46 protein-coding genes (1 of these 46 cut by a window edge) are annotated in these 43155 nt (G+C 41.8%); 24 read left to right on the forward strand and 22 right to left on the reverse strand.

The genetic code is table 11. From position 1 onward, the window contains the following. A protein-coding gene (locus VXP95_RS06965; protein ID WP_064102061.1) for an adenylate/guanylate cyclase domain-containing protein crosses the window boundary here: on the forward strand, window positions 1-623 show its final stretch. 823 nt of this gene lie to the left of the window's left edge; 623 of the gene's 1446 nt are visible here — the last part of the coding sequence; its start codon lies off the left edge, out of view; the stop codon is at window positions 621-623. Window positions 624-711: 88 nt separating this feature from the next. Here VXP95_RS06965 and fdx read toward each other — a convergent pair whose 3' ends face one another. The 8 genes from fdx to VXP95_RS07005 form a co-directional block, all read right to left on the reverse strand. Then, window positions 712-1050: an ISC system 2Fe-2S type ferredoxin gene (fdx, locus tag VXP95_RS06970; RefSeq protein WP_191731178.1), complete on the reverse strand. Its 339-nt coding sequence runs from the start codon at window positions 1048-1050 to the stop codon at window positions 712-714. Window positions 1051-1065: 15 nt separating this feature from the next. After that, complete coding sequence (gene hscA, locus VXP95_RS06975; protein WP_416681095.1) at window positions 1066-2925, reverse strand: Fe-S protein assembly chaperone HscA; 1860 nt, start codon at window positions 2923-2925, stop codon at window positions 1066-1068. Window positions 2926-2961: 36 nt separating this feature from the next. Continuing rightward, a complete protein-coding gene (gene hscB, locus VXP95_RS06980) occupies window positions 2962-3477 on the reverse strand; it encodes a Fe-S protein assembly co-chaperone HscB (RefSeq protein ID WP_064096077.1) in 516 nt (171 codons plus the stop codon). Between the two features lie 102 nt (window positions 3478-3579). Next, window positions 3580-3900 (reverse strand): iron-sulfur cluster assembly protein IscA, encoded by a 321-nt coding sequence (gene iscA / locus VXP95_RS06985; protein ID WP_005107159.1) that lies wholly within the window; start codon window positions 3898-3900, stop codon window positions 3580-3582. 34 nt (window positions 3901-3934) lie between these two features. Beyond that, window positions 3935-4321, reverse strand: coding sequence for a Fe-S cluster assembly scaffold IscU (gene iscU / locus VXP95_RS06990; protein WP_004279815.1), 387 nt, complete (start codon window positions 4319-4321; stop codon window positions 3935-3937). A 104-nt stretch (window positions 4322-4425) separates the two neighbouring features. After that, window positions 4426-5643, reverse strand: a complete 1218-nt coding sequence (locus tag VXP95_RS06995; protein ID WP_064096078.1) for an IscS subfamily cysteine desulfurase — start codon at window positions 5641-5643, stop codon at window positions 4426-4428. A 1-nt stretch (window position 5644) separates the two neighbouring features. Beyond that, on the reverse strand, window positions 5645-6118 hold the full coding sequence (locus VXP95_RS07000) for an Rrf2 family transcriptional regulator (RefSeq protein WP_005096769.1): 474 nt from the start codon (window positions 6116-6118) through the stop codon (window positions 5645-5647). A 112-nt stretch (window positions 6119-6230) separates the two neighbouring features. Next, the gene (locus tag VXP95_RS07005; protein ID WP_144723971.1) at window positions 6231-6881 is read right to left on the reverse strand and encodes a hypothetical protein; all 651 of its coding nucleotides are present in this window, start codon (window positions 6879-6881) and stop codon (window positions 6231-6233) included. 204 nt (window positions 6882-7085) lie between these two features. Between VXP95_RS07005 and VXP95_RS07010 the strand changes: the two genes are divergently transcribed. From VXP95_RS07010 to VXP95_RS07020, 3 genes are all read left to right on the forward strand, one after another. Beyond that, window positions 7086-7565 carry a phasin family protein gene (locus VXP95_RS07010; protein ID WP_064096080.1) on the forward strand — a complete coding sequence of 160 codons (480 nt, stop codon included), beginning with the start codon at window positions 7086-7088 and terminating at the stop codon, window positions 7563-7565. A gap of 157 nt (window positions 7566-7722) precedes the next feature. Then, window positions 7723-7995 carry an HU family DNA-binding protein gene (locus tag VXP95_RS07015; protein WP_004279807.1) on the forward strand — a complete coding sequence of 91 codons (273 nt, stop codon included), beginning with the start codon at window positions 7723-7725 and terminating at the stop codon, window positions 7993-7995. 130 nt (window positions 7996-8125) lie between these two features. After that, on the forward strand, window positions 8126-9991 hold the full coding sequence (locus tag VXP95_RS07020; protein WP_416711750.1) for a SurA N-terminal domain-containing protein: 1866 nt from the start codon (window positions 8126-8128) through the stop codon (window positions 9989-9991). Between the two features lie 62 nt (window positions 9992-10053). Here the strand turns inward: VXP95_RS07020 and VXP95_RS07025 are convergent, their stop codons facing one another. Then, entirely contained in the window at window positions 10054-10923 is an 870-nt protein-coding gene (locus tag VXP95_RS07025) for a DUF2797 domain-containing protein (RefSeq protein WP_005096774.1), read from the reverse strand. 34 nt (window positions 10924-10957) lie between these two features. On the opposite strand from VXP95_RS07025, the gene VXP95_RS07030 reads away from it, so the two are divergent. Together VXP95_RS07030 and VXP95_RS07035 are read left to right on the forward strand one after the other, a co-directional pair. Continuing rightward, on the forward strand, window positions 10958-11428 hold the full coding sequence (locus tag VXP95_RS07030; protein ID WP_416711751.1) for a DUF6231 family protein: 471 nt from the start codon (window positions 10958-10960) through the stop codon (window positions 11426-11428). 105 nt (window positions 11429-11533) lie between these two features. Continuing rightward, complete coding sequence (locus VXP95_RS07035) at window positions 11534-12208, forward strand: YidB family protein (protein WP_416711752.1); 675 nt, start codon at window positions 11534-11536, stop codon at window positions 12206-12208. A 60-nt stretch (window positions 12209-12268) separates the two neighbouring features. On the opposite strand, the gene VXP95_RS07040 is transcribed toward VXP95_RS07035, so the two are convergent. The 3 genes from VXP95_RS07040 to VXP95_RS07050 are packed head-to-tail and all read right to left on the reverse strand — an operon-like array spanning window position 12269 to window position 14230. After that, the gene (locus VXP95_RS07040; RefSeq protein ID WP_064096085.1) at window positions 12269-12883 is read right to left on the reverse strand and encodes an OB-fold-containig protein; all 615 of its coding nucleotides are present in this window, start codon (window positions 12881-12883) and stop codon (window positions 12269-12271) included. Window positions 12884-12902: 19 nt separating this feature from the next. After that, window positions 12903-13211 carry a Rieske (2Fe-2S) protein gene (locus tag VXP95_RS07045; protein WP_171486361.1) on the reverse strand — a complete coding sequence of 103 codons (309 nt, stop codon included), beginning with the start codon at window positions 13209-13211 and terminating at the stop codon, window positions 12903-12905. A 14-nt stretch (window positions 13212-13225) separates the two neighbouring features. Next, the gene (locus VXP95_RS07050) at window positions 13226-14230 is read right to left on the reverse strand and encodes an adenosine kinase (RefSeq protein ID WP_416711753.1); all 1005 of its coding nucleotides are present in this window, start codon (window positions 14228-14230) and stop codon (window positions 13226-13228) included. 276 nt (window positions 14231-14506) lie between these two features. Here VXP95_RS07050 and VXP95_RS07055 point away from each other — a divergent pair, with 276 nt between their 5' ends. From VXP95_RS07055 to VXP95_RS07065, 3 genes are all read left to right on the forward strand, one after another. Then, complete coding sequence (locus VXP95_RS07055; protein ID WP_144723977.1) at window positions 14507-14959, forward strand: GNAT family N-acetyltransferase; 453 nt, start codon at window positions 14507-14509, stop codon at window positions 14957-14959. A 165-nt stretch (window positions 14960-15124) separates the two neighbouring features. After that, window positions 15125-18064 (forward strand): insulinase family protein, encoded by a 2940-nt coding sequence (locus VXP95_RS07060; protein WP_416681099.1) that lies wholly within the window; start codon window positions 15125-15127, stop codon window positions 18062-18064. A 21-nt stretch (window positions 18065-18085) separates the two neighbouring features. Continuing rightward, window positions 18086-19225, forward strand: coding sequence for a phospholipase A (locus VXP95_RS07065; protein WP_064096090.1), 1140 nt, complete (start codon window positions 18086-18088; stop codon window positions 19223-19225). 69 nt (window positions 19226-19294) lie between these two features. Here VXP95_RS07065 and VXP95_RS07070 read toward each other — a convergent pair whose 3' ends face one another. The 4 genes from VXP95_RS07070 to ilvA form a co-directional block, all read right to left on the reverse strand. After that, a complete protein-coding gene (locus VXP95_RS07070; protein WP_064096091.1) occupies window positions 19295-20635 on the reverse strand; it encodes a TrkH family potassium uptake protein in 1341 nt (446 codons plus the stop codon). Further along, the gene (locus tag VXP95_RS07075) at window positions 20632-21288 is read right to left on the reverse strand and encodes a potassium channel family protein (protein WP_416711754.1); all 657 of its coding nucleotides are present in this window, start codon (window positions 21286-21288) and stop codon (window positions 20632-20634) included. Before VXP95_RS07075 ends, VXP95_RS07070 begins: the two co-directional genes overlap by 4 nt. Window positions 21289-21397: 109 nt before the next feature. Further along, window positions 21398-21865 (reverse strand): hypothetical protein, encoded by a 468-nt coding sequence (locus VXP95_RS07080; RefSeq protein WP_416705414.1) that lies wholly within the window; start codon window positions 21863-21865, stop codon window positions 21398-21400. 152 nt (window positions 21866-22017) lie between these two features. Continuing rightward, window positions 22018-23556 carry a threonine ammonia-lyase, biosynthetic gene (gene ilvA, locus VXP95_RS07085; protein ID WP_144725380.1) on the reverse strand — a complete coding sequence of 513 codons (1539 nt, stop codon included), beginning with the start codon at window positions 23554-23556 and terminating at the stop codon, window positions 22018-22020. 104 nt (window positions 23557-23660) lie between these two features. Here ilvA and rpiA point away from each other — a divergent pair, with 104 nt between their 5' ends. From rpiA to VXP95_RS07135, 10 genes are all read left to right on the forward strand, one after another. Continuing rightward, entirely contained in the window at window positions 23661-24332 is a 672-nt protein-coding gene (rpiA, locus tag VXP95_RS07090; protein ID WP_064096095.1) for a ribose-5-phosphate isomerase RpiA, read from the forward strand. A gap of 240 nt (window positions 24333-24572) precedes the next feature. Further along, window positions 24573-25256 (forward strand): M48 family metallopeptidase, encoded by a 684-nt coding sequence (locus VXP95_RS07095; RefSeq protein ID WP_416711755.1) that lies wholly within the window; start codon window positions 24573-24575, stop codon window positions 25254-25256. A gap of 178 nt (window positions 25257-25434) precedes the next feature. Next, window positions 25435-26427, forward strand: a complete 993-nt coding sequence (locus VXP95_RS07100; protein WP_191731168.1) for an aliphatic sulfonate ABC transporter substrate-binding protein — start codon at window positions 25435-25437, stop codon at window positions 26425-26427. A 73-nt stretch (window positions 26428-26500) separates the two neighbouring features. Then, a complete protein-coding gene (locus tag VXP95_RS07105) occupies window positions 26501-28093 on the forward strand; it encodes a rhodanese-like domain-containing protein (protein ID WP_416711756.1) in 1593 nt (530 codons plus the stop codon). A gap of 252 nt (window positions 28094-28345) precedes the next feature. Continuing rightward, on the forward strand, window positions 28346-28615 hold the full coding sequence (locus VXP95_RS07110) for a hypothetical protein (protein WP_416711757.1): 270 nt from the start codon (window positions 28346-28348) through the stop codon (window positions 28613-28615). Between the two features lie 122 nt (window positions 28616-28737). Next, window positions 28738-29793 carry an N-acetyl-gamma-glutamyl-phosphate reductase gene (gene argC / locus VXP95_RS07115; protein WP_416711761.1) on the forward strand — a complete coding sequence of 352 codons (1056 nt, stop codon included), beginning with the start codon at window positions 28738-28740 and terminating at the stop codon, window positions 29791-29793. A gap of 76 nt (window positions 29794-29869) precedes the next feature. Continuing rightward, window positions 29870-30619, forward strand: a complete 750-nt coding sequence (locus VXP95_RS07120) for a DUF6776 family protein (RefSeq protein WP_416680042.1) — start codon at window positions 29870-29872, stop codon at window positions 30617-30619. A gap of 18 nt (window positions 30620-30637) precedes the next feature. After that, a complete protein-coding gene (gene clpS / locus VXP95_RS07125; RefSeq protein WP_064102072.1) occupies window positions 30638-31051 on the forward strand; it encodes an ATP-dependent Clp protease adapter ClpS in 414 nt (137 codons plus the stop codon). A gap of 9 nt (window positions 31052-31060) precedes the next feature. Next, the gene (clpA, locus tag VXP95_RS07130; protein WP_064096102.1) at window positions 31061-33337 is read left to right on the forward strand and encodes an ATP-dependent Clp protease ATP-binding subunit ClpA; all 2277 of its coding nucleotides are present in this window, start codon (window positions 31061-31063) and stop codon (window positions 33335-33337) included. A 95-nt stretch (window positions 33338-33432) separates the two neighbouring features. Further along, entirely contained in the window at window positions 33433-33786 is a 354-nt protein-coding gene (locus tag VXP95_RS07135; RefSeq protein WP_064102073.1) for a YnfA family protein, read from the forward strand. 108 nt (window positions 33787-33894) lie between these two features. Here VXP95_RS07135 and VXP95_RS07140 read toward each other — a convergent pair whose 3' ends face one another. After that, the gene (locus VXP95_RS07140) at window positions 33895-34371 is read right to left on the reverse strand and encodes a hypothetical protein (RefSeq protein WP_064102169.1); all 477 of its coding nucleotides are present in this window, start codon (window positions 34369-34371) and stop codon (window positions 33895-33897) included. 347 nt (window positions 34372-34718) lie between these two features. On the opposite strand from VXP95_RS07140, the gene VXP95_RS07145 reads away from it, so the two are divergent. Beyond that, window positions 34719-36011, forward strand: coding sequence for an MFS transporter (locus VXP95_RS07145; RefSeq protein ID WP_191731166.1), 1293 nt, complete (start codon window positions 34719-34721; stop codon window positions 36009-36011). A 56-nt stretch (window positions 36012-36067) separates the two neighbouring features. Here VXP95_RS07145 and argF read toward each other — a convergent pair whose 3' ends face one another. Both argF and VXP95_RS07155 read right to left on the reverse strand, forming a co-directional pair. After that, window positions 36068-36988, reverse strand: a complete 921-nt coding sequence (gene argF / locus VXP95_RS07150; RefSeq protein ID WP_191731165.1) for an ornithine carbamoyltransferase — start codon at window positions 36986-36988, stop codon at window positions 36068-36070. A gap of 113 nt (window positions 36989-37101) precedes the next feature. Beyond that, window positions 37102-37749, reverse strand: a complete 648-nt coding sequence (locus tag VXP95_RS07155) for a TetR/AcrR family transcriptional regulator (RefSeq protein ID WP_191731164.1) — start codon at window positions 37747-37749, stop codon at window positions 37102-37104. Window positions 37750-37980: 231 nt separating this feature from the next. Between VXP95_RS07155 and prpB the strand changes: the two genes are divergently transcribed. Both prpB and prpC read left to right on the forward strand, forming a co-directional pair. Next, window positions 37981-38865, forward strand: a complete 885-nt coding sequence (gene prpB / locus VXP95_RS07160) for a methylisocitrate lyase (RefSeq protein ID WP_416680050.1) — start codon at window positions 37981-37983, stop codon at window positions 38863-38865. 4 nt (window positions 38866-38869) lie between these two features. Further along, a complete protein-coding gene (prpC, locus tag VXP95_RS07165) occupies window positions 38870-40009 on the forward strand; it encodes a bifunctional 2-methylcitrate synthase/citrate synthase (protein ID WP_005246530.1) in 1140 nt (379 codons plus the stop codon). Window positions 40010-40074: 65 nt separating this feature from the next. Here the strand turns inward: prpC and VXP95_RS07170 are convergent, their stop codons facing one another. Continuing rightward, the gene (locus VXP95_RS07170; RefSeq protein WP_416711758.1) at window positions 40075-40695 is read right to left on the reverse strand and encodes an aminotransferase; all 621 of its coding nucleotides are present in this window, start codon (window positions 40693-40695) and stop codon (window positions 40075-40077) included. Between the two features lie 104 nt (window positions 40696-40799). Beyond that, entirely contained in the window at window positions 40800-41276 is a 477-nt protein-coding gene (locus VXP95_RS07175) for a CinA family protein (RefSeq protein WP_064096108.1), read from the reverse strand. Window positions 41277-41529: 253 nt separating this feature from the next. On the opposite strand from VXP95_RS07175, the gene VXP95_RS07180 reads away from it, so the two are divergent. Then, the gene (locus VXP95_RS07180; protein ID WP_064102078.1) at window positions 41530-41760 is read left to right on the forward strand and encodes a hypothetical protein; all 231 of its coding nucleotides are present in this window, start codon (window positions 41530-41532) and stop codon (window positions 41758-41760) included. Between the two features lie 602 nt (window positions 41761-42362). Continuing rightward, entirely contained in the window at window positions 42363-42614 is a 252-nt protein-coding gene (locus tag VXP95_RS07185; protein WP_416711759.1) for a hypothetical protein, read from the forward strand. Window positions 42615-42748: 134 nt separating this feature from the next. Here VXP95_RS07185 and VXP95_RS07190 read toward each other — a convergent pair whose 3' ends face one another. Then, window positions 42749-43093: a hypothetical protein gene (locus tag VXP95_RS07190; protein WP_416711762.1), complete on the reverse strand. Its 345-nt coding sequence runs from the start codon at window positions 43091-43093 to the stop codon at window positions 42749-42751. Window positions 43094-43155 lie beyond the last annotated feature (62 nt).

Here is a 43155-nt window from a genome sequence, read left to right on the forward strand (position 1 = left end):
TGGGTGATGCCATCCTGATTTTCTTTGGTGATCCGCATTCTGAAGGCGTGGAGCAGGATGCCAAAAACTGTATGGAAATGGCATTGGCAATGCGTCAGCAAATGAAGTTGCTGCGCGAACGCTGGATAAAAATGGGTTATCCGCCGCTCCATATCCGCATGGGAATTTCAACCGGCTATTGCCACGTAGGAAATTATGGGGCCACGCATCGTATGGCTTATACCATTGTAGGGCGTGATGCCAATCTGGCAGCGCGTTTGCAAAGTGCCGCGGCAGTCGATGAAATCCTGATTTCAGAAGATACTCATAATTTGATCAAGGATGATTATCTTTGCGCACCGAAAAAGCCGATTTTCCTGAAAGGCATTAAAACGCCAGTGCGAACCTGGCAGGTGATGGAAAAATATGCGTCTCAGAAAGTCGAATACCAGCGCTGGTTCGATTACGAATATAAGGGTTTTCATTTACTGCTTAATCTGGACGAAGTGCAAAACTTTGAATATCCTGAGTTAATTCATGTACTGGAAAAAATGATTAAACGCATTGAAATTCAGCAGAAAATGACCAACTCGCAGGGTATTGTCAAACTAAAGCTTGAAGATGAAGTGATTGAACATATTTAGAGAGTTCATCTAAATTTAGTTTAATTCTTTCTAGCAAAGAAAAAACCACGCCTGAGCGTGGTTTTTTATCGAGCTTGCAGCGAAAATCTTAATGATTTTCCGACGCATGGTTAATTGTATATTTGGGAATTTCAATTTCCAGATCTTCACCGTCTAGCTTAACCTGACAAGAAAGACGTGAGTCTGGTTCTAGACCCCAGGCGCGATCCAGTAAATCAGCTTCAACATCATTCATTTCTTCGAGGCTGTCAAAACCTTTGCGCACGACTACATGACAGGTCGTACACGCAGCTGACATATCGCAAGCATGTTCAATTTTAATGCCATTTTTCAGCAGGCTTTCGCAAAGATTGGCATTTGGTTCGACTTCAAACTCAGCACCTTCGGGGCAAATCTGCGCATGTGGAAGAACTTTAATACGTGGCATAGTCGTTACCTTAAATTAGTTTGAGTTTGACCAGTCGTCGAGTTTAGTACCCTTGAGAGCAGCATCAATATGTTGATTCATACGTGCTGCTGCAAAAGCATCACTATGTATTTTAAGCTGTTCAACGGCAGATTCAATTGCTTTGATATCTGAACCCTGAAGTTCAGTTTCAAGTTGGGTTTGTGCAGTTTGCAGAGCTGTAAGCTGATCTTCCGTTAAAAGAGCGGCATCTACCTTAAGTGCCTGAATCAGTGCTTCCAGCTCACGCCGTGCTTCAACTTTGGTTTCATTCAAATGACGAAGATTTTTATCTTCTTCAGCGAACTTATAACCCTCTAGCAGTAGACGTTCAGTATCTTCACCCGATAAACCATAAGATGGCTTGATATCGATATGGGCATTCACACCAGAGGTGGTTTCTTTGGCAGATACAGTCAGCAAGCCATCTGCATCGACCTGGAACGTCACTTCAATACGTGCCTGACCAGCAGTCATTGGTGGAATGCCATGCAGCACAAATCGGCCCAAGCTACGGCAGTGTTCAACCAGATCACGTTCACCTTGAACCACATGAATCAACATGGCAGTCTGGCCATCTTGATAAGTGGTAAATTCCTGACGACGAGCCACCGGAATTGCGGTATTGCGTGAAATTAAACGTTCAACCAGTCCGCCCATGGTTTCAAGACCAAGAGACAATGGGGTCACGTCCAATAACAATGAACCATCGGTTGAATTGCCAATCAATTGGTTCGCAGTAATTGATGCGCCAATCGCCACCACTTCATCTGGATTGATGGTACATAGCGGTTCTTGGTTGAACACTTCACGCACAGCTTTTTGTACCGCATAAGAACGTGTTGAACCACCGACTAAAACGACATTCTGAATGTCATTCAGTTCAAGCTTGGCATCACGCATAACACGTTTGCAGACGCTGATGGTTTTGTCTAAAGCAACTTTAATGATGTCTTCAAATGTCGGACGATCCAGTGTTAATACTTGATCAAGCAGCTGGAGTTGAACTGAATCTGCATCCGACAAAGCTTCTTTGGCTTTGCGCGCAGCGACAATGAAATGTGCATATTCAGTATCATTCAAAGTCTCGATATTCAGCTGTTTTTTGGCCCATTTCAGGATTAAACGATCCAGGTCATCACCACCGAGCGCAGTGTGACCACCGGTTGCCAGAACTTCAAACACACCTTGAGAAAAACGCAGAATGGAAACGTCGAAAGTACCGCCACCCAAGTCATAGATCACATAGTTGCGATCTGTACTTAAATTGCTTTCTTGATCAAGACCATAGGCCACGGCAGCTGCAGTAGGTTCGTTTAATAAACGTAAAACATTCAAGCCGGCAAGCTGGGCAGCATCACGGGTTGCCTGACGCTGCGCTTCATCGAAGTAAGCTGGAACAGTAATGACTGCATCATTGACCGGGTTTTGCAGGCTTGCTTCAGCGCGGTCTTTTAACTGCTTTAAAATTTCTGCAGAAATTTCAACCGGAGTCTTACGACCCTGCACAGTTTCAAAAGCCGGCATTTCATTCGCTTCACCGACCAATGTATAGGGATGCTGGAATTTAATGTCGGCTTTTGAACGACCCATGAAGCGTTTCACAGAAACGATGGTATTTTTCGGGTCAGTAATAATGAAAGGCGCTGCTTCATTGCCGTATTGAGTCTGTTGTTCTGCATAATGCACGATAGAAGGAAGTAGCACACGACCTTGTTCGTCATTAAGTACTTTGGCTTTACCTGAAAGAACCGTGGCAACCAAAGAGTGGGTGGTGCCTAAATCGATACCAATCGCAATGCGGTGTTCATGTGGTGCACTTGATTGACCTGGTTCTGCAATTTGCAAGAGAGCCATAGTGTTACATCCTTTGCACGTTAAATATTAAAAAAATTAGAAATCATCATCAAGATCAAAGCTGTCATCGTCCAGGAAGCGGTCTTCCGCTTTGTCGATATCGGCCATGACTTTGACAAAGAAACGTAGTTTACGCACTGTATCGCGTGCTTCAGCCCAGTCTTCATCCGCATAATCAATTTTAAACTCGCGAACCAGACCTTCGATCCATTGCTGGACTTCGAGTTTAAGTGAGGTTAAATCTTCAGCAGAAGTCGCATCGTCCAGTTGTTCACGAATTTCCAGAGCATCCTGCAAGAATTCAAAATCACTGATCGACTGATCTAAGTGATAATCCTGTTTCTTGAGAGACAGTAAATATGCTGCACGGCTATCGACTGCTGACAAGACTTTAAATGCCTGATTGATATCACTTGATTTAATCAGCGCCTGATCTTTGTCTTCAGCTTTATCTGGATGATATTGTTGCTGCAACTTTAAGAATTCAGTCTTTAAAGCCGCCAAATCAATATCGAGTGCTACAGGAAGGTTGAACAGCTCAAAATGATTCATGGGAGAGGTGATCCGCGATTAATGTGCAAAAATAACTGTATAAATGCAATTAAAACAGTGTGAAACACACTGTTTTAATGTCAAAGAGAATAACTGTCGGGTTTATACAGTGAAGGACTCACCACAACCGCATTCGCCTTTCTTGTTGGGGTTGTTAAATTCGAAGCCTTCGTTCAAGCCGTTTTTAACGTAGTCCATCTCCATACCTTCAAGATAAACCAGACTTTTCGGGTCAACGAATACTTTAACCCCAAACTGTTCAAAAGCCTGATCATGTGCATCGACTTCATCTACGAACTCGAGCACATAAGCCAGACCAGAACAGCCTGAAGTTTTCACACCAACGCGAATACCTTCACCCTTACCGCGATTTTTTAAATAATTGCTGATATGAGTTGCAGCATTTTCAGTTAAATGGATCATGAAAACTCCGTTAAAATTTCAAAACGTGGAACAATTAAGCTTTAACTTTCTTGCTACGGTAGTCTTCTACAGCTGCTTTAATTGCATCTTCAGCAAGAACAGAGCAGTGTACTTTTACTGGTGGAAGTGCAAGTTCAGTAGCAATATCAATGTTCTTGATCGCTTGAGCTTGATCCAAAGTTTTACCTTTGAGCCATTCGGTCACGAGTGAACTTGATGCAATGGCAGAACCACAACCATAAGTTTTAAAACGTGCTTCTTCAATCACGCCTTCGTCGTTTACCTGAATCTGTAAACGCATCACGTCACCACATGCTGGCGCACCAACCATACCAGTACCAACGTTTTCAGCATTTTTGTCTAAAACGCCAACATTACGAGGGTTTTCGTAATGATCAATTACTTTTTCGCTATAAGCCATGTTGCTTCTCCAAACCTCGGGGTCAGCCTTAGTATTAAATATGGGGGTAAAAAAACTTTTCTCAATGAGACAGCAACGGATTCGTTACTATCTCAGGATGAAAATTAGTGCTCAGCCCACTCAACTTTAGAAAGGTCAATACCTTCCTTATACATATCCCAAAGCGGAGAAAGTTCACGTAACTTCTCAACAGCAGCTTTAGTGATAGTCAATACGTGATCGATATCTTCTTCAGTGGTGTATTTACCAAAGCTGAAGCGGATCGAACTGTGTGCAAGCTCGTCTGAAAGACCGAGCGCACGAAGTACATAAGATGGTTCAAGTGTTGCAGATGTACATGCTGAACCTGATGATACCGCAGCATCTTTCAATGCCATCATCAAAGATTCGCCTTCAACGAAGTTGAAACTTACGTTGAGGTAGTTTGCAACGTTTTGAGTCGGGTGACCATTTAGGAAAACCTGTTCCAAATCTTGCAGGCCATTCCAAAGCTTGTCACGAAGTACGCGTATACGAGTCTGTTCAGCTTCCAGGTTTTTACCTGCAAGTTCAAAAGCTTCACCCATACCTACGATTTGATGTGTTGCCAGCGTACCTGAACGCATACCACGTTCATGACCGCCACCATGCATTTCAGCTTTAAGGCGTACACGCGGGCTGCGACGTACAAATAATGCGCCGATACCTTTAGGACCATAAATTTTGTGTGCAGAGAAGCTCATCAGGTCCACTTTTAAAGTCGAAAGATCAATTTCAACTTTACCCGCTGCTTGGGCAGCATCGACATGGAAGAAAATCTTGTTGGCACGAGTGATTTCACCAATCGCTGCAACATCAGTCACCGTACCGATTTCATTGTTTACCATCATCAGGGAAACAAGAATCGTATCTGGGCGAATCGCTGCCTGTACCATCTCAGGTGTAATTAAACCAGTTTTAGGCTGTGGTTCAATATAGGTAATTTCAAAACCTTCGGATTCAAGCTCACGACAGGTATCTAAAACTGCCTTATGTTCAATTTTAGAGGTAACAATATGTTTACCTTTAGATGCATAGAAATGAGCTACACCTTTAATTGCAAGGTTGTCTGACTCGGTCGCACCTGAGGTCCATACGATTTCACGCGGATCAGCTTTAACTAAATTGGCAACTTGCTCACGTGCATATTCAACTTTTTCTTCAGCCTGCCAACCATATGCGTGTGAACGAGATGCTGCATTACCGAAGGTACCATCGAATGTTAAGCATTCCATCATACGTTCAGCAACCTGAGGATCTACAGGAGTTGTAGCTGCATAATCAAGATAAATCGGACGTTTCATGTCAAATACCTGTAACCGATAAAAGGGCTGAATCAAAGGGGGCTGAATTTTGGCGTAATGACACGGTTTGTACATTGTCACGCGCAACCAGATCAGCAAGCGAGATTTTTGCTAAATAATCGGCAATGTGATGGGAGAGTTCCTGCCATAAATCATGAGTCAAGCACATTGCGCCATTCTGGCAGTTGCCTTTATGGTCGCAGCGAGTCGCATCAACTGTTTCGTTTACAGCTTCAATAATTGCTAATACTGTAATTTCATCTGCATTGCGTGCTAAATGGTAACCACCATTTGCTCCGCGAACACTTGAAACTAAGCCATGGCGTTTGAGTTTCGCAAATAACTGCTCAAGATACGCGACAGAAATAGTTTGGCGTGCTGCAATTTCAGCGAGCGTAATCGTTTTTTCAGAAGGCTGTAAAGCTAGATCAAGCAGAGCAGTCACAGCGTAGCGACCGCGAGTGGTTAGGCGCATGATTCGATACACATGGTTAGACTAGATGTGTCAATTCTAAGAATCCCGACTAAAATAGTCAAGTTATTTTTGGTAGACCTTAGTGGGATTTAAATTTTGGATAATGAAAGATTTACACACTCAGCCAATTATACACTAATAACGTAATCAAAAGTATGGTGCTCAGGCCAAAAGCAATATTAATGCGCTTTTGACGTTGCTCGATCCGTTTCAGACGGTTTCTGTACTGTTTAACTTCTACCTGCAAGGTATTGATCTTGGAACGTTGCTCTTCAATTTTCTTTAGAAGTGGTGCAATACGCTTTTTAGAGGCAACAATTTCTGTCTCATCTGTAGGTGCCTCGGACAGCCAGTGCCTCCAGTCAGCCAAGACTTTTGGTAAACTAAATACAGTTAATAGATCACGAAACTCATCTTTTAAAACCTGATGACCATCAATGCGCATATTGCGGATGCTGCGACGATTGCCAAAAATAAAAATTTTAATCAGGTCAGGGAGGGTCGTGCGTACATCCAGATCTACAATGCGGCCTGGTGCTTTATGGTCAAACAATAGCCCGTTTGGGGTGAATTGCACATAAAAGTCAAAATATGGAATATAGCTATTGATTTTAACCGAGATATTTTCATCTACAAACTTTTTGGCCTGTAGAGCAACGACACGATCATGCTTGAGAATGAAGGTAAATATTGTTTCAAGAACAATTAACATCATCGTAAGCAACAAATGCGGTTGATTTTGACTTTGTTGCGATTCGCTCATATACAACCAATCCTTACCTGAAATATAAAGTGAAAAAGCTTCCTGCCTGTAATAAAGATTTCAGGGTTAAATCAAATTAGACTTGAAATAAATTGCTTTGTAGAACAGTTTACCAAATCTATCAAGTACTAAATTTGCTATTATGCAGTGATTTTGTAGAATAATTTATAATAATTGAGTGGAAAATAAGCAGGAGCCGTGCACATGGACAAGTCAAAAACAGCACAAGATTCAGCGGAAGCTTCGAATGAGAAAACGCTAAAAGCCAAGTCCAAATCTGCCTCAGAGCGCAAATCGGTCCTTGATTTTCGTAAATACACCAAACAGATCTGGCTGGCAGGGCTAGGGGCATTTTCTCGGGCAGAGGAAGAGGGCAACAAACTGTTTGACTCGCTGGTCAAGGTGGGTGAAGAACTAGAATCTAAAACTGTCGATATTGCTGATCAAACTGTAGAAAAGGTTTCGGAGAAAGCCAAAGAGTCGGTTATCGACACCAAAGACAAAGTGGAAAAATTAATTGACAACTCTGTTCATCATTCATTGAATCGTATAGGATTAGTCACACTGAAGGATGTACAATATTTGGAACGTTTAATCCTTCAGTTGCATGCCAAAGTTGATCAATTGACTGCGGAACAAGAAAAAATGAAAGAAGAATTATCGAAAAAAACACAAATAAAATGACTTTATTTATTATTCAATGTTTTTTTCGCATATTTTTTGAAAAAAAAGAGGTTCTTAAGTATTGCGTTTATACCTAAAGCATTGCTATAAAGGCGTTATGGCATGTTAAACCAATTCTTGAACCTTAAATAAACGATATTAAGAGGACGTAATCTTCATGAATAAATCAGAATTAATTGATGCAATTGCAGAGAAAGGGGGATTATCTAAGGCTGACGCAGGTAAGGCTTTAGATGCTACAATTGCTTCTGTTACTGAAGCTTTAAAATCGGGTGATACTGTAACTTTAGTCGGTTTTGGTACTTTTGGCGTGAAAGAACGTGCTGCACGTACTGGCCGTAATCCACAAACTGGTGCTACTCTTGAAATTAAAGCAAGCAAAGTACCTAGTTTCAAAGCAGGTAAAGGCTTAAAAGACGCTGTAGCTTAAGTCTTTCTAGCGACAAAACGCGCCTTATTTGGCGCGTTTTTTATTAATAAATTTAATTGAGATGATTAACACATTCATTCAATGGGTATTTTCGGTTAAAATCCTTGGCAAATAAAATATTGGAATACTTATGGAAGCTTTTCGTAAAGTTATTAAGGGCTGGTTGGGCAAAGTCTTGCTCGTTCTATTTTTGACCCCGTTAGCACTTGTAGGTATTGAAGGATATTTTAGCGGCGGAAGTTCTGATGCAGCAAAATCAGTAAACGGAACTGAAATATCTCAAAAAGAATTAGAGACACTGACGAAATCATTTAAAGAACAATATCTCAGTTATGCCAATGGGGATGAAACTTTACTGAATCAAAGCTTCATCGACCAAAAAGCCATGGATACGCTGGTCGCCCGTACTTTATTGTTGCAACAGGCTGAAAAATTGGGAATCAGTCTCAGTGACCAGCAGATTGAACAGATGATCGCCCAACAGCCTACTTTCCAGCAAGATGGCAAGTTCTCCAATGCTTTATATGAAAACTATCTGAAATCAATTGGCATGACCAATCGTGCTTTGATCGAAAGTTTACGTACAGATCATGCACTGAAGATGTTGTCATCGACTTTTCTGGATTATCCGCTGGTGAGCCCGGTCGAAATGCAGCAGATTGCTGATTTGCAAACTGAACAACGCCATATTTATATTTCGAGTATTAATCTGGATCGTTATAAAAAAGACGTCAAAGTAACTGATGCAGAAATTGCTGCCTATTATGAAAAACATAAACCCCTGTTTAAGCAGCCCACCAGTGTAGATGTGGACTATGTGGTATTAAAGCCAAGCGATATTCAGGCACAGAGTTTAGCGGTGACAGATGCTGAACTTCAGGAAGCCTATACAGCTTTTGTTGCTAAACAAAAACAGGCAGTTAAACCAGAGGTGAAGCATATTCTAATTACGGCGGACAGTCGTAGTGATGCAGAAGCAAAAAAACTGGCAACTGAAATTGTAGCAAAAATTAAAGCTGGAACAAGTTTTGCCCAGGCTGCCGCACAGTATTCTGAAGACCCTGATTCCAAGTCGAAAGGTGGCGCAATTGCTGTCTATGAAGAAGGCGTATTCGGTACCGCATTTGACCAGGCAGTTGGTTCTTTAAAATCGGGTCAGGTGTCTGCGCCGGTGAAAACAAATTATGGATATCATATTATTTCTGTACAAACTCCAGATGTTGCGGTTCCTTCTTTTGAGTCACAAAAAGCGCGTTTATCTGAAGAAGTTTTGGCTGCTAAAAAATCCAATGCATTCTCCGATATGGTCAATACACTGAATGATATGGTGGTAGGAAGTGATTCTCTGGATGTCGTTACTCAAGAAGTCAAAGGTGTACAGGTTCAGAAAGCCCAAGGGGTAAAACTTTCGACCCGAGATCCAGTGCTGAGTGATGCCAGCCTCAAAGTCAAACTGTTCAATGATGATGTTAAAAATGGTGATCGTAATGCTTCATCCAGTATCCAGCTGGCCAATGGTGATGTAGCCTGGATTAAGGTACGTGATTATCATGCAGCCGGTGAACAGACACTGGCAGAAGCCAAACCGCTAGTTAAGACATTATTGATTGAAGACAAAGCAGCTGCATTGGCAAAAGCAAAAATTCAGAAAGCTCTGGATGAGTTTAAAACCAAACCGGCTGCAGCTGTAGCAAAAGGTGATTTGATCTTTGAAAATGCGGGTGTTTACACACGTGCTGAAGGTTTGCTAAAACGCGATGTACAGCGCGCAGCATTTAGTCTTCCGACACCAAAAGCAGGTTACTGGTCAGTAACGACAACGAAAATGCCAAATGAGCTGGTTGTAGTTGCAGTATCAGAAGTGAAGAAGAACCCGGTAGATGTATTGAGTGCAGAGCAACGTAGTGAGTTGGTGAAGTTATATCAGCAACTTCGTGGTCAGCAGGAATTTGATGACTATACGCGTTATCTGAAATCTCAGGCAAAAATCAAATAAGATGATCTTAACCAAAAAACCAGCCCGCAGGCTGGTTTTTTATGCTCTAGCCAAATGAGGGTTTAAGCACGAATAATCAGTTCATAACCGGTATATTTACGCATATTGATTACACCGGTATCCAGAATTAAATACTGACCTTTAATACCCTGTAATTTGCCACGAATCACCGGAGTTTTATCCAGATTATGTGATTTAATCTTTTCTGGATATTGCTCGACCGGATAAATAAACTCGCGTGCCAATTCCTGCTCAAGCACTTCAATATTTTCATTAAACTCAAGATTCTGATTAAATTCTTCACGAATGCTTTGAATTTTAGGTGCAAATTCTTCTAACAACTGCTCACGTACTTCAATCAGATTCAGTGGTTCTGCTTCACCTTTGAGCAGCTTGCGCCAATCTGTTTTGTCTGCGACCTGCGTACCAAACATGACTTCCAATTTGCCAGAGAGGCGACGTGAGCCAACTTTCATAATCGGCAGGGCTTGGGTTGCGCCCTGATCCAGCCAGCGGGTCGGCATTTGGCTGGTACGGGTAATCCCGACCTTTAATGCGCTGGAATTGGCCAGATAGACAATATGCGGTTGAAAGCAGACATTCTGGGCAAATTCATCTTCGCGGCAAGTGCCTAAATGATAATGGCAGGTTTCTGGCTTCATGATGCACATATCACATGAAGCATTGGTCTTAAAACATTTGAAACAGTGACCTTGCGAGAAAGATTTTGAAGTTTTATTGCCACAAGATACGCAATAAATTTTCCCCGTCCATTCAATCTCGATGTCTTGGCCTAAATTAAACGGAAGATCAATTTCTGCACGATCCAGAATTAATTTATACTCAACATTTGCCCGCTGTATCTGTTGATCAGTTACACTAAGGTCTTTGAGGCCGACATGCATTTTATGGCAAATGCCCTGAAGTTCCATAAAGATTACTCACTTAAATCATAAGGATGCAGTTATGGCTGAGCAGAATGTCATTACTTCAATGCTAGACGATTTCGCACAGGAACAGCCAATTCATACTGCTATTTGTATTGGGCAGGACTTGAGCCAAGTCCAGTTTCAGCCATCTATTCAATGGCACTATTTTAGCGTATCTGGCTTTTTAAATCTGCCTTTTCAGCAACGTTATGACCTGGCTGTGGTGAGGCTGGATACCACAGAAACTGAATTTTTGTCTGAACAGATGATGAGCCAAATTTTGGTGAAATTGCGTGATTTGTTTGCCAAACGTCTGGTGGTAGTCAGTCGTTTGCACAACGAAAAATTATTGAGAGCTCTGGGATTTACCCAGTTGATCGACAAGACCGCACATGAGGCAGATTTTGCGCTGTGGCAATTTAATATTTTAACCTATAAGCATGTGCCAGACTGGTTTAATTCCAAGTTTTGGGCTAACCCGGAAAACTGGGATAAATTTCGCTGGTAAGCCGAAAATCTGCTTTATCAAGATTGCAAATATTAACACAATCTGGCCTAGACAATGTGAAGGCAGGCCGTATCCTGTAGTTAAAATGCACATAGGATATAGGACATGACAAACCTAAGTAATATTGTGGAAATATTAGCAAAGCAGGCATTAGGTGGTGGACAATCGCAGCAGAAAACTTCACAACAGGGCGGTTTGGCAGATATTCTAGGCTCAGTATTAGGGCATTTAAACCAATCCAATCCTCAGCAAAATCAACAAACCCAAAATCAACAGAATCAAACCGGTCAGCAAACACGCCAAAATGGCCTGAGTGCAATCTTAGGTTCGGTCCTCAGTCAGCTAGGTGGTGCCAGTAGTCAAAGCACTTCTCAACCTCGCTCAGGTTTCGGGGGGAGTTCTACCGGCAAAACTTTGTTGATCGCCGTGTTGCCTCTGGTGTTGGCCTGGATACAAAAACAGGGTGGCTTGCAGGGTGCCTTGGACAAGCTAAAAGGCCAAGGCCTTACTCGTCAGGTAGACGATTGGGTATCGACAGGTCCCGGTGAAAATGCTCATGTTGATCCGCAGCAGGTACAAAACCTGTTCGATGAGCAGGAAGTTGAAGAGGTAGCGCAGCAAACTCATACCCCTAAGCAAGATGTATATGGTGCTATTTCACAGGTATTGCCGCAGATTATTGACTCTCTTACCCCACAAGGTGAACAGACCAGTAAGCAGGAAGCCAACAGCGATATACAAAATGTACTAAGTATGGTTTCGGGGCTTCTCAAAAAATAAATCTGTAAACTAAAATCCTGATAGCCGTCAGGATTTTGAATATGAGAAATGACCTGATATTTAATCCAGATTTAGGCTAAACAGCTGGTTAGACTTGCAGATTTTCTTGGCTATATAATGAGATTTTCTTATGCGAATAAGGATAATCTCCGATTGAAAACCAAGCTCACCAAATTCCGGTTCTACCTGTACATAATGGAGTTGCCCATATTCATCCCGTACCCGTGCTTGAGCAGAAAAACCGGGGCGGGCATTGCCACTTGAAATCGTTGCCAGCCGGCCAAGCAAATTGACATTGTTCTTTTTATATTTGGGTGGAATGACTTGATCCAGACAGTGAATCATAAAAATCGTGAAAAAGGTCGCAATGATCAAAGCGGGAATAATCAGGTAATAAGCGGGGAGAAACTTGAATTCCTGAGAATAAATCAGAAATTGCAAGACATAGCCGGCAAAGCTGAAATTCATCAGGAAAAAAAATACAATCAATGTTTTTGAAAATTTCACATTTAACAGATCAACATGCTGAAAATCATAGGGTGAAATTTTTTGCAGAATTTTACTGGGTCTCAGCCCAAAATAGAAACAAACGGTTTTCACCACGCCAAACAGAATAATCGCCAATAAGCTGAGATGGAAAGGCATCAGATTATAGTCTAGAAAAAATGCAGGCATGGTGTTGTCCGTTTTAGTCTTATTCTGAGAGGTAAATTCCACCATCAGAATGCACGGTAATCTCTACTTTTTCAAGTGATTGACCTTGGCAAGGGCCAGAAATACATTCACCGCTTTCCACCAGAAATAGTGCACCGTGCGTTGAACATTCAATAAATTCCTGATCGCGATCCAGAAACTGGTTTTCCAGAAATTCCAGTTCAACCTGCAAATGTGGGCACAAATTCTGATAGGCATAAAATGCACCATCACGTTGGGTGATGAAAATTGTATCACCATCTGGAAGCTCAAAAGAGCGTGCTTCACGCTCTGGAATGTCTTCCGTCATGCAAATTTTAAACATTAAGCACATTCCTTTCGAAAGTCTTTTAATAAGGTTGCATAGTCTTCAACTGCCAGGCGTGGACCAAATTGTGAAACTATCTGACTGGAAATAAGAATTGCCAGTTCTGCAGACGCTTGCAGACCTAAATTGGCGTTTAATCCGTACAGGAAAGCACCGGCAAAAGCATCACCAGCCCCATTTGCATCGACTGCAGTCACTTTACGGCCTGGTACTTTAAAGGTGTTCTCATGATCTGAAATAAGTGCACCTTCGGCTGACAATGTAATGACAACGTGCTGACTTAAGCTTTTCAGTTTAAGTAAAGCAGCCTCAAGACTGTCGGTTTCGGTGTACATCAAGGCTTCTTGCTGGTTACACAGTAGCAGGTCAACACCATCGCCAATCATTTCATCAAGGCCTGCACGGGCATATTGCACCATTGCCGGATCAGATAAAGTTAACGCAATTTTAACACCGTTAGCACGGGCAATTTCACGTGCCTGTTTTACAGCTTGCCGTGCGGTATCCGAAGTCGACAAATAGCCTTCAAGATAAAGCCATTTTGCTGTATTCAGTTGACTGAAATCGATTTGTGCATTGCTCAGTTCAGCCGTAATACCCAAATAGGTATGCATGGTGCGTTCAGAATCAGGGCTGACCAGCACCATACAGGTACCTGTTACACCTTCACTAATCGATTGGGTTGTAGTCTCAATGCCAGCATCATTTAAACCTTTCAGATAGATTTTCCCGAGTTCGTCATTACCGACACGGCAACCATAAAATGCAGAACCACCCAGTGCTGAAAATGCTACCGTAGTATTGGCTGCTGAACCACCAGAAGCCTGTCCTTTATACACCTGAGTCGCTTGAAGATTTTGATAAAGAGTGGCCTGAGTTTCACCATCTGCAAGTTGCATGGTGCCTTTTTGCAAGTGATGTGCATTTAAGAAATCATCAGAAACTTTAAATTCTTGGTCAATCAGCGCATTACCAATTGCAAAAAGATCAACATTTGCCATGTTCAAATATCACATTAAAAATGAAAGTATCAAGTTTACACGATTGCTTGGAAATGCTGTAGTTTGCTGAATCATTTTCAAATATTTCTCAAAAATGCTGTATTTTATTCAGGAGCTATCTTTGGTCTAAGTTTTGACTTATTTTTAGGCGCCGGCACTCATCAGTATTGATTTAAGTGTCAACTTTTATTTATAAGGATAATTCGGGCTTGGTATGATACTTTTAAGTCGTTCTGCGAACCTCATTTTCACAATCATTTTAAATAGCGTGCGTATATGGATATTAAAATTGTAAAAGTCGAACAACTTCCTGACCAAATCGAAGCGCTCGCAACGCTGGCGCGCAAAGAAGGCCTAGATGTGATGGATAAGTTAATTGAAGAATATCGCACTGGGAAGAACTGCTTTGCTCAAGCCAATGAGCATTTACTGATCGCACATGACGGTAAAAAACTGATTGCCTGTGGTGGTCTCAACCAGCAATGGGGCGATAATGGGATTGAGGAACGTATTGGCCGTGTGCGCCGCTTCTATGTACATCCAAAATATCGGCTACATGGGGTGGGTAAGCAGCTTTTGGCTTATCTGGAACAACTGGCACGTCCGCACTATTCCGCTTTATGCTTGCAAACCGATACCCGGCTGGCTGCCAGTTTCTATCAAAAACAGAACTATGTATTTGTTGAAAATAATCCAAGCTATAACTATTTTAAATATCTGATTGCCTAAGCTTATAGTACCTAAGCTGAATCTGGATGGTAAATTTGATGATTTAATTTTCAAATGATCAAGTTTACTTAATTCGATCAAAATCCTCGGTTTTCAACGTGAATAATTCAGATAACTAAAGCTATAATGCTCTTAGTTATTTTAATTAAAGCATTAGGAGATCGCATGACTGTAGATGTCACTGAAACCATTTCTCAAACTGTACATCCTGCGTTTCAGTTGGTACGTCAACAACATGTTGAAGCTTTAGACATTTTCGTGTCTGAATATAAACATAAAGTGACTGGCGCCACACATTATCACCTGGCGACCAATCACGATGAAAATGTCTTTCTGGTCGCATTTCGTACCCAGCCGATGGACTCTAAAGGCGAAGCGCATATTCTGGAACATACCGCGTTATGCGGTTCAGAAAAATTCCCGGTGCGCGATCCATTCTTTCTGATGATTCGCCGTTCACTGAACACCTTTATGAATGCCTTTACTGCGGCGGATTGGACTGCATATCCATTTGCGACCCAAAACAGCAAGGACTTCCAGAATCTGCTCGAAGTGTATATGGATGCCGCATTCGCTGCCAACCTGAATCCACTGGATTTTGCTCAGGAAGGTATTCGTATTGAGCTGGAAAATGGCGAGCCTGTCTATAAAGGCGTGGTCTTTAATGAAATGAAAGGTGCGATGAGTTCGCCTTCAGATCAGCTTTATCACACGCTTGCGCATCATTTATTCCCAAACACGACTTATCACTATAATTCGGGCGGTGATCCTAAAGATATTCCTGATCTAACTTACCAGGAGTTAGTTGATTTCTATAAGTCACATTACCATCCTAGTAATGCAGTATTCATGACTTTTGGCAATAAAACCGCATTCGAACTGCAAGAGCAGTTTGAAAATCTGGCATTGTCTAAATTTGAAAAAGGTCAGACGCTCTATCCAACACCTGAAACCCGCCTGACTGCACCATTGACGGTTACCGACAGCTATGCGGTTGATGCCGAAGACCTACAGGACAAGACCTATCATGTGCTGTCTTGGTTATTGCCGGAAGCCAGTGATATTAAACTGCGTTTAGGTATGCGTTTAGTCGAAGGAATTCTACTCGAAGATTCTGCATCACCACTACGTCATTATCTGGAAACTTGTGGTTATGCAGATGCAACAGGTCCATTTATGGGCGTGGATGATTCTAACTTTGAAATGACTTTCTACTGTGCGGTGCAAGGTTCAAATCCTGAACATGCAGAAGAATTTAAAAATGGTGTATTCAAGGTTCTAGAAGAGGTAGCGTCTAAACCGGTTGATCAGAACATGGTCGATGCGATTCTGCATCAAATCGAATTGCATCAGCGTGAAATCAATGGTGATGGTACGCCGTATGGTTTAAGCCTGATTCTGAGCGGTCTGGGCAGCGCGATTCATCATCGTGATCCGGTCGAAGTTTGGGATGTGGACTCTGCCATTGCTGCAGTCAAAGAAGAACTGCAAGATCCAATGTGGTTATCCAATTTGATCAAAGAGCATCTGCTGGATAACCCACATCGTGTCCAATTGACACTGGTTCCGGATGCGACCAAATCTGCCAAAGAAGCAGCGGATGAAAAAGCACGTCTGGCTGAAATTGGCAAGAATCTGACTGAAGAGCAAAAAGCTGAAATTATTGCACAGACTGAGGCATTAAATGTGCGTCAGGATACACCAGATGACTTGAACTTATTGCCGAAAGTCGGTCTGGAAGATGTGCCTGCGGAATTACAGATTGTGCAAGGTCAGTTACGCGAGATTATCTGTAACCACGTCGATACGCCATTGAACCTGTATCATGCCGGAACTAATGGTATTTATTATCAACAGGTTCTGGTTAATATTCCGGATGAAGTGGTGCAGTCGCCTTACTTTAATCTGCTTTCAATCCTGATGGGTGAAGTCGGTGCGGGTGAGTATGATTATCTTGAGTTCCAGCAACTGCAAACAGCGGTAAGCGGTGGTCTGGGCATGGGCGCGTCTTTGCGTTCGAAAGTGGATGACAAAAACAAGATTACTGCTTGGCTAACCCTGACCACTAAATCTTTGGTGAATCATCTCGATGCGATCCGTCTGTTGAAGATTGGTTTTGAACAGCTCCGTTTTGATGAAAAAGACCGTATTATCGAGCTGCTACAACAGCGTAAAACGCGCTGGCAGTCACGTATTTCCGGTTCTGGACATAGTTATGCGATGCAGACCGCTTCACGTCAGCATAGTGCATTGGCTTTGCGTGATTATCATAATACCGGTCTGGGTGCATTGAACTGGCTGATCGAACTGGTGTCTAAGATCGAAAAAGATCCGGCTGAATATGATCTGCTGATTGATGAATTAAAACGGATTCATCGGGTCTTGTTGCAAGCACCAAAGCAATTCCTGCTAGTGTGTGAAGAACCACAATCTGAGCATCTAATCGAAGAAATCCAGAATGTCTGGGACAAACTTGCGGTTGATCCAGCACCGGTTGCACTGACTCAAGTCGAAAAACTGACCCATGATCAGCACGAAGCTTGGTTGATTCAAGCCAATGTCCAGTTCTGTGCGGCTGCTTATCCGGCAGTTGAAGTCTCACACCCTGATGCTGCTGCATTGATGGTACTGGCGGGTTATTTACGTAATGGTTTCCTGCACAGCGCCATTCGTGAAAAAGGTGGTGCCTATGGTGGTGGTGCGAGCTATGACGGCAATGCCTGTTCGTTCCGTTTCTATAGCTATCGTGACCCACGTCTAGCAGAAACTTTCCAGGATTTTGATGCCAGTATCCAGTGGTTACTCAATGCACCACAACAGCCACACCAGTTGGAAGAAGCCATTCTGGGTCTGATTGCCAGCATGGATAAACCGGGTTCACCGGCAGGCGAAGCCATTACTGCATGTTATGCCTATCTGCATCAACGCACACCAGCGTTCCGTAAAAAGCTTCGGGAACGTTTGTTGCATGTCACGCTGGATGACTTGAAGCGTGTTGCACAGACCTATCTGGTCGAGCAGCAGGCAACCAAGGCTGTGGTCGCACCGGTAGCAAAGCGTGAAATGCTTGAGCAGCTTGGTTTTGTGATTCAACAAGTTCTATAAATAAAAAAATGAGGATAAGGAATGGCGCTTAATTCAATTAAGCGCTCAACTCTACAGCTGAGCGTTTTGCTTGGCTGTACTGTTGGGACGCAAGTGAATGCGGAAGAAACAGTAGTTAACAGCCCCATGCCGGCAACGGCCGAAGCCTGTGCCGCACTAGAAAGTAGTGCAGAGCGTCTGGCTTGCTATGATGCTTTATTTAAAATTCCGGTAACCGATAAGCCTGAAATCGTTTCTGAGCGTCGTGCTGCGGTAGAACTTGCACCTGAACCCGATAATTTGAAAGAAAAAATTGGGAAAACTGTCTCCAATATTTATGTCTCTGAAGGATCAAAGCTGACGCCGAATCTGTCTTTGCTGGATAGTCGCTGGGAACTCTCTCCGGAAAGTAAACTTGGTACCTGGAACATTCGTTCCTATCAACCGGTGTATTTGATGCCAGGTTTCTGGACATCGAAAAAAAATGAATTCCCTCAAAGTGAAAACCCGAACAATACAGAGACAGAGAAACAAAATCTCACTTCAACTGAAGCGAAGTTTCAATTGTCTTTAAAGACCAAGGCAGTTGAAAATATCTTGGGAAATAATGGTGATCTCTGGCTCGGTTATACCCAGTCTTCGCGTTGGCAGGTGTATAACTCGGAAGAATCACGTCCATTTCGTGAAACCAATTATGAACCAGAAGCCAGTTTTGTTTTGCGTACCAATTATGACCTGTTAGGTCTGAACTGGCGCATGTTAGGCCTGACTTTCAACCATCAGTCCAATGGCCGCTCTGATCCGCTATCGCGCAGTTGGAACCGGGTGATGCTGAATTTTGGTTTTGAAAAAGACAATTTTGCCCTGATGGTTCGTCCTTGGTATCGCTTTGAAGAGAAACGTGAAGACGATAACAATCCCGAGATCAAAAACTATATCGGACGCGGAGACATGACTGCATTTTATCGATATAACGAGCATGATTTTTCATTAATGCTGCGTCATACTTTAAAAGGTGGAGATGATAACCGTGGTGCAGTACAGTTTGACTGGTCATTCCCGATTAGTGGACGTTTGCGAGGTCAATTCCAGCTTTTTGACGGCTATGGCGAAAGTCTGATTGATTATAATCACCGTGCCACTTATGTGGGACTAGGAATTTCCCTGATGAACTGGTTCTAAGATTCCAGGTTTAATCATCTTGAGATTAAAAAAAACCATGCTGCGGCATGGTTTTTTTTATAGCTAATTTTAGCCAATCTGGATTTCTGAAGGAGGATGTTTTATGCGGCTCTTTTTCGGAGTTGCAATGAAATAAGCAAGTGTCAGTGGCCCTAGTCGACCTGCAAACATCAATAACATCAGAATGATTAAACTGGCTGGTTGTAATTCTTCAGTCACACCTCGAGACAAGCCGACGGTACATGCCGCCGAAACAGCCTCAAACAGCAGGTCCAGAAAATCAAGATCAGGTTCCAGAATTAATAGACTCATAAAGCCCATTATGATGAGTGCAGCAGTAATGCACACCACCGCCAAGGCTTTAAATGTGGTTTTCTCCGGAATAGAGTGATTAAACACCCGGATTTCATCTTCGCGTCTTAAAAAACTGATGACACTTATTACCACAATAATAAACGTTCCGACCTTGATGCCGCCTGCAGTACTTAAGGAGCCGCCCCCGATAAACATGAGCAGCATGGTAACGAGACTGGATGCATCGCTCATTTGTTCCATTGGCAAGCTATTAAAACCCGAAGAGCGGGGAACCGTAGCATGGAACCAGGCATTTACGGCCTGATCGCCTAAACTCATCAGGCCCAAAGTTTGCGGATTAGAGGCCTCTAATAGCCAGAGTACGATAAACGCACTTAAGTTAAGACCCAGAATAGTAGAGAGGATCAGCTTGCTGTTAGTACTTAACTTGCGCCAGCGCTTGTTTTTTTTAACATCCATCAACACCAAAAAGCCAATACCCCCAATGATATACAACATGCTGATAGTAAAAGTAATTAAATACTGGCCGGAAAAACTCATCAAGCTGTTGGGGAAGAGTGAAAATCCACCATTATTAAAAGCTGAAACGCTATAAAAGGCTGCATAAAATAATGCATCGCTGAACTGATATTCTTTGAGCCACGCCAAAGTCAGAATCAGCGTACCGATTGCTTCAAAAAACAGTGAATATAAAAACACGGCTTTAATGGTAAAACTGACTTTTTTCAGACTCGTTTGCCCGATAGATTCCTGAGCCATGACTTGCTGCTTCAATCCCATTTTTGGAGCCAGACTCATTACTGCTAGAATGGCGAAAGTCATAAAACCCAAACCACCGCATTGCAACAAAAACATAATGACGATCTGCCCAAATACCGTATAGGCTTCACCGACATTCACTACCGATAGTCCGGTGATGGTGACTGCTGAAGTTGCGGTAAAAATAGCTTCCAGCCAGCTGATTTCTCCCTGATGTGCAATGGGCAGCATTAATAGCAGCGAACCGATCAGAATCAATCCGAGAAATCCTAAAGCCAGTAAGCTTGGAGGGCTGAGATTAATCGTCCGGTGTTCCTTTAAGTTAGAACTTTTCATAGATGTCTAAAGTATTTAGAAAGGTGGCGCAAAGGCTCTAATAATCCTTCAACCACAAGAATATCGCCTTTCTGAAGAACCTGATTGGCATCTACGTGATATTGCAGGGTAGACCCGCGCTTATGTAATAAAGTAGTAATTTCAGGCCCATGCTTCATCAATTGATTCAATGGCATACCATGCTGTTCAGTATGAATTTCAATTTTGACAATATAGTGATCATCCTCAAGAGCCATATAGCGACTGACCATCGGATAGCTTAATGACTGGGCCACCCGAACTCCCATATCTTCTTCAGGGTGAATGATTTTTTCAACATTGAGATGGGTCAGAATCATGTGATGGGATTTTGATTTCGCTTTCGCCCATATTTTCTTGACGCCCATATTTTTTAAATGCAATACACACAGGATACTGGCTTCAATATCCTCTCCAATTGCCACCACAGCAGCATCACAGCGCTGAATATTTAGCTCGTCAAGTACATGTTCATCGGTTGCATCGGCAATCACGGCATGGGTTAGCTGATCAGAAATGTTTTCTACATATTTTTTATTCAGATCGATCCCGATCACTTCATGATTCAGGCTGATCAGCTGTGTGGCCACTGTGGCACCGAAACTGCCAAGCCCGATGACTGCAAATAATACCATGGATTGTCCTTCGTTATCTTTATGTCATGCGTTATATTCGCTATGGTAATAAGAAGGCGATTCTTCAGCTATAGTCTTTAGGTAAAAATAGTACAAATCTTTGAAGTATTTACGCTTCTTTCATATGAAGTACAGATTGAAAATTTGGACAGTCAGACATAACCTGACGATGTGTATATAAGGTTCCATAACTGTTTTGGATGATGTATTCGAATTCATGACGATCATCTTTCATGATATTGAGTGTGGCTTGGCGTTTGTGTTGAGGATAATTTTTTAGATCGTCGATTGAGGCACAAGAAAAGCTTTTCACAAAAGCTGAAATTTCAGGATCTAATTTCACTTCTTTATAATGATCTAGAAAAATATAAACAACGAATTTGGGATACTGGTTGAGTATTTCTGAATGTGCCTCTATACCTGCGATGTTGCTGAGATTATTTGCGGTCGCATTACTGGGAATATTTTTCATACTTGTTCGAACACGATCTTCTTCTTGATTTAATTTGTATGCTGGATAGCCGTATAAATAGACAAATAAAGTAGTAAGTAAAATAATAATAAAAGTGATATTCATATTTTAAGACTCTGTTTTTGTAGTTATTTTTGATTATAGCAAGATTGAAAATTAATGGATAATTGGTGTTTTCATTGATGATGCACTTTTAAATCTACATAAAATATTATCCTAAAAAAACCGCCTCAAAAGGCGGCTTATATTTGGAAGAATTACTTCAAGAAACGTTGATAACCGAGATTATTAGTAATTTCCTGATAAGGATAGGTAATGGTTTCGAGAGTTTCGATCAAACCGTCCGGATTTTGTTGTGCATCGGTCGCTTCAAGACCCACCAGAACACGTCCTTCAGCAGCGCCGTGGTTACGGTAGTGGAACAGGGTAATGTTATGGGTTGGACCAAGACGTTCCAGGAACATCAGTAAAGCACCAGGACGCTCCGGGAATTCCACGCGGAACAGACGTTCATTTTCAATATCGGCATGACCGCCGATCAGGTAACGGATATGCAGTTTGGCCACTTCATCATCAGAGAGATCGTCAACGTCATACTGGAACTTTAAGGCTTCATAAATTTCCTGACGTTCTTTCTCGCCATTTTTCAGACTGATGCCGACAAATACCTGCGCAGCAGAAGCATCGCTGGCACGGTAGTTAAATTCAGTAATATTACGACCTTGCAAGGCACGGCAGAAACTCAGGAATGAACCTTTCTGTTCCGGAATGGTCACGGCAAAGATTGCTTCTTTACGCTCGCCCAGTTCGGTACGTTCCGCGATATAACGTAAACGGTCGAAGTTCATGTTGGCGCCGCAGACAATCGACACCATGTTTTTCCCTTCGATGCTATGTTCAGTCACGTATTTTTTGATGCCGGCCAGTGCCATTGCACCTGATGGCTCTACGATACTACGGCACTCGTCATAGGTATCTTTAATGGCAGCACAGATTTCATCAGTATTCACCAGCACCACCTCGGGTTCCACGATTGGGCCAGAATTGTCCGATTTTTGCAGACGGATTACATCAAATGGTTTTTCACCAATTTGGGCTACCGCTGTCCCATCAGCAAATAATCCAACAGATGGAAGAATTACGCGCTCATTGGCTTCAAATGCAGCTTTTAAACAGGCAGACTCATCATATTCCACGGGAATAACTTTGACGTGTGGTGCGACATCACCTAAGTAAGCTGCGACACCTGCGATCAGGCCGCCACCGCCAACTGCAACAAACACGTAGTCCACATCACGCCATTGACGCAGAATTTCATTGGCAATCGTACCTTGGCCTGCAATCACCAGTTCATCGTCATAGGGCGGAATAAAGGTCATGCCATCTTCTTGGGCACGTTGAATCGCATATTTATTGGCAACATCAAATGAATCGCCATGTAAAACTACTTCGCCACCGAGACGTTTAACTGCCTGTACTTTGATATCAGGTGTGGTTTTAGGCATCACAATAATCGCGCGTATACCTAGCTTTTTCCCTGAAAGTGCCACGCCTTGTGCATGGTTGCCTGCTGAAGCAGTGATAACGCCACGTTCCATTTGCGATTTCGGTAATTGACTAATACGGTTATAAGCACCGCGTAGCTTGAATGAAAAAACCGGTTGTAAATCTTCACGTTTAAAGCGGATGTTATTATTGAGTCGTTCGCTAATTCGTGGCGCTGCTTCGAGTGGGGTTTCGATTGCAACATCATAGACCGTTGCTTGTAAAATTTGTCGAACCAAACGAGACAGCATGTTAATTTTCCATCTAACAGTTTAAAATAGGGGCTTATTGTAACAAACCAGACAGCTTTGCGGTTCGAAAATACTGCAAAAGTCCAAAATAGTTGAGTGAAGCCATGAGTCTATATGCAACCCAAGATGAGAAAAAGCAAGCTGCAGCCAAAGCGGCTTTAAAACACTTGCCAAAAGGGGGTATTTTAGGCGTAGGTACAGGTAGCACTGTGAACTTTTTAATTGAGCTTTTACCTGAGCTGCAATTGGAAGCTGCGGTAGCCAGTTCGGAAGCGACAGCACAGCGCCTGAAAAAGCTCGGCATTGAAGTTGTTGATATGAACAGCGTGGGTGGTCTAGATGCCTATGTCGATGGTGCGGACGAAATTGACCGTCATATGCATATGATCAAAGGTGGTGGCGCAGCACTGACTCGCGAAAAAATTGTTGCCTCTATCGCGAAAAAATTCGTGTGTATCGTAGATGATTCAAAATGGGTAGGGCAATTAGGCCGTGAATTCCCGCTTCCGGTAGAAGTGATTCCGATGGCACGTTCTGCAGTAGCGCGTAAACTGGTCGCTTTAGGTGGAGATCCTGCGTATCGTGAAGGTGTGGTAACTGATAACGGTAACGTGATTTTAGATGTTTATAACCTGAATATCCTGAATGCACTTGAGCTTGAAAAAACCATCAATGATATTCCTGGGGTAGTGTGTAACGGTATCTTTGCGATCAACAAAGCAGATATCGCAATTGTCGCGACTGATAACGGAATTGAAGAGCGTACAGCGGTTTAAGATTTGATGAACTTCTTTCATGCCTTAAGTTTTCTCCTTCCTAGGAGAAAATGTAAAAGAGGTGGTAGAAAATGACAGAAGTGAGTTTGTCGTAAATAAATCTACCCAAACTCTGAGTAAAAGTTCTGCTTTAACTTTTATGCAAGAAAAGCTCGTTATTACATATTTTTATAAAGGCTTTTCTCCCTCCTTTAACAAAGGAGGGTTGGGGAGGATTAAAAAAATGATTAAATATAAAAAATGACCTTATCCGACTTACCCGAAATTCAAATCACCCGAAATGTCCGTTCAACCCGGCTGCGTTTGCGTGTCGATGCGAGCCAGATCCGCCTTACCGCTCCAGTTTTTTGCAGCAAAAAACAAATACGGCATTTTATTGAGCAATCTGAAAGCTGGCTGATTAAAACCTGGCAATCCCAGCAAGAAAAAATCGAAAATATTGACCGGACGCTACCGAGTGAGCTGCGGTTATTCAATCTAAAAGAACCTGTACAAATTTCTTATCAAAGCCAGAAGAACAACTTCATTTTTGATCATAAAAATTTACAGCTTTGGATCAGTGACCGACATCCTGAAGAATATTTAAAGGCTTTTGTGATTGCCTATGCAAAAGAACAGCTTCCTTCATATTTAAAGCTTGTCTCGCAGCAATGTGATTTGCCATTCAGTAATTGCAATATTCGGCAGCCCAAAACCCGATGGGGTAGCTGCTCTGCCAGGTATGACATTATGTTGAATAGCGCGCTGGTATTGTTTCCTGAAAATATCACGCGTTATGTTGCTATACATGAACTGGCGCATACTAAACATTTTGATCATAGCCCACGCTTCTGGACAGAAGTGGCGAAGCATGATCCAGAATTTAAAATTCATCGTCAATTGTTAAAAACTACACCTTTACCGTATTGGTGGCATCAAATTTAATCTAATTCTAATTTTTAGATATTTATTTGAGATAAAAATATGATGGATGTTTGAACAATTTCTGCATCCCTTATGAGAATAGATTATTTTTAAATCATATATCACTTTTCTAGAATGCCTTCAATTTAAACAGATCGCATTGGTTTTTTCACTGCGGTTATTGGATGGGGAAACCGCGATGGTTTATTCTAGATTTTTATGTGTTTTCTCTTTAATTTTTAGCGTACTTTTAAGCGCTTGTAGCAAGCCTGATAATGCACAATCTTCACCAGAAGCAGATGATGCGGTTTATAAAGCCGAGAATGTACGTATCGGCTATCAACGTTCATCTACTTTAATGACTTTACTTAAAGAGTCTGGTGAACTTGAGAAAAAACTGGCTGAAAAAAATGTCAAAGTCAGCTGGCACGAATTTACCAGTGGTCAACCGCTGTTAGAAGCGCTTAATGTAGGAAGTGTAGATGTGACTGCAGATGTGGCAGATACGGTTCCTGTATTCGCACAGGCGGCTCAAGCAAAACTCACTTATTATGCAAAAGAAACTGCATCTCCAAATGCACAAGCAATTTTAATTCCGAAAAACTCAAAAATTCAAACTATTGCAGATTTAAAAGGCAAGAAAATTGCGGTAACTAAAGCTGCTGGTAGCCATTATTTGCTCATCGCAGCCTTAAACCAAGCAGGTTTAAGTTTTAAAGACATTACGCCAGCGTGGTTAAGTCCGGCAGATGGCCGTGCAGCATTTGAACATGGCGGTGTAGATGCATGGGTGACATGGGAGCCGTATGTTTCAAGTGGTACAGTACTTCAGAATGCAAAAGTTTTGGCATCAGGTGAAGGTCATGCTAATTATATTCGTTACTACTTGACTGCTCAGAAATTTGCACAGGAAAATCCGGCGATTCTCAATACCATCATTCAAACACTTGAAGAAAAAGCAGCTTGGGTGAAGGCAAACCCTGAGGATGCAGCAAAAATTTTGGCGCCATTATGGGGTAACTTGCCTACAGACGTTGTACTTCAAGCCAATGCTAATCGTAGCTATAACGTGCAAAACGTTATTGCAGAAGATATGGCGGAACAGCAACAGATTTCTGATGCATTTTTTAATGAAAAGCTAATTCCACACACCATCGATGCAAAAGCATCCGACATTTTTAAAGCGAAATAAACTTTTAGAAGTCTCAATTCATATTGAGACTTCTAATATTTAATAAAATAGCCTAAGCAAATCTGAGTCATTTATGTCAAATATTCCAGCATTAAATGCTGTTCAAATCCGAGAAATTTTACTGGCGGGTAAAGAAATCGCTATTGTCGATTTACGTGAGGAGCACATTTATGCTCAAGCACATCCTTTGTTTGCCACCAATATTTCCCTATCACGTTTAGAAGTAGAAATCTTAAATCGTGTTCCACGCTTAGAAACGACAGTCGTTCTTTATGATGATAATGATGGTCGGGTTGAACGCGCAGCAGAAAAATTAGCACAGTATGGTTACACCCAGGTTTATGTCCTGGTAGGCGGAGTCAGAGCCTGGCAGCAGGAGGGTGGTGAGTTATTTATTGATGTGAACTCTGCGAGTAAAGCATTTGGTGAATGGGTAGAGCACTTTAAACATACGCCGTCTCTAAGTGCAGAAGATGTACAGGCTAAAATCGATGCGAATGATAATATTATTATCCTAGATGCACGTCGTTTCGATGAATATCAGACTATGAGTATCCCAACCGGGAGAAGCGTACCGGGTGCTGAACTGGTTTTACGTGCACCAGCCTTGGTCAAAAATGAAAATACCACGATTCTTGTAAATTGCGCTGGACGAACCCGGAGTATTATTGGCACCCAGTCTTTAATCAATGCCAAAATCCCACATCCTGTTTATGCATTGCGGAATGGGACTATTGGCTGGACGTTAGCAGGCCAGAACTTAGAGCACGGTCAGCAACGCTCGTATAAAGATCAAATTGCTCCAATATCAGAGCAACAGGTTTTTAGTGCTAAAGAACTGGCAGAAAAAGCCCATGTCAAAACCATTACCCTAGAACAACTACAGGAATTTAAAACAGAGACGACGCGTACGACGTATATTTTTGATGTACGTGATGAAGAGGAATATATACAGGGACATTTACCTGAATCACGATGGGTTGCGGGTGGTCAACTGGTACAGGAAACCGATCATACTGCTGCAGTACGGGGTGCACGAATTGTCTTAATTGATCACCTTTTGGTGAGAGCATATATGACGGCATCTTGGTTGGGGCAGATGAACTGGGAGGTGTATGTACTAGAGACCGATTTTAATCAGGTCCTCACAGAACAGGGCGTTTGGAAATCGAAACTGCCAAATGTGCATTTAGCCCAGACTATTTCGGCTAAAGACTTAAATCACTTCGCGAAAGAGGATATTGCTATTTGGGATGTCTCCACCTTTGCAAACTATAAGCAAGGCCATTTACCCGGTGCACAATGGTTATTAAAAGCTGACGCGATTCAAAAGATTCAGGAGCCCGAATTTCAATCCAAAAAAGTGATTGTGCTGACCTGTGGCGCGGCAATTTTGGCGCAATATGCTGCTGAGGAAATTGCACCGTATTTAGCTCAAGAACAAAAAATATGGGTACTCGATGGCGGCAACACGGGCTGGCAACAAGCAGGATTTGAATTAATTTCTGATGATATTCGAGCCTTATCCCCACAAATTGACCGTTATAAGCGGCCGTATGAAGGAACTGACAACGCTTTGGAAGTGATGCAGGCATATTTAGATTGGGAATACGGTTTGGTCGATCAATTAAAGAAAGATGCAACCCATGGTTTTTTTGTTGTCTAATGTATCAAGTCAAATAAAACCGCACATGCGGTTTTATTTTTTAATTAAAATAGCCTAAGCATTTTAGTGCAGTTTATTGTTAGCCTTTTAAATTTTAGGTTAAACTCCAAAGATAACAAAAACAATATCAGATTCTAATATGAACCGCTTACTGACAAGTATTTTAATTTTTATGCTATCCATTCCTGCACTTTTCTTTTATGTGCTTTTTCTTATGAGTATTTTTAATCCAAGTCTGCCCATTGTGTATCCATGGCCATACAGGTTATTCATGTTGGCGGGGATGGTAGCCTGGGGTGTACTTTTTTATATGAGCATTTTATGGGTGAAGCATCTGTAGATCTCTCAATGGATTTCAGCACTGGGAACTTTGCTAGCGATTATAGGCTTAATTCCATTTATTATTCGATTAGACGCTATCGTATTGTTGGCATTGCCGGCATTTTTATTTACGATTTATCTATGCTATTGCAGCTGGTCAACAGCAAAAGCAGACTAAACACTAATAAATACCAATTTTAATGCAAATTTTATATGGACCTTTTGAAAGCCTATAAAAAACCAGCAAACCCCAGCAAAATGGTTTAGAAAAGCATAACTTCCTGTCATACTAGCCTTATAAAAGGCAACATTTATTTGAGGTAATCATCGTGATTTCAGTGGGTATTGTGGGTGGTACAGGTTATACAGGCGTTGAACTTTTGCGTCTTTTACTGCGACATCCAGATGTAAATGTAACAGCACTGACATCACGTACTGAAGCAGGCCGTCGTGTAGATGACATGTTTCCAAGTTTGCGTGGACATACTGATCTGCAATTTTCTGATCTCAGTCTTGAGCTATTAAAATCATGCGATGTGGTTTTCTTTGCAACTCCGCATGGTGTCGCCATGAAACATGCTGAAGAGCTGGTTGCGGCAAATACCAAAGTGATCGACTTGGCAGCAGATTTCCGTTTACAAGATCTTGAACAGTTTGAAAAATGGTATGGCATGCAACATGCATGTCCAGAACTGTTAAAAGATTCTGTATACGGTTTATCTGAGCTAAATCGTGAAGAAATTAAAAAGGCCAGTGTCATCGGGAATCCAGGGTGTTATCCAACCACAGTTCAGTTGGGTCTGGCGCCAGTCTTAAAAGCGACTAAAGCATTGGTGAAACCTGAAAGCATTATTATTGATGCCAAATCTGGTGTATCAGGTGCAGGTCGTAAAGCTAGTCTGGGCATGATTTATTCTGAAAATGCCGATAACTTTAAAGCCTATGGTGTAGCGGGTCATCGCCATCATCCTGAAATTGTCGAAGCGCTGGAAAATATTTCAGGTCAGAAAGATGTGTTTGATCATATTTTATTTGTACCGCATTTGGTGCCAATGATCCGTGGTATGTTGTCGACCATCTATATCGATTTAACTGAAGCAGGTCAACAAGCTGATCTTCAATCACTGTATGAAACATTCTATGCCAATGAACAGTTTGTCGATGTAATGCCAGCAGGCAGTTCTCCTGAAACTCGTTCAGTGCGTGGAGCGAATCAGTTGCGTATTGCCCTGTATAAGCCGCAACCCGCTAAACTGGTCATTCTGGTTGCACAAGACAATCTGGTCAAGGGTGCAGCAGGCCAGGCCGTGCAGAACATGAACCTGATATTCGGTTTTGCCGAAGATGCTGGCTTAAATAATATTGGTTTATTACCATAAAAAACGTATTAGAACTTCACACACATTTAGATTTGCATTTAAATGTGTGTCTTGTATAAAGCAAACAGAGATCAAAATGCCGAATAATGAGTCAAACATGACGATCGCTCAGGAACCCGATACAAAGAAATCATGGATGAAAGGCAACACACCATTAGTAACCGGTGCTGCTGTTCTGATTCTTGGGAGTGGTCTACTGGGCTATACCGTCGGGCATCGGCAAGGTTTGACTGCGGTTGGTTTTGATGCAGATGCGGAACAACTGGTTGAAGTGGTACAAAAACAGAAAGCCAGTCTGGAAACATTGAACAAAAACTTGAATACTGCGGTTCAGGAACGTGATCTGGCGGTCAGCAATGCTAATGATCTATATTTGGCCATGACCAAGGCACGTGATGAACAGACTCAGGCTGAAAGCGTGGGAACCATTTATCGCGAGGTTTTGCGTCAGCGTGGTGGTTTGGCATTGGCAGTTCAAAATCTATCAATCAAACCTTTACCCGAAAATGCCTTTGAATATCAGATTGATCTGGTGCAGGTGAGTCCAAGTAAAAGCCGTGCTTCAGGTAGCGTAGAATTGCGCCTGATTAAAGGCACTGAAATTCTGGTCGTGCCATTAGAGGATAAAAACTTCAATTTTGAAAATTATGAGCGACTCACAGGCCGCTGGACCATGCCTAAAGGCTTTAAGCCTGAATTTATTGAAGTGCGTCTTACTGGTGCCAAACCTGTAATTCGTCGTTTTAGTTGGGAACAGGGCAAAGCAGTTGAAAATCAGGCTGCCTCCTTGTCAGAAATTCCGAAAACCGAAGCAAATGCAAATTAAGTGTGAAATATAAATCTTATGCCAAGCAATAAACGTCAAATGTGTTTAAGTGATATTAAAAACTCTTTTAATGAGTCTGGAATTGTTGATTGGCATATCAGCCCACGTTTAGCAAATGAACCCTCTGAAGAAGGTGATTCTGACTTGGCTGTACAGACTGCGCCGCCAGAATTGAAACGCCCTCCATTGTATGCTGTCGTTTTATTAAATGATGACTACACCCCGATGGAGTTTGTAATTGAAATTTTACAACAATACTTTGCAATGAATCTTGACCAAGCTACACAAGTAATGCTAACTGTACATTATGAAGGAAAGGGTGTAGCTGGGGTCTATCCTCGAGACATTGCGGAGACCAAAGCGAACCAAGTCAATAATTATGCTCGATCACAAGGTCATCCGTTACTTTGCCAAATAGAGCCTAAAGATTAAGGGGGTTACATGCTCAGTCGTCAATTAGAAGTATCACTACGTTTGGCTGTCAGCATGGCTCGTCAAAAGAGACATGAGTTCCTGACCGTAGAACATTTATTGTTGGCCTTGCTCGACAATGATTCCGCCGTAAATGCACTGAAAGCATGTGGCGCGGATATTATCGTGCTGCGTAAGGAATTAGAAGAGTACGTAGAACAACATACCCCTAAACTTGGTGAAAATAGTGACCAGGCACCACACCCGACAGAAAGTTTTGACCGGATCTTGCAACGCGCGATTTTTCACGTGCAATCAAGCGGCGGTGATCGTACTGTAGAGGGTGCCGATATTCTGGTAGCCATGTATTCTGAGCGTGATTCATTTGCGGTCTATCTGCTGAAACGCCATCAGATTAACCGATTGACGCTAACCCAGTACCTGTCGCATGGTACGCGTAAAGAAGACGTGCAATCTGAAGAAGAGATTGAGGACCTAGATGGCGAATCCACATCTTCAGCGAGTTCAGGCCCACTTGAGCTTTATACGACTAACCTGAATGTGGAAGCCCAAAAAGGCAAGACCGATCCACTGATTGGTCGTGAAAAAGAAATCGAGCGTGCCGCGCAAATCCTTTGCCGCCGTCGTAAAAACAACCCGCTGCTTGTTGGTGATCCGGGAGTTGGTAAAACCTCGATTGCTGAAGGTCTGGCCTGGTTGATTGTTAATGGTAAAGCGCCAAAACCCTTGGAAAATGCTGAAATCTTCAGCCTGGATATTGGTGCTTTGGTAGCAGGAACCAAATACCGTGGTGATTTTGAAAAACGCTTGAAACAGCTTTTAAATGCGTTGAAAAAGAAACCAGAAGCAGTGCTGTTTATTGATGAAATTCACATGATTATTGGTGCAGGTTCGAGCATGGGCAGCACCATGGACGCATCGAATCTGATCAAACCGGCGCTGGCAAATGGTTCTTTACGTTGCATTGGCTCAACCACTTTCCAGGAATATCGCCAGGTCTTTGAGAAAGATCATGCTTTATCACGCCGTTTCCAGAAAATTGATGTGAATGAACCCTCTATTTCAGAAACCATTGATATCCTACGTGGTCTGAAATCGAAATTTGAAGATTTCCATCATGTGGAGTATGACGATCAAGCGCTGGTATCTGCAGTAGAGCTATCTGCAAAATTTATTAACGACCGCTTCCTGCCAGATAAAGCGATTGATGTGATTGATGAAGCCGGTGCACAGCGCCGTCTGAAAGCGGAGCAAGATGACAGTTTAATTACGGTAGAAAATATTGAAGACATCGTTTCTAAAATTGCGCGTATTCCACCAAAAACGGTCTCTAAAGATGACAAGAGTGTGCTGGAAAATCTTGAGCGAGATCTGAAACGTGTGGTGTTTGGACAGGATGAAGCTATTGAGGCCTTGGCATCTGCAATTAAGTTGTCACGTGCCGGTTTGAAGTCTCCAGATAAGCCTGTAGGTAGTTTTGTCTTTGCGGGTCCTACAGGTGTTGGTAAAACCGAAGTGACCAAGCAGCTCGCGAAACAGATGGGTGTGGAACTGGTTCGTTTTGATATGTCGGAATACATGGAACGCCATGCAGTGTCCCGTCTGATCGGCGCACCTCCGGGCTATGTCGGTTTTGATCAGGGTGGCTTGCTCACCGATGCGATTCACAAAAATCCGCACTGTGTATTACTTCTTGATGAAATCGAAAAAGCACATCCAGATGTATTTAACCTGTTATTGCAGATCATGGACCATGGTTCATTGACCGATAATAACGGGCGTAAATCTGACTTCCGCAACGTGGTCTTGGTACTGACCACCAATATTGGTGCTGAGAGTATTTCTCGTGCCAGCATCGGTTTCATGGAACAAGACAATAGTAACGATAATCAGGAAGCGATGAAGAAAGCCTTCTCGCCGGAATTCCGTAACCGTCTTGATGGCGTGATCCAGTTCAAGGCATTACCAAGCAGCATTATTGAAAATGTTGTAGATAAATTCCTGACAGAACTCCAGGCACAACTGGATGATAAAAAAGTCATGCTCGAAGTGGATCAGAGCGCACGTGAATGGATGGCTGAACATGGCTATGACCGTTTGATGGGTGCACGTCCAATGCAGCGTCTGATTCAGGAACACCTGAAAAAACCGTTGGCTGAAATGATCCTGTTTGGTGAGCTGGCTGAAAATGGTGGTAATGTTGCGGTGTCTGTTAAGAAAGAAAATGGTAAGGCAGTCGGCTTAAAACTTGAAGTTTTTGAAGACCAGACAGCTGAACCAGCCTAATTGATGGAAAAGATTAAACCCGTGCTTGCACGGGTTTTTTCATGCATTCATATTTTAAAGCATTACATTCTTTCATCTAGTTCAAAAGATAAATTATGGATATTCAAATTACCAAGTTGTTCACGACATTTTTCCTGTTTTTGGTCACAGCATTGATGGAAATTTTAGGCTGTTATTTTCCTTATCTAATTTTAAATCAGGGAAAAAGCCATTGGTTGTGGATTCCGACAGCTCTGGCTTTAGCGATCTTTGTCTGGCTATTAACCTTACATCCGGCTGCTTCGGGAAGGATCTATGCAGCATATGGTGGTATTTATATTTTTTCTGCCCTGATGTGGTTGCGCTTCATTGATCAAGTGACGCTGTCACGTTGGGATCTGCTTGGCGGTATGGTGGTCATACTGGGCGCATTAATTATTATTTTGCAACCACAAGGCTTGGTACGTTAATCGGAGTACACCTCGATAAAAAAGTTCATCAAAAAAGGCAGCCAAAGCTACCTTTTTTGTTTTCTAAATTCTGTAATCGAATCACCCGAAATTTCTTATATATTTAGACTATTTCAATTTGCAATCTTTCTGGGAAATAGCAGTCTTATAAGTTTGCGTTTGCGAGTTCAATGTAAGTTCAACCTTGTAAGGATTTTCAATCTGATAACGATGTTCAAAGAAAATTTCACAATTATTGAGCAGATTATTACGAATTACTTTCATCACCTCTTTGCGCCCGAGGTCTTTTTCAAACTGGCTGAAGTCGGGTGTGGTAATCATTCCTTTTAGCGTGGTTTTATTAGCGCTTAGCTGCAATTGTTCAATCACTGTATTCTGGTCAATTTGCAGAGGCAAGGTTCTGGAATCTTCTGCGCTCAGTACTGTCAGCAATTCATTCAGTTCAGCTTTTTTCTTAATTTTAAAGCTACTGTCGAGAATCCCTTTTTTATGAAGATATTGATCAAATTCGGAAGCATTTACATTTGTTGTGAGTAGACCGAGACCAAGTCCTAAAACGCTGAGTAGCTTAATATTATATTTCATATGAATCACAGAAATTACGTTAACTTTATGAGAAAAATAGAAACATGCCATGAATAGAAACAACACACAACTTTAATTTCATAGCGAATACTTAAGCGCTAAGTTTTAGTAACAATATTTGCCTATGAGTATTAGAATTTTCATATTTCAGCTTCAAAAAACTCATCAAAAATTACACTTATTATTTTGTCTGACTATTCAGCAAAGCTTATATTTATAAAAAATCTACAATAAAAAGTAATAGCTCTAGCTTGGGTTTCTGGAGAAGGGGAAACAGTTAGTAGGAAGATATATGCCTAATACCTATAAATTTTGAACCTGAATAATTAAAATAAGGATGTCGTATTTTGAACCAAACTTATACTAGACAAGAAAAAATTAGTCGAATTAAAGGTGTTGTTGGAGCAGCTTCTGGTAACCTGGTCGAATGGTTTGATTTCTACATTTATGCTGTATTTGCAGTGTATTTTACCCATGCATTAACCGCTCCTGGAATGGAAAGTTCTGCCCAGGCGATTTACGTTTGGGGAGTATTTGCAGCCAGCTTTTTCATGCGTCCCATTGGTAGTTGGTTATTTGGGCGTATTGCGGATAAATATGGCCGCAAGAAGTCGATGGTTATTTCAATCTGTTTGATGGCATTGAGCTCTTTCCTGTTTGCGGCTTTACCTACCTATGAACAAGTCGGAATGATAGCTCCTTTTCTGTTGCTACTTGTACGTCTGCTACAGGGCTTGTCTGTAGGGGGGGAATATGGTGCAGTCGCAACTTATATGAGTGAACTCGGCCTCAAGGGTCAACGTGGATTCTTTTCTTCTTTTCAATATGTAACCTTAACTGGTGGTCAACTCTTGGCAAGCTTGTTGGGCGTCATTTTCTTGAATATGATGACGGAACAGCAGTTACAAGATGGAGGTTGGCGTATTCCTTTTGTTATAGGTGGCGTGGCTGCACTTGCTTCTTTACTGGCACGTAGCCGGCTTGAAGAAACTTTATCGCATGAAGATAGTGAAAAGCAGGAATCCGGCACACTTAAAGAGCTATTTAAAAATCACTGGAAAACCTTTTTGCTGGTCGTTGGTTTGACTTCAGCAGGTTCTTTGAGTTTCTATGTGATCACGGTTTACTCAAAAACTTATCTGACCAATATTGGGATTGATGCCAAAACCGTAGGACTGATTATGACAGCGTCTATCTTTATTCTCATGATAGCACAACCCTTTTTTGGCATGCTGTCCGACCGTATTGGACGAAGAAACTCAATGCTACTGTTTAGCAGTCTGATGGCTATTGCGATTTATCCCGTCATGGTGCTCGGTATGCGTGCCTTCAGCAGCTCTCCCATGATTGTAGCGCTTCTGCTGATCTTTCTAATGATGATACTTAGTTTCTATACCTCTATTAGCGGTATTGTAAAAGCAGAATTGTTTCCACCTTATGTGCGTGCGCTTGGGGTGGGCTTTTCCTATGCTGTTGGGAATGCGGTCTTTGGTGGCTCCGCACCCTCTGTCGCACTACAGTTTAAGGCAGCAGGAATAGAAAACAGTTTCTTTGTCTATGTGATCGTGATTTTGATTATATGTTTCTTCTGCAGCTGGCAACTTCCTAAAGAAGCTCAATATCTAAAAGATGATCTTTAGGAAGTGGAAAATCAAAAAAGCACCTCGGGAGGTGCTTTTTCATAGTTTATAAATTATCAGTCTTTTTTCAGGTTTTCATTGAGCAGAAACTCAACCAGCGCTTTTTGTGCATGCAGACGATTTTCAGCTTCATCCCAAACCACAGCATTTTTATGGTCAAGCAGATTTTCTGAAATTTCTTCACCACGATGCGCTGGCAGACAGTGCATGAACAGACAGTCTGGATGCGCAAGATCCATCAAGCGTTCATTGACTTGGTAGTCTGCAAATGCTTTTTCACGGATTTTCTGTTCTTCTTCCTGACCCATGCTGGCCCAAACGTCAGTCACGATCAGATCGGCATTCACGGCTGCATCTTCAGCAGTATCTACCAGCTCGACACAATGCGCGAATTCAGACAGGAACTGTTGCTGCGGTTCATAACCTTTCGGTGCAGCCACTTTCAGCTTAAAGCCCCACATGTGTGCTGCTTCAATATAAGAATTACACATGTTATTGCCGTCACCAATCCAGGCCACAGTTTTACCTTCGATTGAACCGCGATGTTCCAGGTAAGTCTGCATGTCGGCAAGCAGCTGGCAAGGGTGGTGATCATCAGTCAGCGCATTGATCACTGGAACTTTAGAATAGGATGCAAAACGTTCAACGATATCATGACCAAAAGTACGGATCATCACGATATCCAGCATACTTGAAATCACGCGTGCAGAATCTTCAATCGGTTCACCACGGCCTAACTGGGTATCGCGTGAAGAAAGAAAAATTGCGCTACCGCCAAATTGGCTCATGCCAGCTTCAAACGAAACACGCGTACGGGTACTGGATTTCTCAAAAATCATGCCCATCACTTTACCAACAAATGGTTGGAATACTTCATTGTTATGCTGTTTGCGCTTAAGCTCAATTGCGCGTTGTAAAATCTGGTTAAGTTCTAAAGTTGATAAATCGCGTAAGGTGAGAAAGTGACGGAGAGCCATTCGTTACTCCACAATAATTGCCGAAAAACTCGATCAACAATCAGTTGTTGGTTAGTTTAAGAAAAAATACGGAATCGGCTAATATACTATAAGCAGTCAAAAATGCAAAAAAACTAGACTTTTTGATGACCGTCTAAAAAGCGATCTACACAATAACTGATGTATTTGTCGATTTCCTGATCATCTTCCTGTACCGGAATTCCCATCAGGATGCGCCATTCCAGATTGCGTAAAATACCAAAATACAGCTGTGCTGAATATTGAGGATTTTCGCAATGTAATAAACCTTGTACATCTGCTTGTTCTAAAGCCGTTGCAATGGCACTTTGTACATGCACTGGGCCACGCTCATGAATATGCTGGGCGAGCTCAGGATTACGCTGACTCTGTTCCAGAACCAGACGCATAAAAGCGGAATTCTCTGGTTGCATGATCTGATGATAAAAATTGAGCAAGGTGTGTACCAAATAACTACGAAAATCCAGTGCCATCAGTTCAATGGGAATACTGATATCTTCAAAAAACTTGATACGGCGGTAATCACAGATGGCTTTAAACAAACCTTCTTTATTACCAAAGTATTTATAAATAGATGCTTTGGAACCACCGGCATGCTGCACGATATCATCCAGAGAGACAGCATCATAACCCCGTTCCAGAAACAGCTCGGTTGCACTGTTTAGTAAAGCAATACAACGCTCATGACCGCGTTTGGTTTGCGGCAGGTCTTTAGCGAGCGGTTCTAGGGAGAGGTCTTGCATAGGAGATAGTACATCAACATGTCAATAGAGATTGAAACGCCATCATAGCAAATATATGCACATATTTCATAATTGCGCCGGATAAGTGCAGTATTTGCTGGATTAGGTAAAGCAAAACTTAAAAATTTGACTAAAGTTTTAGAGTATTTGTTCTATCGGGTTATGGAATGAGCAAGCCAAATGAGTATACTCGAATTTCAATAATTATAGCCAAGACTGTGGAAAAGGAAGATGACAGAACAAATGTCTGCAGGTTTAAGATTTAGACAAGCGCTTGAAGTCGAGAAACCATTGCAAATTATGGGCACAGTAAATGCCTATGCTGCCATGATGGCCAAACAGGTCGGTTATAAAGCCATTTATTTATCAGGTGCGGGTGTCGCGAATTATTCTTATGGTTTGCCTGATCTGGGCATGACCAGCCTAGATAATGTTCTTGAAGATGTACGCCGGATCACTGAGCGTGTCGATACCCCTTTATTGGTCGATATTGATACCGGATGGGGCGGTGCATTAAATATTGCCCGCACGATCAAGCAGATGATTGCAGCAGGAGCCGCTGCAGTTCATATTGAAGACCAGGTTGCACAGAAACGTTGTGGTCACCGTCCAAATAAAGAAATCGTATCGCAACAGGAAATGGTCGATCGTATCAAAGCGGCTGTAGATGCGAAAACCGATTCAAACTTTGTGGTAATGGCGCGTACCGATGCGCTGCAAAAAGAAGGCCTGCAAGCCGTGATTGATCGTGCTTGTGCCTGTGTTGAAGCCGGTGCTGATGCAATATTTGCCGAAGCAATGACCGATATTACCATGTACCGTACAGTATGTGATGCAGTCGGTGTGCCCGTCCTGGCGAATATTACCGAATTTGGTGATACACCGTATTACACAGTTGATGAACTGGCGGAGCAGGGTATTGGCATGGTGCTGTATCCATTGTCAGCGACGCGTGCAATGCAAAAAGCCGCACTTGAGGTGATGCGGTCGGTACGTGAACACGGCACTCAGGTAAATGTTCTGGATCTCATGCAACAACGAAAAGAACTCTACGAATTTTTAGATTATCACAGCTTCGAAGACACATTAGATAAACTGTTTAAACAGGAGAATTAAAAAAATGGCTGAAGGAAAAGTACTCACTGGCGCAGGATTGCGCGGACAAGTGGCAGGTAAAACCTCACTCTCAACAGTAGGCAAAAGTGGCGCAGGCCTGACCTATCGCGGCTATGACGTGCAGGATCTGGCTGAACATTGCCAGTTTGAAGAAGTCGCTTATCTGATTTTCTTTGGCGAATTGCCGACAGCAGAGCAATTGGCCGCCTATAAAGCTAAACTGAAATCATTACGCACTTTACCCCAGGCGTTAAAAGAAGTGCTTGAGCGTATTCCTGCCGATTCACACCCAATGGATGTGATGCGTACTGGTGTTTCCATGCTGGGAAATCTTGAAACTGAGCAGTCTTTTGAGCAGCAACAGGATATCGCAGACCGTATTTTGGCAACTTTGCCGGCAATCATTTGTTACTGGTATCGTTATAGCCATGACGGCGTGCGTATTGAAGAAAATACTGACGATGCTTCAATTGGTGCACAGTTCCTGCATCTTCTGCATGGTGAAAAACCAAATGAGCTACATGAACAGGTAATGAATGTTTCCTTGATTCTGTATGCAGAGCATGAATTCAATGCTTCGACTTTTACCGCTCGTGTGTGTGCATCAACGCTGTCCGATATGCATTCCTGTATTACCGGCGCAATTGGTTCCTTGCGTGGCCCTTTACATGGCGGTGCCAATGAAGCTGCAATGGACATGATCGAAAACTGGACGTCGCCTGAAGAAGCTGAACGTGAAATGCTGGGTATGCTGGAACGTAAAGAAAAAATCATGGGCTTCGGGCATGCGATCTATAAGGACAATGATCCGCGTAATGGCATCATCAAAGTCTGGTCTGAACGTTTAGCCAAAGATGTCGGTGACACGGTACTGTATCCAGTCTCAGTGCGCTGCGAAGAAGTGATGTGGCGTGAGAAGAAATTATTCTGTAATGCGGATTTCTTCCATGCATCTGCTTATCACTTCATGGGTATTCCAACCAAGCTGTTTACCCCAATCTTTGTTATGTCACGTGTGACAGGCTGGTCAGCGCATGTGATGGAACAACGTGCAGACAACCGTATTATCCGTCCAAGCGCAGACTATACCGGGCCAGAGTTGCGTAAAGTAGTGCCAATCGCTGAACGTTCTACCGCAGCTTAATCTGTTTCTGTAGTAAAAATAAAAAATAAGGTCTCAATTGAGACCTTATTTTTTTATCGGTTTCGTTATCGGCTTAACAGTGCCGGATCTTCAATGCTATAACCTGTTTCAAAAGGAATGCCTAAGTATTTTACTGTTACCAGAGTTTTATTCTGTCGCGGAACTTTATAGGCTTGGCTAATTTTCAAGCCTTTCTGATAACTAACTGCTGACTGAACCGGGCTTTTTTGTGCGCCAGATTTCACTTGATATTGATAGGTCCATTTTGGCACTTTTTCATTCGGATCATGCCAGGCAGGCGCGCTACCTTTTGTTGTCTTTAACACCTTAAGCTGTGGCTTTGATTTTTGAATCGGACTCAATGGGACTAAACGTTTTTTGATTTTGGCAATGTCCTGATCAAACTTGCGGCTATCCTGATCATAATCGATGCGCTTGGTTTTAGGATTGATATATAAGGAATTGACCTGAATCAGCTGATTCGGTGTTTTAGATTTAAAATTATAATAATACAGTTGAGGCAAGCGTCCACGACCATCAAGGTAATGACGAAGGATATAAAGTTTTTGTTCTTTGACTTCATAGCCTAAAACTTCAATATTTTGTGGACCGCCTACTGTAGCGAAAGCCAGACCGGGCAAGCTAAGAGGGAGCAGAAGCAGTGCGGTTTTAATATTCATGGTCATTCCACTCTCAAAAAAAAATAGATTGGCAACTAATCATGCCAATCTATCCTAAAATACGGTAGAAATAATGAAGCTTATTCAGGCTACACAGTAACTTTGAAAGCTTAGCGGTTATTCAGCAGATTGATCATGTCATGTGCAACCGCTGCCGACAGTTTGTTGAGGCGTTCAAGTGGTGAGCCTTTGAGATAATACTGAAACTGATGGATTTGCGTGCCATCATTAATGGCCACAAAAAATGTTCCTTCCGGTTTCTCTGGTGTCGCGCTACCACCTGGTTTAAGCAATCCGGTACAGGCGATAATCCAGTCAGCATTACGAAACATTTTTTTACCTGCTTCCGCCAGCGCAACAGTTACCGGCATAGATTCGGCAGTATGACTATTAATCAAGGTTTTAGAGATACCCAATACTGAAGTCTTGACACTTACATCGTAGCAGATCAAACCACCAAGCAGAATTTCGGCACCTTCACCTTTACAGATGGAGAACTGGCTGCTGAGATATCCAGAACTTGCGCTTTCGATAAAGGCAATTTTTATATTTTTCTCTTCGAGTAAGCTGCAACAGGTTTTTATCATAGTCTCTCTATTTCTTTGTGGGAGTAGTGATTGTCGATCAATCTAGACAGATTTTTCCATCCATTAACTTCAAGTATATTTATATTTTTATGAAAATTAAAACTATTTTCAGAGATAAGTGTAATTTCATGTTGTTTGGACTTTATAGTCTGAGTGGTTAAAGCTTGGGCTATTTTCATAAATAGAGGTTTCTTCTCAAGCGGAACAGTGGTAAAAATAAAAATAAAGTGCTTAGTAAAAGTAGGGCGTTGGAATGCAAACCACAGTAAAATATGTTGTCTTGAAAAGTCTTGACTATCAATTGGGAACACCGTTATTTCAGGAAGAAATCGATGCTGATGGTCAATATTTTGATCAGATTCCAAGCACGCTTTCTTATCAGAACTTACAGTTTAAGGTGATAAGCAAGGAGCTTAAACGTTTACATCTAGCTGAAGAGCAGGAAGATACTCAGACTATTATTGTTAAAGTGGTCAATATCTAATAAAAAATGAGTCTAATAAGTCTCCTTAAAGGAGACTTATTATATAGAAGTGATCTAATAAAGATAATTTAAAACAATGAGTTTACCTAAATTAATAGTAAAAAAAAGAAAAAATTATTTAAGTCAAAATCAAGATAAAATCTATAAACAAAAATTATTATTGAGGAAATTATTTTAATTATCGTATTAAGATGTGTTTAAAATATTTTAAAAAATGGATTATGAATATTTAATTCGATTTTCAAAAAATATTGCAAAAGATAAATTTTTTTATATATTTATAAATATCAAAAGTATAAGTTATGGTAGGTTGTATTTAATAATATTTTTCAATTTTTCTATATATAAAACAGAGCTTAAGTTATTTCTTTTATTGGATAATAGTTTTGATTTTTATATCTTTCCTTATGTTTCTTTTGCATTATATTAGGTGATTTATGTTGCTCATTAATCTCCACTTCAATTACTTAGCTTACTATTTTTTACATTGAATTAAACTGTAACAGGTCAAAGGTTGGATAAATCTAAAAAATGAGTAGAGTGGTTATTAAGTCGAAACTCTATCGGCTTTTAATTTAAAGCAAATAGTAAGGAATACCACCATGGCTAATAACCAACAGCAAGACCAACAGAACCAACAACAGCAACAGCAAAATCAACAACGCAATCAAGATCAACAGCGTCAGCAAAATAACCAGCAAAATCCAAATCAGCAACAACACAACCAGCAGCAACAACAGCCGCAGAGTCAAAGTAATCAGCAACAACAGCAGCAACCGCAGCGCAATCAGCAACAAAACCAGCAAGGCCAACAGCAACAACAGCCACAGCAAAAAAGTAACCAGCAACAATAAAATTCACGAAATCAACAAGATGAGTGAAAAATAAAGCGTTAATTCTTTCCAGAATATACGCTATTTATAAAAAACCGCCTGAATAAGGCGGTTTTTTATGCATTTACTTTTTCTTATAAAATTGAATATATCAACTAGGAACACTGAATATTAGCTTTCTGCTTGTAGAAATTCAGCGCATTGTCTAGATCTTGGAGTAGATCCTTTTCTGTATATTCCTGAGGGGCAAGTTGTAGTAGTGCTGGCATGTAATTATTTTTATATTCTTCAGGATACTGGTTACAGAGGATGCGGATTCTTTCTTCTATACTAATTGTTGAAGAATCTAGTTTATCCAGATAAACACTGAGCTGGTTATCTGACTGTTCAAACTGTGCTCTGATATTTGAATCAGGTTTGGCTGAGCTCTCTGCTTGTTGTTTTTGGCAACCACATATTGCCACGCTCATCAAGACAGTAATCAGGGCTTTGTTGCACAAACCTATCTGTAAAGGGTTTTTCAGCGATATAATTTCTAAATGAAGAAGCCTACACACAAAAT

Source organism: Acinetobacter sp. 226, assembly GCF_048147925.1.
In the GTDB taxonomy this organism is placed as follows: Bacteria; Pseudomonadota; Gammaproteobacteria; order Pseudomonadales; family Moraxellaceae; genus Acinetobacter; species Acinetobacter pecorum.

Excerpts from the sequence above, each read along its gene's own strand:
- VXP95_RS07055 (WP_144723977.1), top strand. The coding sequence starts at position 14,507 with ATGGATATTAAAATTGTAAAAGTCGAACAACTTCCTGACCAAATCGAA.
- VXP95_RS07020 (WP_416711750.1), top strand. The coding sequence starts at position 8,126 with ATGGAAGCTTTTCGTAAAGTTATTAAGGGCTGGTTGGGCAAAGTCTTG.
- VXP95_RS07070 (WP_064096091.1), bottom strand. The coding sequence starts at position 20,635 with ATGAAAAGTTCTAACTTAAAGGAACACCGGACGATTAATCTCAGCCCT.
- iscU (WP_004279815.1), bottom strand. The coding sequence starts at position 4,321 with ATGGCTTATAGCGAAAAAGTAATTGATCATTACGAAAACCCTCGTAAT.
- VXP95_RS07065 (WP_064096090.1), top strand. The coding sequence starts at position 18,086 with ATGGCGCTTAATTCAATTAAGCGCTCAACTCTACAGCTGAGCGTTTTG.
- VXP95_RS07095 (WP_416711755.1), top strand. The coding sequence starts at position 24,573 with ATGACCTTATCCGACTTACCCGAAATTCAAATCACCCGAAATGTCCGT.
- VXP95_RS07015 (WP_004279807.1), top strand. The coding sequence starts at position 7,723 with ATGAATAAATCAGAATTAATTGATGCAATTGCAGAGAAAGGGGGATTA.
- VXP95_RS07025 (WP_005096774.1), bottom strand. The coding sequence starts at position 10,923 with ATGGAACTTCAGGGCATTTGCCATAAAATGCATGTCGGCCTCAAAGAC.
- iscA (WP_005107159.1), bottom strand. The coding sequence starts at position 3,900 with ATGATCCATTTAACTGAAAATGCTGCAACTCATATCAGCAATTATTTA.
- hscA (WP_416681095.1), bottom strand. The coding sequence starts at position 2,925 with ATGGCTCTCTTGCAAATTGCAGAACCAGGTCAATCAAGTGCACCACAT.
- VXP95_RS07175 (WP_064096108.1), bottom strand. The coding sequence starts at position 41,276 with ATGATAAAAACCTGTTGCAGCTTACTCGAAGAGAAAAATATAAAAATT.
- VXP95_RS07120 (WP_416680042.1), top strand. The coding sequence starts at position 29,870 with ATGCCGAATAATGAGTCAAACATGACGATCGCTCAGGAACCCGATACA.
- VXP95_RS07155 (WP_191731164.1), bottom strand. The coding sequence starts at position 37,749 with ATGCAAGACCTCTCCCTAGAACCGCTCGCTAAAGACCTGCCGCAAACC.
- VXP95_RS07170 (WP_416711758.1), bottom strand. The coding sequence starts at position 40,695 with ATGACCATGAATATTAAAACCGCACTGCTTCTGCTCCCTCTTAGCTTG.
- VXP95_RS07005 (WP_144723971.1), bottom strand. The coding sequence starts at position 6,881 with ATGAGCGAATCGCAACAAAGTCAAAATCAACCGCATTTGTTGCTTACG.
- VXP95_RS07060 (WP_416681099.1), top strand. The coding sequence starts at position 15,125 with ATGACTGTAGATGTCACTGAAACCATTTCTCAAACTGTACATCCTGCG.
- hscB (WP_064096077.1), bottom strand. The coding sequence starts at position 3,477 with ATGAATCATTTTGAGCTGTTCAACCTTCCTGTAGCACTCGATATTGAT.
- VXP95_RS07075 (WP_416711754.1), bottom strand. The coding sequence starts at position 21,288 with ATGGTATTATTTGCAGTCATCGGGCTTGGCAGTTTCGGTGCCACAGTG.
- VXP95_RS07040 (WP_064096085.1), bottom strand. The coding sequence starts at position 12,883 with ATGCCTGCATTTTTTCTAGACTATAATCTGATGCCTTTCCATCTCAGC.
- VXP95_RS07000 (WP_005096769.1), bottom strand. The coding sequence starts at position 6,118 with ATGCGCCTAACCACTCGCGGTCGCTACGCTGTGACTGCTCTGCTTGAT.
- argF (WP_191731165.1), bottom strand. The coding sequence starts at position 36,988 with ATGGCTCTCCGTCACTTTCTCACCTTACGCGATTTATCAACTTTAGAA.
- prpB (WP_416680050.1), top strand. The coding sequence starts at position 37,981 with ATGACAGAACAAATGTCTGCAGGTTTAAGATTTAGACAAGCGCTTGAA.
- rpiA (WP_064096095.1), top strand. The coding sequence starts at position 23,661 with ATGAGTCTATATGCAACCCAAGATGAGAAAAAGCAAGCTGCAGCCAAA.
- VXP95_RS07100 (WP_191731168.1), top strand. The coding sequence starts at position 25,435 with ATGGTTTATTCTAGATTTTTATGTGTTTTCTCTTTAATTTTTAGCGTA.
- VXP95_RS07105 (WP_416711756.1), top strand. The coding sequence starts at position 26,501 with ATGTCAAATATTCCAGCATTAAATGCTGTTCAAATCCGAGAAATTTTA.
- clpS (WP_064102072.1), top strand. The coding sequence starts at position 30,638 with ATGCCAAGCAATAAACGTCAAATGTGTTTAAGTGATATTAAAAACTCT.
- VXP95_RS06995 (WP_064096078.1), bottom strand. The coding sequence starts at position 5,643 with ATGAAACGTCCGATTTATCTTGATTATGCAGCTACAACTCCTGTAGAT.
- VXP95_RS07135 (WP_064102073.1), top strand. The coding sequence starts at position 33,433 with ATGGATATTCAAATTACCAAGTTGTTCACGACATTTTTCCTGTTTTTG.
- prpC (WP_005246530.1), top strand. The coding sequence starts at position 38,870 with ATGGCTGAAGGAAAAGTACTCACTGGCGCAGGATTGCGCGGACAAGTG.
- ilvA (WP_144725380.1), bottom strand. The coding sequence starts at position 23,556 with ATGCTGTCTCGTTTGGTTCGACAAATTTTACAAGCAACGGTCTATGAT.
- clpA (WP_064096102.1), top strand. The coding sequence starts at position 31,061 with ATGCTCAGTCGTCAATTAGAAGTATCACTACGTTTGGCTGTCAGCATG.
- VXP95_RS07080 (WP_416705414.1), bottom strand. The coding sequence starts at position 21,865 with ATGAATATCACTTTTATTATTATTTTACTTACTACTTTATTTGTCTAT.
- VXP95_RS07185 (WP_416711759.1), top strand. The coding sequence starts at position 42,363 with ATGGCTAATAACCAACAGCAAGACCAACAGAACCAACAACAGCAACAG.
- VXP95_RS07010 (WP_064096080.1), top strand. The coding sequence starts at position 7,086 with ATGGACAAGTCAAAAACAGCACAAGATTCAGCGGAAGCTTCGAATGAG.
- VXP95_RS07035 (WP_416711752.1), top strand. The coding sequence starts at position 11,534 with ATGACAAACCTAAGTAATATTGTGGAAATATTAGCAAAGCAGGCATTA.
- fdx (WP_191731178.1), bottom strand. The coding sequence starts at position 1,050 with ATGCCACGTATTAAAGTTCTTCCACATGCGCAGATTTGCCCCGAAGGT.
- VXP95_RS07140 (WP_064102169.1), bottom strand. The coding sequence starts at position 34,371 with ATGAAATATAATATTAAGCTACTCAGCGTTTTAGGACTTGGTCTCGGT.
- VXP95_RS07030 (WP_416711751.1), top strand. The coding sequence starts at position 10,958 with ATGGCTGAGCAGAATGTCATTACTTCAATGCTAGACGATTTCGCACAG.
- VXP95_RS07110 (WP_416711757.1), top strand. The coding sequence starts at position 28,346 with ATGGCCATACAGGTTATTCATGTTGGCGGGGATGGTAGCCTGGGGTGT.
- VXP95_RS07180 (WP_064102078.1), top strand. The coding sequence starts at position 41,530 with ATGCAAACCACAGTAAAATATGTTGTCTTGAAAAGTCTTGACTATCAA.
- VXP95_RS07045 (WP_171486361.1), bottom strand. The coding sequence starts at position 13,211 with ATGACGGAAGACATTCCAGAGCGTGAAGCACGCTCTTTTGAGCTTCCA.
- VXP95_RS07050 (WP_416711753.1), bottom strand. The coding sequence starts at position 14,230 with ATGGCAAATGTTGATCTTTTTGCAATTGGTAATGCGCTGATTGACCAA.